This is a genomic window from Shewanella sp. SP2S2-4 (assembly GCF_031932025.1).
Lineage (GTDB): Bacteria > Pseudomonadota > Gammaproteobacteria > Enterobacterales > Shewanellaceae > Shewanella > Shewanella baltica.
On the sequence record NZ_JAUOER010000012.1, the window covers coordinates 115344 to 161893 of the forward strand.

Sequence of the window (46550 nt, forward strand, 5' to 3'; positions counted from 1 at the left end):
CGTATTCTGCGTCATTTTCTGTCACACAGATGCCCTTTTTTTTAGCTACAAATTGCTGTAACTATATTGATAATTAAGTAAATTAGCAAACCCGCAAAATGAATTGCGCACAACTATATTGCTGAAAATCATTTTTGGGTTTATGCTGTTGACTAAGATCCTATGGAGGTGAACATGACTACGAATATATACAGCCAATCAGCGACAGACATTCAAGGCAACACAGTAAGTTTAGAGCAGTATCGAGGCAAAGTTCTCTTAATCGTCAATACCGCCAGTGAATGTGGATTTACACCGCAATACAAGGGATTAGAAGCGTTATATCAAAAATATAAAGACCAAGGATTAGTGATTTTGGGCTTTCCTTGCAATCAATTTGGCGCCCAAGAAAAAGCCGATGAGCAAGGTATTCAAGCCTTTTGTGAATTGAATTTTGGCGTGACATTTCCACTATTTTCTAAAATAGAAGTGAATGGCGAACATACCCATCCACTTTATCAATACCTTAAGAAAGCCGCTCCCGGTGTATTAGGTACTCAAGGTATCAAATGGAATTTCACCAAATTTTTAGTTAATCGCCAAGGCGAAGCGATTGAACGATTTGCATCTACCACGAAACCCGAAGCGTTAGATAGTAAAATTGCCGCTTTGCTAAAATAATTTACTCGCTATCTATTTGAAATTTTGCGTTTTATAAAAATTTAGATTTATTTTAACTTTTTATGGAACTTTAACCGTACAAGCCCCTCAAATATATTGAACAGTGAATGTCTTTTTCATGTTCATCATCTCCCTGGGGCTTCTAGCGCGGCCCCCTTGACCTAGGAATAGGTCACTAGGCAACCATTGGGTTGCCTTTTTTTATCCCAATGATATATATGTAAAATAAATGTAACAGCTCATTTCAACTGCTTTTTATCCCTCAGAAAATCTTTTTTAAACTTTTTGGAATTTTTTTGCGATATCGATGAACTTAATTAAAAATGGCGACTCTGAGTATAGGTAAGGATTAACGGATAAGATTAAATGCACCTTGAGAATGAAATATGTGAAGTGCAGTTTCATCTACTCAAATGACACAGTTTCTGTTTTATCGCATTGAGTCTAATTAGTTGGTCGTTCATCATCATCTCCCTTTTGGGACACAATAGAAAACACGCTAGCGCACTGAATTCTACTTGTATCCCGCACTGATTTCCTTGTGGCAACCTTAGGTTGCCATTTTTTTTTGCTTAAATTTCAACAAGCGCTAGCTCATAGATTAATAAGCTGACACGCTTTTAATTTTTATCGCTATGATTTTAATGTAAAACAAATGTAGCACTTAAGTGTGAGCACTCAATATTTACCAGAAAAATACCTCAGAAAATCTTTTTAAACTTTTTGAGATTTTTTTCTGATATCGGTGAACTTAATTAAAAATGGCGACTCTGAGTATAGGTAAGGATTAACGGATAAGATTAAATGCACCTTGAGAATGAAATATGTGAAGTCGCAGTTTCATCGACTCAAATGACACAGTTTCTGTTTTACTGCATTGAGTCTAATTAGTTGGTCGTTCATCATCATCTCCCTTTTGGGACACAATAGAAAACACGCTAGCGCACTGAATTCTACTTGTATCCCGCACTGATTTCCTTGTGGCAACCTTAGGTTGCCATTTTTTTTGCCTAAATTTCCATACGCACCTAAATCGCTATAATCGCCTAAATGTCTATAATATTAGCGACTTGTCTAATTGAACTTGAATCGAAGGATGATAACCTGCGCGAGCCTTTGTATAGATATCTTTTAATTCAGTATGATACCCCGCGATTTGCAGCTCAGCGTAAAGTGGCCGCACAAATTTGCCGCGGCCAATACGCACTAAATAAGCACTTAAAGCCGGCAACACAGGGTCGTAATGATTGCGAATCGCCACCCTAAACCAATCACAGGCAATTTCCGCATTGGTCGATTGAGTGAATCGGAACGTTTCGTCCAGAGCCATCAGTTGCACTTGGCTGACGACTTCCGGTAATTGGGTCAGAAAATACTGCCAATGATGTACTCGCCAATCTTTCACGCTTAATTGGCTCGCGGCCGTTCCCTGTAAAAAACTCGCCAGCGCATCATCGACTTTATCTAAACTCATGGATATTGGTCCGCAATATCCCTCGGGCAAACCTTCGCCATAAATCCACGTTAGCAGCTCGGCTTCAGTGATCTTATCTGAGTGTAATGGCAGTAAGGTTTGCTGCGCGTATTCGACAAACACTTCGGTGGTAATCGCCTTAAAGGCAAAATGATCCACATAGTTGCGTAAAAACTTATCGAACGCCACTCGCCCTAACCTGCGCTCGAGATCATGGACAAACATCGAGGCTTTATCATAGGTAAAACGATTAAAAGCAAGGTTGGGATCGCCCTGCTGCACATTGGCGGGCAAGGTTTGTTTATCCTTAGGCAAAGACGCCATTTCTTCTGTTAAGCGACCAAACTCTATCACCCACTCCAGCTCTGCCTGTTCTTTGCCATAAACCGCTTCCACGATACGGTTAGTAAAGTAAGTCGTAAAACCTTCGTTTAACCAGAGATCTCGCCAGGTTGCATTACTGACTAAATTGCCCGTCCACGAATGCGCTAACTCATGGGCAACGGTGGAAACCAAGCTTTTATCGCCAGCGATGAGTGTGGGCGTTAAAAAGGCTAAACGTGGATTTTCCATCCCGCCAAAGGGGAAACTCGGCGGCAAGATAATCATGTCATAACGGTCCCACACATAAGGACCTAACAATGACTCGGCAACCTCGAGCATATATTCGGTATCTTCAAACTCTTTTGCGGCGACCGCCAACATACTTGGCTCGGTATAAACCCCGCATCTTGGGCCTATCGCTTGAAAGGCAATATCACCGACGGCCAGCGCCATTAAATGTGTCGGGATAGGTCGTTCCATCTCGAAGTGAAACACACCATTAAGCGGTGTGTCGGGATGATTCATCGCACTCATCACTGCGCGCATGCCTTTGGGCACTTGCACTTTAGCATCAAAGGTCACTCTCGCCTTAGGCGTGTCCTGTAGTGGGATCCAGCTACGGGCATTGATCGGTTGTGATTGGCTAAAGAGATAAGGTAACTGTTTACCCACAGTTTGCTCAGGTGCTAGCCACTGTAATCCTTGGGCGGCTGGAGAGGTTTGATAGTGAATACAAACCTGTTTGCAAGGTGACGTTGGCAAACTGATACATAATTTTTGCCCGAGAATGGAATTGGCTTCACTCAGTACAAATTCGAGCGGCTCCTCATTCGCTTCTATTAAAAAACTCACTGTATCAGTGGCATTGACGCTATCCGCAGCATTCACAGAAGTAACCGCGAGTATGGTTAGATCGCGGCTATCGAGCCAAAGCTCTGTTACATCGGGCTCAAGGTATTCCAAGGACAGCGTCGCTTTACCGAAAAGACGCTGCGCGTCAAAATCCACCACTAAATCCAAAGAGACATGTCTCACTTGCACTTGTTCGGTATTAGCAAAAGAATGGTAATCTCGGGTTAAATCCCAAGTCGTTGCATCCGCTAGCGTACTCTTAGTTGGTTGTAACACTGTCGCCTCGATATTCAAGTTCTGGGCTCTGGGCTCTGGGCGCTAGCCCTCTAAGCTCTGGCTCTTAATTGTTAGGGTAAGTTTGAATACTTAATCGTGAGTTGTATGCCGCGCAGCTGTGGTGCAGCGCTTCATGACTTGTCACTGTTATAACTACACAGTCATAACTTGCCACTGTCATAACTCATCACGGATTGTTAGGCGTTATTATCGACTGCACATTTGCTCAGAGGCAAATCGTAACTGAGCTTTAAGTCAGCTTATCGGCACGTTATAGGCAAGTTTTTTGTAACAGTTCATCTTTGGCGGCGATCACAGAACTGCAATCGGTTTTCTTTCGTCATGCAAGATTTGCCCGTTGCGACGGCCAACAGCGTCAATAGCGATGAGCAAACGGAGCAAACGGAGCAAACGGAGCAAACGGAGCAAACGGAGCAAACGGAGCAAAAATCGAGGCTCGCACTTCTTATAAAAGCAAAATGCAAAATTATTTAAAATATTTCGCACTTTCTCTGAACTAATTTAAAGACGCTGAGTCAGATATTATGAACCGAATCTTTGTAATGAGTTTCTTCGTTCATCATCATTCTCCTTTAGATGGTTTCTAGCGCGACCGTCCCAAGATTCCGAATTGGAATTTACAGCAACCTATTTAGGTTGCTTTTTTTATGCCTTGATTTGGCAATCAACCAGACAGAATTACCAGTCATCATCGCCCGGATAAAACCCCAGAAACAAAAAAGGACCTCCGAGGAGGTCCTTGATTAATAAGCCGTTTGGCTTACAAGCGGATACCCACTTGTTCTAAATCTTTAGCAACTACGCTCTTAGGCAGAGTCACATAACCATCTTTCTCAACCACTTGCTGACCTTGCTTAGACAGCACATAACGTAGGAATTCTTTTTCCATTGGTGCTAAGTCTTTGTTTGGTTGCTTGTTCACGTAAACATATAGGTAACGTGATAGTGGGTAAGTACCGTTAGCTGCGTTTTCTGCAGTTGCTTCGATAAACTCTTCGCCTTTCTTAGCAATCGCAACTGCTTTAACACCAGCAGTTTTGTAACCGATACCTGAGTAACCAATCGCGTTTAGAGATTGAGAAACAGATTGCACTACAGATGCAGAACCTGGTTGCTCGTTCACGTTCGCTTTGAAGTCGCCTTTACACAGTGCGTGCTCTTTAAAGTAACCGTAAGTACCAGATACAGAGTTACGACCGTAAAGTTGAACGTCTTTAGCAGACCAGTTACCGTCTAAGCCCAGCTCGCCCCAACGTTGGATGTCGCTGCTACCACATTTGTGAGTAGAAGAGAAAATACCATCAACTTGTTCAACGCTTAAACCTTTGATTGGGTTATCTTTATGTACGAATACTGCTAAAGCATCGATAGCTACGCGAACCGCAGTTGGCTTATAACCATAATGTTTTTCGAACGCTTCAATTTCGTTAGGCTTCATCTTGCGGCTCATTGGGCCGAACTGTGAAGTGCCTTCTGTCAACGCTGGTGGCGCAGTAGAAGAACCCGCCGCTTGGATCTGGATGTTGACGTTAGGGTACATTTGTTTAAATTCTTCAGCCCAAAGTGTCATCATGTTGGCTAACGTATCTGAACCTACAGATGATAAGTTGCCTGACACGCCACTTGCTTTTTCATAAGTTGGCAGAGATTGATCAATCGATGCCATCGCAGTTGCAGAGAATACACCAGCGGCTGTTAGGGTAATCGCGCCGACAAGCTTTTTCAGTTTCATTATGTGCTCCAGTAGTAAGCTAACTAATTTGTAACTTAAGTTTCTTCAGACGCAGCCAGTATCAATCGCTACAATGACAATTCTATGTCTGTGATGTGACACTTAGATGACAATGCGTTATTTATCGCTTTTTTCTGTCACTAATAAACAACTCTCTGAACCTAGAAACAAAAACAGGCCATAATGGCCTGTTTTTATTATTAATTGCGAATATTTCACTTAAGCAATTTACTTCTTACGCTCGATAAGATGCAAGGGAATAACAAAGCTAAAGGTACTGCCTTTACCCAATTCACTGCTGATTTTAAGCTCACTGTGATGATGGTTAAGTGCATGCTTTACAATCGCAAGACCTAAACCACTGCCACCGGTTTGCCTTGAACGCGCACTGTCTACCCGATAAAAACGTTCAGTTAATCGACCTATGTGCTGGGGCGCAATGCCTTCGCCCGTATCCGTTACGCTAAAGATGGCTCCCGTGGCCATACTGCGCCACTGCACTGTGATTTTGCCGCCGGGTTCAGTGTAACGAATCGCATTAGAAATCAAATTAGAACAAGCGCTTCGAAGCTGCAATTCATTCCCATGGGAATCAAGCCCTGGTTCGCAATAGAAGCTCAACTCGTATCTATCTTGTGCCAGCGCTTTAGCTTCTTCCTTCAGCACCTCCATCAGTTGCGTCATGTTCACTGTATGTTCGAGGTTGATATCGGCCGCATCTTCAATCCGCGATAATATCAATAGCTGTTCGACCATGGACTGCATTCGCCGCGTCTGCTGCTGCATTAAGGCCAGCGGCTTGACGTTCATCGAATCGGGTTCCGCCATGCTTTGCATCATTTCGAGGTAACCCTGTAGCACAGTGAGCGGCGTTTTCAGCTCATGTGACACATTCGCGACAAACTCTTTACGCATGCCCTCAAGCTGACGTATACGAGTGATATCCCGCGCAATTAACAGTAGCTGCCTATCACCGTAGGCCATGATACGGATCTCAAGCAAACGCCTATCCGATACTGGCGAAGGTAACTCCAGCGGATCTTTGTATTGTGCGGATTTAATATAAGCGGAAAAATCAGGATGGCGGATCAAGTTATCAATACGCTGGCCATTATCCTGCGGCCAAACAAAACCGAGAATAAGCTGCGCTAACTTGTTGCACCATAGAATATTATGCTCTGAATCGAGCACCACAGCGGCATCGGGTAACGCCTCTGCACCTTGGCGGAATCGCGCCAACAATGCGGCTAATTGACCGACACGTCGACGATTTTTCCCTTGAAGGCGATAAATGCCGTTAAACACCCCTTCCCAACTCCCACTGCCCTGCGGCGGCGTGAGTTTCCTATCGCGCCATAACCAAAAGTTAAGCCGTGATAATTGTCGGTAATGCCAGCAAACCAGCCCTAGCATGCCGATAAAGAGTATCCAGAGAAGTTTCCCTACCAATAAACCTATTAGCGCACAAAGCAGTAGATATAAGGCTAAGCGCGTAAACAACCGGTACCCTGAATAAGAGTCAGACATAAATAAACCCAAACATCAGGCTAAATAAGAGGAGCACAAGATAGCCTAAAAGCTAACTTGTGCCTAACACTTATTCGGCACTAAATGCGTGTAGAGAAACGATAACCTGCGCCACGAACCGTTTGGATCAAGCGGTCGTGACCAGACTCTTCAACGGCTTTACGAAGGCGTCTGATATGCACGTCAACGGTTCTGTCTTCAACATACACATTGGTTCCCCACACATTGTCGAGCAGCTGTTCGCGGCTGTAGACACGTTCTGGGTGGGTCATGAAAAAGTGTAATAAACGAAATTCGGTTGGGCCCATATCTAATACAGTATCGCCTACGCTCACCCTGTGGCTCACAGGATCGAGCATTAAGCCCTGTACATCAATGGTTTCTTCTAAACGAGTCGGTGCACTGCGACGCAATACGGCCTTAATACGTGCGACAAGTTCTTTAGGGGAGAAAGGTTTAGTGATGTAATCATCGGCGCCGACTTCGAGACCTTTGACTTTATCTTCCTCTTCACCGCGGGCAGTTAGCATGATGATCGGAATTTGGCGCGTGAACTCATCTTGCTTCAAGCGTTTCGCCAATTGAATACCACTTCCGCCAGGAAACATCCAATCCAATAAAATCAGATCGGGGTAAGGCTCCTTTAGCAGCGCAATGGCCGAATCAAAATCTTCCGCCGCAGAGGTCGTAAACCCATGCTGTTCCATTACAAAAGTCAGCATCTCGCGGATGGCTAACTCGTCTTCTACTATCAATATCCTTGCAGTCATAAGTGATTTTCTGTCAGTGAATGTCAACACGGCTATTATTAGTCATTTTTATTACAGATTTATGAATTAGCACGCCGTTTGAGCCATATAGTAGTAATATTTGTCATAATAAGTTTATATAACTGTTTGTTTATAGCAATAAAAAAGGAGGCAATATGCCTCCTTAATTGAATCTTAATACTGGATTTAGAATTTGTGTTCTAAGCCAACACCGATATATTTGTCATCATCAGTAGACGCTTCTAACGAACGATTGGTGTAGAAAGCGAAGACTTTAGTAGGTTTAGCCAGTGCATAATCAGCACCTACTGACCATGAATCACCTTTGTCTTCCATGTCTTGATATTGTGCTTTCAAAGTAACAGCATCGATATCGTAAGCGGCACTGAACAGGTAACCATTAACGCTATCGGTCGTTACAGGCAGCGCGTTTTTATAAGTTTCTTCCTGTTGTTGGTACATACCACCTAAGGTTAAATCAGCGATTTTACCTTGAACCGATGCACGCAGGATTTCATAACCTTTCACATCTGAGTCATAAGCTATAGCAGCATAGATAGGTGATTTTTTCAGTTTAGCGTCACCGTACATAGCGGCTAAGCTGAAACCATCTTGACCCTGTTGGTCAGCATCACCTTCAGCAGCATAAGTCGCACCGAATACAAAACCGCTGATTGATGGAGATAAGTAAGTCGCAGTTTGACCTAAACGGTTGTCGCCTTTGAACAGGCTTTTTAAGTCGCCAGATAAATCGTTGAATTGGTCAACGTTACCTTGAGAGATTTTTAACAGCGTGTCGTTACGACCAACTGAGAACGAACCGAATGCGCCTTTTAGGCCAACAAATTGGTTACGAGCTTTAAAGTTGTCGCTAGTCGCAGCACCTGTATCAACTTCGTATTCAACTGTGTAGAACGCTTCCAGCGAGCTAGACAGTTCGAAATTACCCTTCACACCAAAACGAGAAGCATTACTTTGAATAGTTGTTGTAGCATCACCTTTCTCATCATTTGATTGAGCGGTGACATTCAACTTACCATAAACAGTCAGTGGCTCAGCGGCATAAGCTGAAGCCAGAGTTGCAGAAGCTAGCGCAGAAGCAAGTAGAGTTTTACAAAAAACGTTCATCATTTAATCCTTTCGACGTTATGTTCGTCTTGGTTATTGGTTTGGAACGACCGAAAGTGTGCAATGAATGTGTTTCAGTTTTATTTCAATTGTGACTGTTTAGTGCGCAAGGTAAAAAAGCTGACGCTAAGCTTGGTGCTAAACCCAGTAAAGATGGGGCCTACAGCCGAGTTAATTCTTATGTTACAGTTTAATGAATTCTGATTAGCCACTAGAAATTAGCTGTCGAACACAGGTTTACCCCGCCCAAACTATGCCGTAAACTGCCACTTTAATTTTCAATGAGCGCCTCTTATGTGGTTTAAAAATCTTACTCTTTATCGTTTCAATAAACCTTTTGCCGTCGAAACCGAAGCGCTAGAAACTGCGTTGGCCGATTTCACTTTCTCCCCGTGCTCAAGCCAAGATGTCAGTAAATTTGGTTTCTCAAATGCGTTAGGCAAAAAAGGCAGTTCTTTGGTACACAGCGCCGACAATCGCCATCTGATCTGTGTGACTAAAGAAGAGAAAATCCTCCCAGGCCAAGTCGTCAAAGAAGCCCTAGAAGAAAAAGTCGCCCTCATTGAAGATGAAGAAAATCGTAAGATGGCGAAAAAAGAAAAAGATGCGCTAAAAGATGAAATCATCACAAGTTTACTGCCACGCGCTTTCTCGCGCCGCAGCCAGACTCACGCACTGATTTTGCCAGAACTGGAAATGATCCTTGTCGACAGTTCAAGCGCCACTAAGGCCGAAGAGTTGTTAGCACTCCTACGCAAAGCACTCGGTAGTCTGCCAGTGATCCCATTGAGCTTTAAAGCGCCAGTCGAATCCAATTTAACCGAATGGTTAAAACTTGGCAGCGCGCCATTACCTTTTGAAATGCAAGATGAAGCTGAACTTAAATCCGAAGCGGATGAAGGTGGTATTGTGCGTTTCAAGCAGCAGGATTTAAAAGAAGACGAAGTATTAGCTCACCTCGCAACAGGCAAGCAAGTCCACAAGTTAGCACTGCATTTCGGCCAATCGATTGCACTATTATTGCAATCGGATGCCAGCGTAAAACGTCTTAAATTCTCAGAAGAATTTAGAGCAGGTAACGATGAAGTCGGCACTGATGACCCTATGGCACGTTTAGATGCAGACTTTGCCTTAATGGGCAGCGAGTTAGTCGCCTTGATGCATGCACTCGTGGCAGCACTTGGTGGACTCGAAGAAGCGCAAGTTTAAGCTGAACTAAATTTAAGCTAAGTGAGTAACCCAAGTGAGTGAGTTAGGTAAACTAAATTAGCGACTCACTCATATTCTTCTCGGATGAACGAGTTGAAATAACAAAAGGCGCAACTTCTAAATGAGGGTGCGCCTTTTTTATATCTGCTAAACGCCTAAGATTAAGGCATTCGGCTTAATCGCAAGTCGAATACCCTTAGCTTTAGTCATTGGTTTTAGACACTAACTCACCTTTATTATCAAACGGCCAATCAATGCCTAACCAAGCCTTGAAAAAAGCTTTCTGTTGCTTAGTCGCTTTCGCATCGCCCTTAAGCACTAACTTACCGCTTTGCTGTTCACTAAGGGTGAGCTTAACTTGTTTGATTTTATCGTTGCTGAATAATGTTACTTCAATGCTATCGCCAGTCTTAAAGTCTTTAATGCGCTTATCAAAACCCGCAGCCGTCACCTTAAGACCATTAATCGCTAATACTTCATCCCCCGCGACGATACCCGCTTGCCACGCTGGGCCATTACGCAGCACTTGGTCTAACACTAAAGAACCATGGGCGCTGCTTAACGTCATGCCGGCAAATGCCTGGGCTTTTGAATCTTTACCATAGGACAAAACTAACCCAGCCTGCGATAACAACTCAGGGAAATCTAAGCTCATCGGGCTATTCACATTTGCCTGCCACCAAGGCGCATAATCTTTGCCTGATAAGTCTTTGAGGATATGCTGCACATCGCTAACACCATAGCCTTTTGGCACACGGTGATCTTGATATAAACGGCGATGCACATCGCGATATGAATGCTTAAGTTTCGTATCTTGCAGCAACGAGAAATCTAACGCCAAAGAGGTTAAGTAACCCTCAGAATAAATATTCACACTGTGATTAATCGCATAATCGCCGCCCGTACTGCTCCACTCTCCAGCACTCGCCTCGGCGACTGATTGGGTTTCACGCCCTGGAGTAAGCTGGTTTTTCTCCACGCGTTTAGCTAAGTCTTCGAGGAACTCTTTAGGCGTCATCACCCCAGCACGCAGCAGTAACTGACCTTGGAAATAACTGGTAGAGCCTTCGGCCATCCACAGTAATTCCGTCATGTTTTCATGCTGATAATCATAGGGCACAAGTCCCGCAGGACGATAGGCCTTTACGTTCCAGGTATGGATAAACTCATGGGATGCTGTGCTAATAAAGCGCAGGTAATCCTTGCGTTCACGGAAACTAAAACGCGGCAGTTGGATAACCGTAGAATTTAAATGTTCTGTCGCGCCACTGGCGCCGCTAGTGGCGTGCACCATATACACATAACGATCAAAGGGATAATCATCCCAAATCGCCTTTGCTTGAGCACTTAATGCCGTTAAATCCTTAACGACTTTATCGGCGTCATAGTTACCTTCCCCCCAAAATACTAACTCATAGTTTTTGCCATTAGCACTGAATTGCTTATGGGTGCTCACACCGGTTTCGATAGGGGAATCAATTAACACATCGTAATTCGGTGCGATGAAAGAATGCGCTGGCGTGCCTGAAGCCATACCTGAGTAACTTTGCCACGCTTCAGGGACGTTCAATTGAACCGATACCGGCTCAGAGCGAAATTGCGGGCTATACATGAACACGCCGCTGGCATCTAAATACGCGTGGCTCGCATCAATATGGCGAACCCTTTGGCCTAATTCATTGGCATACAACTGATAACTAACCGTCACGCTGGTTGGCTGCGTGAGCGCGACTTGCCATTCACCGCTCGCCGTACGTTTCCATGGGAGTTCATGACCTTGATTGTCTTTGGCGCTAAATAAACGCACACCGTCGGCCAAAGGCAATACTTGATATTTACCCGTGCGCCACACTGGCAGATTGACCGTAAAATCGCTGGTCTTCACTTCAGGAAAAGTCACACTCACTTGGGCGATATGATGCTCGGGTTTAACGAGGTCGATTTGATATTTCACATCGGCCAATACTTGGCCCGAAAATAATACACTTAATATCAAGATTGATAGTCTGTTGGGTTTCACTCTTGCTTCCTTCTGTTATTATGCTTCTTATGATTTTTCCAAGTATAACAAGTCGATGTAGCATCCTCATTAGGCGCTAACAAAAGCTAACAAAATAAGTTCCTTGACTTAAGGAATGAGGAATCACAGTTCAAATGCAAAAACTCACGGTTATTTTATTTACTTTGTTGCTGTCACTGCCTTTTAGCGTTCAAAGCCGAGATCTCGAAGCTGATGAGGTGGAGTTAAGAGAATCTCCACAGCAAATGTATGATGTGCTCAACAAATCCATTTCCTTCCCCCTTGCGTTCCAAAACCGTGACCAATTTGAGCGTGCAGCCCAAGAGCAAGGCTACAGTCCAACCGAATTTGAACAGATTTTGTATCTGCTGACTCGACTGAATATGGAGCCGAACGTGAAAACCAAAGTCGGTTTTCAAGACGCAAAAAGCTTGATTGCAGTTTTATCCACTGCGGCGCAATCCCCCTATGAACTTGCAATGGTCGCCATGTTGAATGGGCGTTACCTTGGCCGTACCGAGCAAAAATATCAAGAAGCGATTGGCCTGTATAATGAAGCGCTCACCCGCATCAACGACAGTTATGACATCGAAGCATTGATTCTTAAACACAATATTCATGAGCACTTAGGCGGCTTACATTTATTAATCCGCCAAGAAGTGCCAGCCCTGATGCACTTCCACACGTACCGCGACATTGCCTATAAGCTCAGAAACGATTATTTAATCGCAGCGGCTGAAGCAAGACTGGGGTTCTATTACAATTTTAATCAGCAGCTCACCAAATCATTGCAGCATTACAGTGAAGCAATTCGGATCTCCAATCGCTCTAATTACCCGTCAATGAAAACCAATCTGCAATTGCAACTTTCTAAGGTATATCGCGATTTAAAGCAGTGGGATGAAGCCCTTAAAAATGCCCACGAAGCCGCGGCCGGTTTTAAAAAGATGGGCAATGACACCTATCTTTCAAGCTGTATGACAGTGATCGCTATGGTCTATGGCGAACAAGGGGATTGGAATAAAGCGATTGATTACTACCTTAATGCCCAGCAATTAGATGCCAAACGCGGTAACTATATTGCCCAAGGCCTTAATTATCACAATCTTGGGCAAGCCTACTCAAATATTAATGACAATGTTAACGCCCTAAAATATTTACTGATGGCCAATCAAATATTCAAAGAAAAACAAAGCCATCATTATCAGGTTTATAACGAACTCTTAATTGGCGAAATCGCGCAAACCAACCAAGATTGGCCGTTGATGATGACCCATGCCGACATCGCATTGGCATTGGCTATCGACTTAAAACTCGTCAATGAACAAAAAGCTGCCCTCACACTGATTGCCTCGGCGTCGCAAAAATTAGGGGAATTAACCAAAACCATCGATGCCCAAACCCGTATCATAGCGCTAGGTAATACCCTTGCAGAGAAAGAGAAAGACTCCCCAGTGTCGACCTCAGCCCTTGCGGAACAACAACTCAAACTTGAGCTCAACATGGTTCAGGGAAAACTTGCCGAGACAGTGAAGGAAAGCCACAGCACCCACACGCTACTGCTCATCTGCTGCCTGATTGCCGGACTCTTGCTGCTGGTGATTGCGTATATGTTGCATCATCGCCGCAAAACCATGGCAAAAAACGCCGCATTAACCCAACTGAGCCTACAGGAACCCTTCACACATAACTTAGGCTATGCGGCGCTATTAGCGCACTTGGGCCATAATCAACATCAAGCGTCTACAACAGCTTTAGGGATTATCGCCTTCCCCACCCAGCTCACGACCGACCTCGACTATGGCCAATATTTTAGTGATGCAGTAACGGCGCAACTGGCCACTCATCTAACCGATGCGCTCGCAGCACCTGTGTATGTGATACGCCAAGGGGTATTTGCAGTGCGGTTCACCCAAGCCGTTGAGCCAACGCATGTGCTCAGCCAGATACGCCAGAAACTCGACCAACAGCACATCGTCCATCATTTCCGTCTTGGTTTTGCCAACTTGCCACTGTTAGCGAAATCAGAAATCAAAATGGCCGCGAAATTAAAGTTCGAAACCGTGCAGATGGCGCTCGCTTGTGCCCGCAGTTTAGAGGGCAATAACGATTATTTTGTCGCCCTCAGAGCACTCGATTTTGTCCCTCTAAGCTTATTTGCCAATCCGTTATTTTTACACCTTGAAAAAGGCATTGAGCGCGGGTTAATCAGATTAGATACCAACGGAAATAAAGAGGATGTTCGCTGGCCTTGCTGGGAAAATAACCAAGATAGGCAATTACTGGAAAATATTTGATCAATATCAGCAATTAATCACAGAGTCATAGGTAAATCGCATTTGCACTCTACGCCCAGTGTTATAACATTAGTATCATATGAGTTAACAGCTAATCTGGACATAGGATCGTCATGTTTTTTAGCCTTGCAGAGTTAGGACAACACTCAGGATGAAGGATTCGAGCGCTACAGTTTCACAACTTGCCTTGCTGCAACAGAAACTTCATTCGGCCAAACTTGCCCTCGATGAAGTCAATGAAGACAGAAACGCAAAGTTACAGACATTACTGCAATTTATTGGTCACTTAAGCCTCGCCTGTAAAGGGCAAAATCTTGAGCTAGATAATAAACTCGCCAAACTTCGCCATAACTTAAATACGTTTGAGCGAGTCGATGAGGCGTTGCCAGAATTAGTCGATGTCGAGCGCCTGTTAAAAGGCCAATATCACCATGTGATGGTACAACTCGAAGAGAGTCGTGCGGGTTTGTCACAGGTGATCCGTCAAATCCAACGCGTTAACTCTGCACCTGAAAAGCTCAAAAAAGAAGTCAATTACTTCAAACAAGATCTGGCTAAACCTTTCCACACAGTTTGGGAATATATTCCTAAAGTTAAGCAAATCATCGGCTTCTACGAAACCATATTACAGCTACAATTTAACGAATCTGAAAAACTCGATGTCTTGCCAAAACACAGGCAGCTAGCCCATGAGCTGGCGCAGATGATTTCGGAAATCGAGTTTCGTAAAGATCAGCGAGACCAAGTCTTAGTGATCAAAGAAGTGCTCTCTTCTGAGATTGAAGTAGACAGCTTGCTCGAAGCCTACCAAACCATTTTAGCGTTATTACTTGATAACATCGCCCGCGAGAAATCGGCATCCCAAGAATTTTTGTTTGCCCTCAACGATGCCTTAGCCGCAGTGCGTGAAGTGGTCAGTGAATCTTACAACCACAATCAACGCAGTTTTCAACTCAAGACCCAGTTGAATCGTGAGATCAACACCCGCGTCGATAACGCAGGTGAAATCATTATCGATGTGGAAGATATTGTCGATCTTAAAGCCCAATTGACTGAGCAACTTAACTCCATTCGTTCAGCATTGGCCCGTAAAGAAGCCTTAGAGCAAAGAGAACAAGCCTTACTGCGTAAATCAATGGAAACAATGCGCAAAGAGCTTAATGAATTAAGTAACGAGGCCAATACCTACAAAGAGCGATTGTTTGAACAACAAAAACTCAACTTGCTCGATAGCTTAACTCAATTGCCTAACCGTGCCGCGTTAGAAGAGCGCATGGATTTGGAATACCGCAACTATCAACGGCATAAATCTCCACTTTGGGTGGCGGTTGCCGATATTGACCACTTCAAAACCATCAACGACAGCTTTGGCCATAGCACAGGTGATAAAACCTTGCAGGTGATTGCAATGGCATTGAAAAACTCACTACGAGATACCGAATTTGTGGCCCGTTATGGCGGCGAAGAATTTGTCCTGTTATTACCTGATGTCGCACCTGCTGATATCGCTCAACTTTTAAACAGAGTGCGCGAGAAAGTAAAAAATATTCCATTTAAATTTAAAAATCAGAGAATTACAGTTACAGTATCTATAGGGGCTGCGCAAGTTATGGGAAGTGAGCTCATACATGAGACCTTCGAACGCGCCGATGCAGCACTCTATAAAGCAAAACACGAAAGCAGAGACAGGGTTGTGATTGACGTATAATTGAGCCCCACTATACGCCTCCTCTAATCACTCCTGTCATGACGAAGGAGTGATAAATGATAGTAAAAGTCAGCCCTAAAGGCAGCATGGATCAGCTTTCGCAACTTGAAGTTGATCGTCTCAAAAAAAGTGCCAAAAGCACGCTATATCAACTGTACCGCAACTGCTCCTTAGCAGTACTTGCCGCGGGTTTAAAAACCGACAACTCTAAAGCCCTATTCGAGCAATACCATGATTTCGACATCCACGTCCTACAACGGGAACGCGGTGTTAAATTAGAACTGGTCAATCCCCCTGAACAAGCCTTTGTCGATGGCCAAATAATCACCGGCATTCAAGAACATTTGTTCTCAGTCTTACGCGACATCCTTTACATCAGCGACAGATACGACTCGCTCAAACACATTAATCTGACCAACGCCCACCATATCACCAATGTGGTGTTTGATATTTTGCGTAACGCGCGGGCGATTGCCCCCATGAAAGACCCTAATGTGGTCGTCTGTTGGGGCGGGCACAGTATTAATGCTATCGAATACCAGTATACCCGCGAGGTAGGCTATCAACTTGGCCTGAGGGAATTAGACATTTGCACTGGCTGTGGTCCTGGCGCGATGGAAGGCCCGATGAAAGGCGCGGCCATAGGCCATGCCAAACAAAGGATTAAAAATGCCCGTTATATTGGTTTGACTGAGCCAAGTATTATTGCCGCCGAGCCACCGAATCAAATCGTCAATGAACTGGTGATCTTGCCCGATATTGAAAAACGCCTCGAAGCCTTCGTGCGTTTAGGTCACGGCATTATTATCTTCCCAGGTGGTGCTGGCACGGCGGAAGAGCTGCTCTATATCTTAGGTATCTTACTCAACGAAGAAAACCAAGAAACCCCTTTCCCGCTGATCCTCACAGGCCCCACTGAAAGCGCCGATTACTTCATCAAAATTGATGAGTTTATTGCCTCAACCTTGGGCCCTGAAGCTCAGAAAAAGTATCAAATCATCATAGATAATCCCACTGAAGTGGCGCGTATCATGAAGAAAAGCATGGAGCAGGTGAAAGCCTATCGCCGCTCAACGGGTGATGCTTACCAATATCAATGGGCACTGAAGATTGAATCTGAATTCCAGTTACCTTTTGTCCCGAGCCACGAGGTGATGGCAAACTTGGACTTGCACTTCCAAACCAACAAAGCCGAGCTTGCCGCCAACCTGCGCAAAGCGTTTTCGGGTATAGTGGCAGGCAACGTCAAGTCGGAAACAATCAAGCACATAGAGCGCGATGGTCCCTTCCAATTGAAAGGCGATCCTAAACTCATGGATATGATGGATAAGCTCTTGAGTGCATTTGTGCAACAACAGAGAATGAAGCTTCCCGGAAGCGCTTATATTCCTTGCTACCAAATAGTGAAATAGAGAGCGAAACAACGACACCCCATGAACAAGTTTTTAATCATCGATGGTCTCAACTTGGTTCGCCGCATCTATGCGGCGATCCCCGATGAAACAGATATGCAAAGCCTCACAGAGCGCGTCAGTTCGGCGTGCACTAAACTGCTGCGGGTGCATCGCCCTACCCATGTGGCTATCGTGTGGGACGGTGATGAAATCTCATGGCGTAAACAGCTTTATCCCGATTACAAAAAAGGTCGTAAACCTATGCCAGAACCACTGGCGCAGGGTTTAGTTGCGCTGCAAGACCATTTAACCGCAATGCACATTGGCTCTATTTATGCCGCCGCGGAGGCCGATGATGTGATTGCGACACTGGCGATAAAAACCGCTAAAGCGCAAGGTGAAGCCATAATTGTGTCAACCGACAAAGGTTTTAGTCAGCTTAATCATCGCCAAATTAGTCAATGGGATCACTTTAATCAGCAGTATCTTGATATTGCGGCGTTGGAACAAAAGCTTGGTGTTGAGCGCAGCCAATTTCTCGACTTGATGGCATTAGCGGGCGACAGCGGTAATAAAATTCCTGGTATTGCGGGCATAGGCCCTAAGTCGGCCGCCGAGTTATTGAAAACCTTTAGAAGCTTACCGACCTTGTTTTCATCCTTATCCAACCTAGGCGCTAAGCAAGCCAAAAAACTTGCCGAGGGCAAAGAGATGGCGAGGCTGAGTTATAAGCTGGCGCAGTTACAAACGGACCTACCACTCAATATCAACTTGAAAGACTTTCGCGTGATTGACTCCCCACCTGAAAAAACCATCAATCAAGACTAAACTTCTGTTAATACAAAGTTGCAATTAACGCATTTACCTTAGCGCAACAAAAGCGTATTTTATGGACGTGCTCAAGTGACTCATTTAATGAGGTAAAGGAATAACTATAAATGAAATCAAAAGTTTCAGTAATTATCGGTAGTATTTTTGCCGCCTACGTCGCCTTTGTCGCTGTGGTTGTACTGGTTTATGAACCAACGCCAGAAGACATGAATTGGGAGGACCGACAGGCCTATAACAGCCAGAAGATGAACGATTTAACCTTAGGGCAAAATATCGGTTCGGTAAAAGAATTGCTCGGTAAAGCCGACTTTTCAGAGGCAAAAGCCGTCAAAGAAACCAAGTTACAGGTGCTCTTTTATCGCACTCACCATGAGAAATCAGACGGTGTGACGACCAAAGAGGAATGTACCCCGCTTATTTTTGAAAATGATAAGTTGATTGCTTGGGGCCAAGATACCTACAAGCAATACCTCGATGCGGGCACGGACACTGTGCTCACTTCCGCCCACGAGACATTGAGCAGTAAATAAATACGACTGACATCTAAATAAAAACGCCACCTAATCGGTGGCGTTTTTGTTTTCATAATTAACCAACTGAACGTCTTAGTGACAGCATACCTAGGTCACTCAGTGCGATAGCAATAAGCTAAATCAGTCACTTATTCATCATCGGCCTTGTACTCGACATAGGCTTCGCCTTTGCTGAGCCATTCTGGCGCGGGTTTACCCTTCAGATAATGATCGAAATACTGCATCATGCGAATGCTGTAATCGAGCTTATTCGGGTACTTTTTCAAGTGATGCGGCTCATCCTCATATTGTAAGAACACCACATCTTTACCCGCACGGCGCATGGCCAAGTACATTTCAACACCTTGTTCCCATGGCACCGCATCGTCCTTATCACCAAACATGATCATCAAAGGCGTTTGAATTCGGTCAGCGTAGAATACTGGCGAGTTTTCAATGTACTTTTGTGGCGCGGCAAACAAACTCGCGCCAATACGGCTCTGTCCCGTTTCATACTGGAACTGACGCGCAATACCCGTACCATGGCGAATACCACTGTAGGCGCTGGTCATGTTCGATACCGGCGCACCCGCGACCGCCGCCTTAAACATCTTAGTTTGAGTGATGGCAAACGCCGTTTGATAACCACTCCAAGAATGACCTTGCAGACCAATAGCATCGGGATCGGCAATACCCATCTCAATCAGCTTTTGCACACCTGAAGTGAGCGCTTGCACCGAACTCGTACCAGGGTAACCAATTTCAAAACGAATATCAGGCAGGAACACCGCATAGCCATTATTGATATACCAAGCAAAATTAGGCCTGTGGTTAATGTTCATCTGCGGGAAGGCATGCAGTCTATCCGTCATAAAGCGATAGTAATAAACCAGTACAGGAACGCGCTTACCCGCTTGATAATTGGTCGGCTTGATCAGCACCCCATCTAAAGGCTTACCATCGCCATTCGTCCAGTGAACTAACTCAGATTGGCTCCAGTTATAGGCTTGACGCTGCTTATCTAAATCCGTTTGCTTAACTGCATTTTGCGGTGCGCTATAGTTAGCCGTATACAAGTCAGGGAATAAATCGAAACGCTCCTTAGAAAACACAATGGTATCAGCGTCTTTGCTGCGGCCTAACACAGTCAATTTATACTCGCCTTGCATCAGCGTCTTCACGCCCGCTGCGCCTAGCGTCGCTTGGTAGAAGCCATCACCCTTAGTTTTATCGCTATAACCGTGGAGTAACACAGTGGCGTTATAGGCAAGTTCAGTCGGCTCATCGGGATTATCGACTAAGCCCTCGAGACGATATTGGATTTTCTGGGTGCGCCCTTTGCCTGCGGTTAGCGCAAAACCTGCCTTAGACTCAGTATTAAACTGCCAGACATCGTATTTATCGTAAACTAAGAACCCTGCGTCATCTTTAAGCCAAGGACCAAAACCGTATCCCGGCGCGCTCGAAGGATAATCATGGTCTTCATCAGCAAAGCTGACCTTCAGGGATTTTGTGAGATTAGTACGACGAGCCTCAGCAATATCATAAAGATACACATTACCTTGCTGATAATAAGCCACATACTTGCCGTTACCCGACAAACTTGGCTCGGCATCGCTCGGCTGCTGAGTCAAAAAAGGCACCTTACTGCCAGTGTTAATGTCGACCAGATAATAGTCTTGATAGAAGCCAGCCCACGTCGCCATCTTGCGATAAGGCAAATCTGAACTCGCCAACATAAAGCGCTTATGCTGTGAAATCGTCACATCTGGCACGGTTTTATCGCCAAGCTGCACCACGTTATTTGAGCCTAAATGCAATACCGCAAGGTAAGTGCGTTTTTGCTCATCCTCATATTGCTTGATTTCGTGAGGTTTAATCCGTGGGTCGTCACCATGCCACACCTTAAGCCCACGCTGTCCAGTAACAATATCGGCATCGAACAGGTCTTTTTCTTCGGTGATTTTCTGCAAACTAAGCTGCTGGCTCACCTCTGGCACGCGGCCGAAGAACAGCCGTTCGCTGTCCAATGAGAAGCTTAAACTTGTGTAGCGATTAAGTTTCCACTCAGGTGACTCAGGAGTTTTGCTGATTTTACCCGATTGCAAATCGACCAACGATAACTGATAGCTGCGACCATAGGGTAACTCGCTATCTTTGCCCTGCGTAAACGCTAGCCAACGACTATTTTTAGCCAGCGCTAACGCACCAACCTGTTGGCTAGGCGAGTCAAAAACGACGGTTTTTTGGTGGGTACGTAAATCCACTAACTGCAATTGATGCTGTTTATTGGCGATATCATTCACCGCTAACGCAAGTCGGCGGCTCGCCTTATCAAACACATAACCTGTCACTTGCTCAACATCGATGCGCTGGGTTTGACCGTCTAAACTAAGCAAAGTAAAACGGCGGCCTTGGTCAAACTTATCAACCTTTGGCTTATCGGCTTTCGCTAGGGTTTGTGTGCCGGCTTCAGCGAGTTTTTCGATGGTTTTAGGCTCAGCATCTTTTTTAGACTCTTCATCGGCCTCAAACCACATTGCCAAATGCTTACCGTCATCACTGAACACGAATTCCTTCACGCGCTCAAAGCGGGTTTGAGTGCCCGTTTGGGTATCGAGTAATACCATGTCGGACTTGAGTTTTTTCTTCGCCTTGGCATCACTCGTTTCACGCGTGAGCAAACTCGGTTTAACCACCACAGCCACAAAGCGACCATCGTGACTCACTAAAGGATCTGACCCACCTGCAATTTGATAACTTTGCTGCGACAGCACATTTTTCACAATGACGTGACTATCCCCGCGATCGGGCGCAGACTCGACCGCGATGACTTGGCCCTTATCTGCGATAACCGGCTTTTCAAGGGACTCAAAGTGCATGATGTCTGTGAGGGTGAGCGGTTTAGTGCTGGTTTCAGCCTGCACTGCAGGCAATATTCCAAGGGATAACAGCACCAGAGATGTGATAGGGATTAACTTCAATGTCTTCCTCTTTTATATATTTATTAGACTAAAGTAGACTTTTTTAACCATTGGCTCTCCATCATGGTGATAACCCAGTATTTTTACAAGTTATACCACATAAAAAATCGTGATATTGCTCACTATTTCCTGTGAAGTTTGACCAAAGATGGTTAAAATAATAGACAGAAAAAATACCAAATTCATAGTCCTGCTACCCAGTTAACGCTGGGGGCAGACAATTGCAGTAACGACGAACCGTGGAAGGACTTCTCCATGTCAAAAAGAACGATAACCGTAATTCCAGGTGATGGAATTGGCCCAAGTATTATTGATTCAGCCTTAAAAATTCTCGATAAAGCGGGCTGTGATTTTGAATATGAATTTGCCGATGCCGGCCTGACTGCACTCGAAAAGCAAGGCGAGTTACTGCCACCGCGCACCTTAGAATTAATCGAAAAAAACCGTATCACACTGAAAGGTCCGCTGACGACGCCAGTAGGTGAAGGCTTTACCTCTATCAACGTGACCTTACGTAAAAAATTCGGCCTGTACGCTAACGTACGCCCAGTGATTTCGTTCAAAGGCACTCAAGCTCGTTACGAAAATATCGATATCATCACAGTACGTGAAAACACTGAAGGCATGTATTCTGGCTATGGCCAAAAAGTGTCTGAAGATGGTTTGACAGCAGAAGCCACCAGTATCGTGACTCGCCAAGGTGCCGAGCAAATCGCCACTTTCGCCTACGAACTGGCTCGCAAAGAAAACCGTAAAAAAGTCACTATCGTGCACAAAGCCAACATCATGAAGTCAACATCAGGCCTGTTCCTGAAAGTGGCCCGTGAAGTGAGCCTACGTTACCCAGACATCAAGACAGAAGAAATGATCGTCGATGCAACGTGCATGAAGTTAGTGATGAACCCAGAAAACTTCGATGTGATCGTGACGACCAACCTGTTCGGTGACATTTTATCGGATCTGTGTGCAGGTTTAGTCGGTGGTTTAGGTATGGCACCAGGCGCAAACATTGGCCGTGATGCAGCGATTTTCGAAGCCGTTCACGGTAGTGCACCGGATATCGCTGGTAAAAACCTCGCGAACCCAACCTCAGTAATTTTAGCCTCTATCCAGATGCTGGAATATTTAGGTATGGCTGACAAAGCTGAGCAAATCCGTAAAGCGGTATCTGCAGTGATCGAAGAAGGCGACCGTACCACTCGCGATTTAGGCGGCACCCACGGCACGACTGACTTTACTCAAGCTGTTCTTGAGCGTCTGTGATCTCAATGCTGAGCGCGTTTAAGACGAGTCTATAACGCGCTTGTTCAAGCTTAAGCTTCATAAGAAGTAAGCGCTTGAAACTCAAATGAGTAAACACGAAAAAGCCCCGAAGTTTCCTTTGGGGCTTTTTGTTATCTGGCTTTTAAATCTGCATGGCTTTAAAACTGCGTATCTTTTAAATCTGCGTGACGATTACCGTATTAGCGTACCTAAGTAACGTACGCGAGTAACGACGGTAATATCACTGCAGAGTTATCGCAGGAATTAATTCCACGCGGTATTAGGACGCAGCCATAAATGCACTGTCACTTCATCACGGTCGTGATAAAGATGCTTACACTGCACTTTAAAATCGGTCACGCCGTTCTCTTTAAGAATGGTCTGCATGGTCTCAAGAATGGCAGTGACTTCTTTATAGCGGCTCTTCATCGGTAATTTAAGGTTGAAAATCGCTTCCTTAAACCAACCGTTAATCGCCCAAGCTTCAATCAGTTCGGCAACACGCGCTGGTTTCTCAACCATGTCGCACACTAGCCAATAGATATTTTTGCGCTGTGGCTCGAAACGGAAACCGTCTTCACGGTAATGCTTCACTTGGCCCGTTTCCATGAGTTTCTCATCCATAGGACCATTATCGACAGCCGACACAAACATGCCACGACGCACCAGTTGATAAGTCCAGCCACCAGGGCAAGCGCCCAAATCCACTGAATTCATGCCACTGCGAATACGCTCTTCTTGCTCTTCCTTAGGCACGAATTGGCCAAAGGCTTCATCGAGTTTCAGGCTAGAACGACTCGGAGCATCCGCCGCCATTTTCAGACGTGGAATACCCATAAAGTGTGGCGAGCTGTTATTGCTGTAGGAATAACCCACATAGGCACGGCCGGGTCCGATAAAACACACGTGGATAATCGGACGTTTTGGATTTTCCTGCGCGAGCAAACTGCCAGATTTTTTCAAATGCTGGCGTAAAGGCACTGTGAACTTACGGCAAAAAGCCGATAGCTCTTTCGCTTCGTTAGTATCTGGCGTTTCAACCCGCACTTCACCCGCTTTGCTGACGTCACTGAGTGCCGCCACGATTGGGCTTATTCTGTCATTTTCAGGCAAGTCGACTAATAAGTCGCTGGCAGCAAACATCTGACGAGCGAAAATGAGCGAATCTAAAGGCAGTTGTTTGACTAAGGTATCTGCGGCGTCATCTTCAAAACATTGGTACACGACATAGGCGTCGTTATTGTTGGCCTTAACAAAGCCACCCACATTGAGCTCACCGGCTCGCTGTTGGATTTCTGCAGCGCATTCTTTTTCAAAGCCTGCGCGGCAAAATAAAAATAGGTTTTTCATGGGGATCCCTGAGAAATCCAAGCCAAAGCATTGGCTGACTATCGATTTGGGCGTCAGTATACCAATTTCAATCCACAAATGCCCTATTTGCCTACTGCGGAACCTTGAATTGCGATTGGAGAAATAAAAAAGGCTTAGGTGCGCCCTAAGCCTGTTAACTCACACTTAACGTTCGAGATTAAGACTCGTGACCGTCAATCACTTTATGGCGCCATACCGCGGCAGCAAATAATAACCAGCCGAGTAAGAAACACCCACCGCCCATTGGCGTGACAGGGCCAAGCCACTTAGTGCCGAACAATGCCAGTCCGTATAATGAGCCAGAAAATAGCACTATGCCTGCAATAAACAAATACGCCGACCAGTCCAATAAACGTGAGGTTAACCATTGGCCCGAAAAGGCAACCATGATTAAGGCGAAGGTATGGTAGAAATGGTATTGCACCCCAAGATTAAACACGTCAATCAAATCCGGTGGTGCGACTGCTTTTAAACCATGGGCACCAAAAGCCCCTAAGGCGACGGCTAAGAATCCGCTCACGGCGGCGAGTAACAATAGACCTTTACGCATTTAACTCTCCTGCTGGAATGGGCTTAACTCATTCAACATTCATTCGCTCAACATTAAGCTAACCAATAAAATCGCTTGATAAATCAATGGCACGTGCAAGGTTAGCCGCTTCAGTGGTGCCTGACGACTTTCTTGGGACAAAACTATGATCGCCGTCGGTTATCCAAGCCAATTCTATCTCAGCTTTCAAAGGCCAATTTGGGATCTGCTCTTTGCAACCGAACTTATCCCGCTCGCCCTGTACGACTAATACTGGGACTTGGCATTCATTCAAAGGTTCCAATCTGGGCTCGCCACCTTTGAGTGGTACGAAGGGATAACCTAAACAAATGACTCTATCGATGCGCGCCGCTAATGCGGGATCGCAGGCTAATAACGCTGCCATACGTCCGCCCATGGATTTGCCCATCAGTACGACACGCTCGACCTTAGGTTGTGAATGAGCGATATCGAGCATCTGTGTAAAACACGCGAGCAATTTAGGCGCGCGGTCCGGTGGACGCCGTTTACCATCGACGGCATTGGCCTGCATATAGGGAAAATTAAAGCGCATCACTTGGCAGCCCTTAGCCACAAGCCCCGCCGACATGGACTGCATAAACTCAGAGTCCATGTTAGCGCCCGCGCCGTGGGCCAATAAAACCACAGTGCTCGCAGGCTCACCCTCTAATACAAAACTTGGCTTATCCGGGCAACAACTCACTACGCGACTCCTCAGCAAACATATCTAACATCCATTCGCGAAACGCGACGACCTTACCAAGTTCAGCGTGATTCTGCTGGCAAACCAAGTAGTAAGCATCTTTACTGACCAAGACTTCTTGGAATGGGCATACGAGACGACCGGCTTTTATGTCGGGACGCGCCAGTACGCTGTAACCTAAAGCCACGCCTTGACCATGGGCTGCCGCCTGCAATACCAAGGACGAATGACTGAAAATGGGGCCTTGGTTCACATTAATATCGTTAATCCCACATTGTCTAAACCACGCCTGCCAATCGTGACGATTCATATCATGTAATAGCGTGTGATATTTTAAATCGCTCGGTTTTGACAACGGCTTAGGACCGTTGAGCAACATGGGCGAACACACAGGAATGAGCACTTCGTTTCTGAGCTTATCGGCGCGCAGACCAGGCCAATTGCCTAGACCATAATAAATAGCCACATCCACATCATCGGTTAATGAGCTGGCTTCGGTATCGACAGCTTTAATACGCACATCGATATCGGGATTTTTCTCACTGAACTTTGCCAAACGCGGCACTAACCATTGAATTGCAAAACTGGGCGACATACTGACCGTCAGTGAACCAATCGCACTGCGGGCGAGTAATCGGTCGGTAGCATCGGCGAGTTGAATAAAGATGTCTTTGATGTCGAGGAAGTAGCTCTGCCCTTCTTCAGTTAAAAGCAAAGAACGGTTCTTTCGACGAAATAATTTTAATCCGAGGAAATCTTCTAATGCCTTTATTTGATGGCTCACCGCAGCCTGCGTAACAAACAATTCTTCTGCTGCGCGCGTAAAGCTCAAATGCCGCGCGGCTGCCTCAAATGCTTTAACCGCATTAAGCGGTGGTAATCGTCTGGACATAGTGATCTCAGTCTCGTTTTTTAATTAGTTTTTCTAATCCGTATTGTTACATTTAATCGTTTGTAAAGGCCAGTGATTTTGGTTAAATTTTGCGCCATTGAAACAGCGGTATCCACGAAACACTTATATCTATGAAACACCCTAGTTGGACAATCTCAAAGTTGGTGATGGGAATGTCTGACAGCGTTAATTTGTCAGCCCGGAGGCGACTATGTTTAATTTAAAATCAGCGTTTGCGTTAGCGATAATTTCAGCACTCAGCTTAAATGCCAGTGCTAATGTACTCGTTGACGAAATCGTCATCGATACTAGCGACTTACAAGCCAGTATCACTGCAGACTTAACTGCTGCAATGAATAAAATGCACCAAGAAGTGCTGCAAGAAGCCACGCTATTGATTGCCGCAGATGATGTCGCATCAAATCAGCAAGTCGTTAAGCCTAACAGCTTATAAGACAACACCAATTTAGGTTTTCACCGCGAAGACCAAAAGAAAAAGCCGCATTGATATGCGGCTTTTTTGTATTCAAGATCTATGGGCTCTTCCCACTGACAAGACATGTCAGTGGGCAAGTTTACATGGATTTATGGGCGATACACTTTGACGTTAGTGTAGCCTTGCTCGATTAAATACAATGCCTGCAATTTACTCATCACCCCACGCTCACAATACAGCAAATAAGTCTTTTGCTTATCGAGATCGGCAAATTGAGTCGCTAACTTGAAGAATGGGATACGTTTAATCTCAATGCCTTCAATTTGCAACGGTTTGCTTTCCTCTTCTTCAGGGGCGCGAATATCAATGACCACTTGGTTGGTATCAATACTGGCGACCGTTTCAGTCTCAGTAATCCGAGTATCCATTTGTTCTGCGATCTCCCTGATATCAATAGTGACAGACTGGGCGATGATTTGATCGATCAAATCTTCAGAGAACTTCTTCTCTTCCGCTTCTACTTTAGCTAATACCGCTTTAACCGTCGGCTTTTGCGAAATCACGCCGCAATATTCAGGCATAGACTTGGCAAAATCTTCGGTGCCGATTTTACGGCTCTCGTTGATAATATCTTGTTTATCCATGGCAATCAGCGGACGTAAAATCAGCAGCTCAGTACAGCGGTCAATCACGTTTAAGTTGGTCAGCGTTTGGCTAGAGACTTGGCCTAAACTTTCACCGGTCACCAAGGCTTGAATGCCCATACGGTCGGCAATACGCGCCGCGGTGCGCATCATCATACGCTTGAGCACAACGCCCATTTGGCCATTATCGATACGCTCTAAAATCTCAGCAACCACAGGCTCAAAAGGCACAGAGATAAACTTCACCTTGTGGGATTCGCCGTAGGTTTTCCACAAATGGTAAGCCACTTGTTTAACACCAATTTCGTGCTGTGCGCCGCCCAGATTAAAGAAGCAGTAATGGGTACGCGCGCCCTTTTTGATAAATTGATAGCTAGACACACCAGAGTCAAAACCACCTGAAATCAAGGACAACACATCTTCCTGTGTCGCCATCGGGAAACCACCTAAGCCTTCAATACGCTTAGTGACCATGTAAAGATTATCGCGTTCAATTTCAAGGTTAACGGTAATATCGGGATTCTTTAAACGCACACCTAAAGCATCGGTAAACTGATTTAAGCCGCCGCCGACGTAACGCTCAACTTCGATAGAATTAAAATCGTGATCGCCAGTGCGCTTCACTCGCACACAAAAGGTTTTACCCGCGAGTTGGTCACGGTAAACAGGCAAGACTTGCTGATAAATATCGTCCACAGATTCAAAGCTGTACTCATCCACTTGCACTACGTGTGCAATGCCAGGAATACACGCCAGACGCTCACCGAAGGCTTGGGCCAACTCAGGCTTATCCTTTGGTACCATCACCATAATGCGGTCCCACTGACGTTGAACTTTAGCGTCTTCGTCGACTTTTTTGAGCACATTACGTATGTTGGTTTCGAGCATTTTGGTGAAGCGCATCCTTACGGGTTTGCTCTTCATCATGATTTCTGGGTACAGCTTTACAATAAACTTCATGGGATTTCCGCGGGCAATTTTAAAACAGCAAAATTGGTTAAAAGAATAATCGGGGGATTATATACCCAAGCGACCTAAAAATGCGAATTTCAGCGCGCATCGCAAACAGCCACACAAGCCACATTTATGGCGGATTAATGGCGTATTAGTAATTAAGTCACGGCGGGATTTTTAAGCGAATTCGGTCGGGATAATGTCAGTGAAGCCTATTCGCTCAGTTTGAATTGCCCTGCTTAAAATGAGTGGTTTGAAATGAATTATTTGAGATAAGTCGTTGAGGTAAGCTTGAAGGAAGCTTAGGGATTACTCACTCTCTGCGATTGGCGTAAAGCCCAAATGGATTCAAAGCAACCACAGCGCTTTGATGCACAAAGCGTTAGCAAAAAATGAAAAGTCCACCTTAACCCAATAAAAAAGCCGCAACAGGATTGCGGCTTTAGATCCAGTGAGTACCAAGCTACCTAAGGCGAATTACCAACCTGAATTTCATCAGATTCCTTCGCTTTACCTTGCTCAATGGCAATTTCCACCCTGCGGTTACGGGCACGATTCTCCGGTGAATCATTTGGCACTATCGGATTGTTAGACGCCATGCCAACCACTTTCATCCTTTTAGAATCAAAGCCTTTAACTTGTACTAACTCGTGGGCCACAGCCACAGCACGTTTACTGGATAAATCCCAGTTAGAGCTATAAAGCTCATCGCTGATTTGCATATCATCCGTGTAACCCGATACCGTAATAATCCCTGGCACATCTTTTAGCAGTTCGCCAACAGAGCGCACCACAGGTTTAAATCGAGGCTGAAGGAAGCCAGAACCAGAGGCAAATGCGCCCTTCTCACGGATACGGATAATAATCTGCTGACCTAAGGACTCAATTTCTATCGCACCATCGGTGATTTCTTTATTGAGTTCCTGCGCCATCTTCTTCACTTCTTGATTGATCTTATCCTGCGCCGCTGCCGCTTCGGCCTTAACCGCATCAGCCACTTCCTGCGCTGTTGCAGTGGCTTCGCCGCCACGCTGGGAACCACTTTGCTGCTGCACGCCGCCCGCACTGTCGTCTTCACCCGCTTGGTAATCCAATACAGGTTCCGTCATTTCATTGGTTTGTTGGTTGATTATTTCAATCGGGGTGGGATCGGGACGTCCTGGTCTAAATTCTAAGGCAATCACTGACGTCCCCTTCGGGATATCTTTGACTTCCACCTTATTTTGCACACCAAAGGCATACTTCATTGAGCCCGCGATCTGCTTAAACTTCATTACGTCCATTTCGGAAAATGACAATAACAACACGAAGAAACACATCAACAGCGACATCAAGTCAGCAAAGGTCGCCAACCACATCGGTGCTCCGGCCGGTGGACAGTTGCACTTAGCCTTAGCCATGGGCTACTCTCCGTCCGTTGTATCTATTTTGCGATTTTTCTCAGCCAGATAATTTTTCAAGAAGCCTTCAATCACCCGAGGGTTTTGTCCGTCTTGAATCGCCAATACCGCATCCATAATCAAGTTACGGTTCAGCATTTCTTCACCCATCCTAAGCGTTAACTTATCCGCGATAGGAAGACAAACCATGTTGGCGACCATAGCGCCGTATAAGGTGGTTAACAAGGCCACCGCCATTGAAGGGCCGATGGATTTAGGATCTGACATGTTTGACAGCATGGCCACAAGACCCACCAGCGTACCTATCATGCCCATTGCAGGACCTACGTCACCGAAGGCTCTAAAAATGCCGATCCCAGTACGATGGCGCTCTTCGGTCAGGGCGATATCCTTCTCTAAGGCAGCGCGCACCACTTCACCATCGTGACCATCAACGAGCATGTCGACGGCTTTTTGCATAAAGCTGTTGGTAATTTGCGCTTCTTCTAAAGCTAAAAAACCGCCTTTACGGGCGGCATCAGCCATAGTCACGGACTGTTCAATCAAATCTTCTGGCTTATCAATCTTAAAAATAAACGCTTTAGCGGCGATTTTTACCGCACTAAAAAACTGTTTAAGATTGAACTTCATCATCACTACGAAGAAGGACCCACCGAAAACAATAAGAATCGAAGGTACATCAACGAAAATCATTAAACCGCCGCTGGTGGCCATTGCCCCTAAGATGAAACCAAAGGCACCCACAATTCCAATTACTGTTGCTAAATCCACAACGGCTCCTCACTTTTCGTAATAAACGACATAATACTCACCCTAGGTAAGCAATAACACTCAGCAGTTCCACTGAGTAAGATAATCCCAACGACACACATGCGAGCCTTGTCTATCAAGTTAAAAATTACCATACAAATGATGATACTATTGTCAGTTATCGGACACACACTAAGCAAGTTTAGCGACAATTTATATTTTCTGAAAAAATTTCAGTAACAAAGCGTGCTATTGAGCAAATATCTTTAGTCTGAATTTGACCCTAAAGCCGCCCTGATATACCTTGTGTCCGCTAAATCAAAGGAAGCATAAACGTGGCGAAGAAACCCGAAAATCTCAGTTTTGAAGAATCCCTTGGCGAACTCGAGCGCATTGTTGCCGATCTAGAACAAGGCGATATCTCCCTCGATGACGCGTTAAAACAATTTGAACGTGGCATCAATCTGGTTCGAAATAGCCAAGCAAAACTCGAACAAGCCCAACAAAAAGTGGCCATTTTACTGAAACAAGATGAAAATGCGCCCCTATCCACCTATGCCGTTGAGGGCGAATAAGCGTGTTAGTCAGTGCCATTCAAGAATTTCAACAACGGGTTGATAATCAATTAAAACAGCGTTTTAGTACGCTTGAAGATACCGCTCCCCAATTAAAAGCTGCCATGACTTACGGCGCCTTATTGGGTGGCAAACGCATTCGACCTTTCCTTGTATACAGTGTCGGACGCATGTTTGGGGTCGAGCTCGAAAAATTAGATGCTTGCGCCGCAGCCATTGAATGTATCCATGCTTATTCATTGATCCACGACGATTTACCCGCCATGGATGATGATGAGCTGCGCCGTGGTCAGCCCACAGTGCATATCGCGTTTGATGAAGCGACCGCCATTTTAGCTGGGGATGCACTGCAGACCTTAGCCTTTGAAATTGTCACCGAAGCGGTAGCTGGGATCAGCAGCGAGCAACATATCGCTATGGTCAGAGTATTGGCAAAAGCCTCAGGTTATCGTGGCATGTGTGGCGGCCAAGCGATAGACTTAGCCTCAACAGATAAACATATTGATCTTAAAGCATTAACTCAGTTACATAATATGAAAACGGGCGCCCTTATCAGCTGCGCTGTTGAGTTAGCGTTAATCGCCGCGAACGCGCCAAAAGATCAGTATGCTGCTATGATGGATTTTGCCCGTGCGGTCGGACTCGCCTTCCAAGTACAAGACGATATCCTTGACATAGTAGCCACCACCGAAGAACTCGGTAAGCCGCAAGGCTCTGATACTGAATCGAATAAGAGTACGTTTCCACAACTACTTGGACTACAAGGTGCACAAGACACCGCCAAACAACTGATCCAAGAGGCACTATCAGCGCTGGCTAAATTGCCATACAATAGCCAGTTAATTGCAGACTTCGCCCGCTATATCATTGAGCGAAGAATATAATAAGAGTCGAAGTATCTCGCTATGAGTTTGGACATTTCTCAGTTTCCCGTGTTGGCGCAGGCCAACACCCCTAATGAACTCCGCCAGCTTCCTCAGGCACTTTTACCACAAGTAGCCGACGAACTGCGCGAGTTCCTTCTTAAGTCTGTTGGCATATCCAGCGGACATTTTGCCTCTGGGCTCGGCACAGTGGAACTCACTGTTGCGCTGCACTATGTCTACAACACCCCTTTTGATCGGCTGATTTGGGATGTGGGCCATCAGGCTTATCCCCATAAAATTCTTACGGGTCGCCGTGACAAGATGCACACCATTAGACAAAAAGATGGTTTGCATCCTTTCCCATGGCGTGAAGAAAGTGAATACGATACTTTCAGCGTTGGGCATTCAGGCACGTCTATCAGCGCCGCGCTGGCGATGGCGATTGCCGCTGAAAAAGAGCAAGCGGGTCGTAAAGTCGTTGCCGTGATCGGCGATGGCGCCATGACAGGCGGCATGGTATTTGAAGCCATGAACCACGCTGGCGACTTGCACAATGACATGCTCGTGGTATTGAACGACAACGAAATGTCGATCTCTGAAAATGTCGGCGCCCTCAATAACCATTTAGCACAACTGATGTCAGGCCGTTTTTACACTACGCTGCGCGAAGGCGGCAAGAAAGTGTTGAAAGGCATGCCCGTCATCAAAGAAATGGCCAAGCGCACTGAGGAACACCTCAAAGGCATGGTCGTTCCTGGCACCCTGTTTGAAGAGTTAGGTTTCAACTATATCGGTCCTATCGACGGCCACGATGTTGATGCTCTGGTCGAGACCATGCGTAATATGCGCAATCTTAAAGGTCCACAGGTGCTGCACATCATGACGAAGAAAGGTCGTGGTTATGAACCTGCTGAAAAAGATCCTATCGGTTGGCATGCGGTGCCTAAGTTTGACCCGTCGCTGTTTAAAAAGCCGGCCACCAAACCCGGTTTACCGACCTTTTCTCAAGTCTTTGGTAAATGGTTATGCGACATTGCCGAGCAAGATGAGAAAGTGTTAGCGATTACGCCTGCGATGCGCGAAGGTTCGGGCATGGTGGAGTTTTCCCAGCGTTTTCCTAAACAATATTTCGATGCGGCGATTGCCGAGCAGCATGCTGTCACCCTATCAGCAGGTTTTGCCTGTGAAGGCTTCAAGCCTGTAGTGGCAATTTACTCGACCTTCCTGCAACGCGCCTACGATCAGCTTATTCATGATGTAGCGCTGCAACAATTACCGGTATTGTTTGCTATTGACCGTGGCGGTATTGTCGGTGCCGATGGTCCAACTCACCAAGGTGCATTCGATTTAAGCTTTATGCGTTGCATCCCCAACATGGTGATCATGGCGCCGTCGGACGAAAATGAATGTCGTCAAATGCTCTACACTGGCTATTGCTATGATGCAGGCCCAAGTGCAGTGCGTTATCCAAGGGGCTGTGCCACGGGAGCGACGCAAGTCGAAGCGATGACGGCATTACCGATTGGTAAAGGCGTGATCAAACGTGTGGGTAAGCGCATTGCCATACTCAACTTTGGCACCTTGTTAGCCTCAGCATTAACCGCAGCCGAAAGCTTAGATGCAACGGTTGTTGATATGCGCTTTGTGAAACCACTTGATGTTGATTTGGTCAAAGAGATGGCGCAAACCCACGAAGTGCTCGTCACAGTGGAAGAAAACGCCATTATGGGTGGCGCTGGTGCTGGCGTGCTTGAGCAGCTTCAAAAGCTGCGAATGCCTAAAGCCGTGCTTCAAATTGGTTTGCCAGATGAATTCATCAAACATGGCTCGCCAGAGGAAGTCACCCATGATTTGCAACTGGATGCCGAAGGTATACTGGCGCAAATCAATGCTTATCTAGCACAATAAATGGCTCAATAGTTGGCGGAATAGGTAGAACTAGCTTATCTCGGTAAGGTGCTCAGTCCTACCAATATAGATTCCGCCAATATTTTGCACATATTCCGCCCATAAAAAAAAGGACTGCAATTGCAGTCCTTTTTTGTTGCTGTCTGTTATAACAGCGGCTGATCCAATAAAACTTAAGCTTCGATATCTATCGTTGCGCTTTCTTGGTTAGGGCCACCCTGTGACACCATTACCATAGCAGGGCGCAGCAAGCGACTGTTCAGCTCATAACCCTTTTGCATCACCAACATCACAGTGTTCGCAGGGAACTCAGCGCTTGGCTGCATGCCAATCGCTTGATGTTGATCTGGGTTAAATGACTGACCTTGTGGATCAATTTGCTTAACACCAAATTTAGCCACCGCAGTGAGTAAGCTTTTTTGAGTTAACTCAACCCCTTGATAAATCGCTTTCGTCGCTTCATCTTCTGGGTTAGTCCCCATCAATGCGCGCTCCATGTTATCAAGTACTGGCAAAAGTTCATTGGCGAACTTTTCCAAGGCAAACTTGTTCGCCTTTTCCACATCCATTGCGGCACGACGACGAATATTATCGACTTCGGCTGCGGCGCGGATGACTGAATCCTTCTGCTCTTCAACTTTCGCCAAAGCTTCAGCGAGTAACTGTTCCAGCTCTTCAATACGGAAATTGGCCTGGGTAAGCTCATCGATCAGACTTGCTTCTGCGGTAGATACTTCAGACTCTACACCCTCTTGGATCAGATCCTGTTCTGCTTTAATCGATTCGTTGCTCATTTTCACTCCAGCTAAAAATGCTTTGTTTCTGAAATACTCTGGGCATATTATGGGGATCAATTTTGACGTTTCAAGGCCTAAGGCCAGATCTAGCATAAATATGACCACAAAGTTTCATACTATCGGCCTTATCGGCAAACCTCATCACCAAGGGACCAACCAAACCTTAAAACGTCTGCATCATTGGCTGACAATGCAAGGCTTTGAAGTCTTAGTGGAAGAGCGTGTTGCTGCCGAGTTAGGGCCCAATATCGAGGCGGTCGATTTACTAGAAATTGGCGCGCGCTGCGACTTAGCCATAGTCGTCGGTGGTGACGGTAATATGCTTGGCGCAGCTAGGGTATTAGCCCGCTTCGATTTAGGCGTGATTGGCGTTAACCGCGGCAATTTAGGCTTCTTAACCGACCTGCCGCCCGATGCCTTTGAAGAAGCGCTCGCCAAGGTACTCGACGGTGAGTTCGATACCGAGCACAGATTCTTACTCGAAGCCGAAGTCTATCGCCACGGTATGCTCAAGGCGAGCAATACCGCCGTCAACGAAGCCGTACTCCATCCGGGTAAAATTGCCCACATGATTGAGTTTGAGGTCTATATTGACGATCAGTTCATGTACAGCCAGCGTGCCGACGGCATGATAGTGTCAACGCCAACCGGTTCGACGGCTTATGCCCTCTCCGCTGGCGGCGCTATCCTGACGCCTAATTTACAGGCCCTGATTTTAGTGCCTATGTTCCCGCACACTTTGTCGTGTCGCCCGATTGTCGTCGATGCCTGCAGCACGATAAAAATGGTTGTGTCACCCGAAAATGGCGAGAACCTCGAAGTCAGCTGTGATGGCCATGTGCATTTAGCCGTGTTACCGGGCGATGAAATCATAGTGCGCCGCAGCTCTGAACGTTTACGTTTAATTCATCCTAAAGGTCACAATTATTTCCACGTGCTGCGAACAAAATTAGGCTGGGGCAGCAAGTTGTTTTAAGCCTGCGCATATTTGTCCTATTTCCCATAATGGGTCCTATTTCTATAACTTACCCAATTACCCTATTAAAGAGACGTATTCCGTCTCTTTTTTATTTTGTAAATATTCCCATAAAAATGGCGGCTAAAGACGAGAAGCTCTTTTTGAGTTCGTAGAAAGAGAAGTATCCCGCTGTTCAAAAAACTGAAAGTGACTTAAATAACGGTTATTTAATTTCAAATTAAAGTAATTTTAATTAAGTGACTTACATCACAATAAAATTTCGATTTTAAAAAGCGTGATCTGCATCACTATTGAAAAACACCTATCAATCATAAATTTAATCAATATAAACAATCACTTGACAAACTTCAGTGCAATTTCACTAATTCTACGGCGTCGCCTTACGTGATCTTAATCACACCTTGAAAATGTCTTAAAAAATCATTAAGAGTCTATTAATGAAATAAATGGATCAGTTAATTGCAATAATGACGATAAATATGAGTGATAGCTCTACTTTTAATAACCAGAAAAACAACAAACTCAATTTTATATAACCAAAGTAGATATACATCCAAGAGTCTAAGTGATCATTGTCACATATAAGAAAATCCCCTGAGAGAAGCACCCCGCAGCACTGTAAATTAGCATTTCATATAGCAGCCAAGATGATCTAGATCATATTAGTCAAGCCCACAATAGCGTCTAGTACACAACACAGAATGTCGAGACCATAACTCGTTGCAGTATTAACTGCTGATTTATCGGTCTGGGAAGTCGACATGAAGGCAGATGAAAAATTCTAATATCAATAATAAGACAGACCACTTTATGAAGAGGCAAGCATGACAATACTTCAACTCCTCGCCAGCTTGACGCCTGTGCTCAGTGTAATGCTATTTCTAGTATTACTCAGAATGCCCGCATCAAAGGCTATGCCCATTTCCATGCTAGTCACTGCGCTCGCCGCTGTGTTTATTTGGCAAATGGATACCACATTACTGGCGGCATCGGTCCTCGAGGGACTGCTATCAGCCATCACTCCATTAACCATCATCTTCGGCGCGGTATTCCTGCTTAATACCCTGAAATACTCAGGTGCGATGGATACCATCCGTGCGGGCTTTACTAACATCAGTGCCGATGCCCGTGTGCAGGTCATTATCATTTGTTGGTTGTTTGGCGCCTTTATCGAAGGTAGTGCCGGTTTTGGTACACCCGCCGCGATTGGTGCGCCACTGCTTGTACTGCTGGGCGTACCACCGGTTGCCGCTGCGGTTGTTGCTTTGATTGCCGACTCAGCCTGCGTATCATTTGGAGCGATTGGCTTACCTGTGCTCTTTGGGATGGAACAGGGTCTGATCCAAGGTGGCGTAAGCATGGCTGCGGAGCAATTTGCGGCACATGGCGGTAACTATGCTGGTTACGCGCAATATATCGTCATGCATATGATCACTATCGACTTAATCACAGGTTCATTAATCCCGCTGGTCATGGTGACTATGCTGACCGGATTCTTTGGTCGCAATAAATCCTTTAAGGAAGGCTTAGCGATTTGGAAATTTGCGATTTTTGCAGGTCTTGCGTTTACTGTCCCCGCATGGATCATCAACTACCTCGCAGGCCCTGAATTCCCAGCGGTTATCGGTGCATTAATCGGTATGGCACTGGTGATCCCTGTTGCGCGCAAAGGTTATTTGCTTCCTAAAACCTCTTGGAATGATTTTGCCGAAAATGACAGTCAAGAGGGAGTCAAGGTTGAAGCCACAGCCAAATTCTCACAAATAGCCGCTTGGACGCCCTATATCATCATGGCTGCGCTGTTGGTGTTATCTCGTACAGTTATGCCGCTTAAAGCCTGGTTATCAAGCTTCAATATCAGCTGGACAGGTTTAATGGGCACCGAACTTAAGGCCAGCTTCGCGACGCTATACGCCCCAGGCGCCTTCTTCGTCGCCGTGTGTATTCTCGGTTTCTTCCTGTTCAAAATGAAAAGCCCTGCGATTAAGCAAACGGTCGGTGTGTCATGTAAGTCCATGTTACCCACCATTATTTCATTAGGTGCTTCGGTGCCTATGGTGAAAATCTTCTTAAACTCAGGTGCTAATGGTGCAGGTCTTGCCTCTATGCCAGTTGCCCTAGCCGATATGCTTGGCCAGTCAATGGGGGCGGTATGGGCATGGGTGGCGCCTATAGTAGGGATTTTTGGTGCCTTCTTATCGGGTTCAGCCACTTTCTCGAACATGATGTTCTCCAGTCTGCAATACAGTGTGGCTGACAATGTTGGCATGAACCACACATTGGTTTTGGCACTACAAGGTATAGGTGCGAACGCCGGTAACATGATGTGCGTAATGAACGTGGTAGCCGCTGCCACTGTGGTGGGTATGGCGGGTAGAGAATCAGAAATTATCCGTAAGACTATGCCGGTTGCCATCGGTTATGCCCTATTGGCAGGAACTATTGCAACCCTATGGGGTGGTTTCTAATTCATTGATTTAATTGAGCAGTCGAAGTCACTACCTATGACTTCGACTTCTGTCAGTTTACAAAGAGAGCAATGCAATGTCGATTAACTACAAATTGGTCATCGATGATCTAAGAGTGCAATTAGGCGACCACCCTGTCACGGATGATCCCGTCCGTCGTTTTGCTTGGTCCACCGATGCGAGTTACTTCAGAATCGTCCCAGAAGTCGTAGTCCATGCCGAGACCCTAGAGCAAGTTAAACAGACCTTAGCGGTAGCCAGGAAGCATAATGCGCCCGTGACTTTTAGAGCAGCGGGCACCAGTTTATCGGGCCAAGCTATCGGTGAGGGCATACTGCTCATTCTTGGTCATGATGGTTTTAGAAAGATTGAAGTCAGTAGCGATGCCAAACAAATTACCTTAGGTGCCGCTGTCATTGGTTCCGATGCCAATGCCGTATTGGCGCCACTTAACCGCAAAATTGGCCCCGATCCTGCGACCATTGCCTCGGCTAAGATTGGCGGTATTGTTGCCAATAATGCTTCAGGTATGTGCTGCGGCACTGCCCAAAACAGTTACCAAACGATCGCCTCTGCAAAGCTGCTTTTTGTCGATGGTACAGAGCTAGATACTGGCTGTGAGAAATCAAAGGCTGAATTTGCTAAAACCCACGGCAAACTACTCGAGGCGGTCAAAGAGCTGTCACACATGACTCGCCATAATGCGGTATTGGCAGACCGTATTCGTAAAAAATATTCGATCAAGAATACCACTGGCTATGGTATCAACTCGTTACTCGATTTTACCGATCCCTTCGACATCATTAATCATTTAATGGTGGGTATGGAAGGCACCCTCGCCTTCATTAACGAAGTCACCTACAACACAGTCAATGAGGCTAAATTTAAAGCCTCGGCCATGGCCGTATTCCACAATATGGAAGATGCCGCCCGCGCGATTCCATTGATCAACGGTGAGAGCGTTGCAGCGGCTGAGCTCCTAGACTGGCCATCTATCAAAGCGGTAACGGGTAAGCCTGGTATGCCGGACTGGTTATCGGAATTGCCCGCATTATCCGCTATTTTGCTTATCGAATCCCGTGCCGATGACGCGCAAACCCTCGAGGCTTATACCCAAGATGTCACCGCGAAACTCGCCGGCTTTGACTTTATTCGCCCAATGGAATTTAGTACTAACCCAGCAGTTTGTGACAAGTATTGGGCAATGCGTAAAGGCTTATTCCCCATTGTGGGTGGCGAGCGGCCAAAGGGCACCTCGGTCATTATCGAAGACGTAGCCTTCGAACTCGAGCATCTAGCGGCAGCAGCACACGATATTACTGAGCTTTTCCATAAACATGGTTACCCTGAAGGCTGTATCTATGGCCATGCCCTAGCGGGTAACTTCCACTTTATTATTACGCCGACTTTCTCTACCCAAGCCGATATCGACCGCTTCCATGCCTTTATGGACGATATTGCCGATATGGTGATTAATAAGTACGACGGTTCAATGAAAGCCGAGCATGGCACCGGCCGTGCTGTGGCGCCGTTTGTCGAAAAAGAATGGGGGCAAGATGCCTACACCCTGATGAAAAGTATCAAGCAAGTGTTTGATCCTAATGGTATCTTAAACCCAGGTGTTATCCTCAACGACGATAGCAATGTCCACGTTAAAAACATCAAGCCCTGCCCTGTGGTCGATGATTTTGTCGATAAGTGCATCGAATGTGGTTTCTGCGAAAAAACCTGCCCAACATCGGCGCTGAACTTCTCGCCGCGCCAGCGTATCGCCACTTTGCGTGAAATCGAACGCTTAGAGCAATCCGGTGATAAAGCCGCCGCAGCCGAAATGCGCGCCGCCGCTAAGTACGATGTGGTTGATACCTGCGCCGCCTGTCAGCTTTGTACTATTGCCTGCCCGGTTGACAACAGCATGGGCCAATTGGTGCGTAAGTTGCGCACGCCATACATCACGACCACTGAGCAAAAAGTCTTAGATTTCCAAGCCAAACATTTTGGCGCGGTCAACCAAGTGATCAGCTCAGGTTTTGACATGCTCGGGGTTATCCATAAAATCACTGGCGATGGCATCACCAATGCGCTAATGAAAACCGGCCGTTTGATTTCAAAAGAAGTGCCCTATTGGAATCCGGATTTCCCCAAAGGCGGCAAACTGCCAAACCCCTCCCCTGCAAAAGTGGGCCAAGAAACTGTGGTCTACTTCCCTGCTTGTGGCGGCAGAACCTTTGGCCCAACGCCAAAAGATCCCGATAACCGCACTCTGCCCGAAGTCGTCGTCACCCTGCTGGAACGCGCAGGTTATAACGTGATTACCCCTGAAAAGACCCGCGATTTGTGCTGTGGTCAAATGTGGGAGTCTAAGGGCGACTTTAAAAATGCCGATGCCAAACGCCAGGAGCTTATCGATGCGGTGAGCAAAATGACCAACGGCGGCAAGTTGCCTGTGGTCGTCGATGCACTGTCTTGTACCTATCGCACCCTCACGGGTAACCCCAAAGTACAAATTATCGACTTAGTTGAGTTTATGCACGACAACTTGCTAACTAAGCTCAACATCAGCAAAAAAGTCAATGTATCATTGCACTTAGGTTGTAGCGCCCGCAAGATGAAACTTGAGCCTAAGATGCAGGCGATTGCCGATGCGTGCTCAGCCCAAGTGCTTAAACCTGCGGGAATTGACTGCTGCGGTTACGCGGGTGAAAAAGGCTTGTATAAGCCTGAAATCAACGCCAGCGCGCTGCGTAATATCAAAAAGCTCATTCCTGTCGAGATTAAGGAAGGCTATTACGCCAACCGTATGTGTGAGGTTGGCCTCACTCAGCACAGTGGCATTTCCTATCGCCACTTGGCTTATCTGCTCGAAGAGTGCAGCCGCTAAAACACTGACTAAACGGGGCTCAAAGTAGCCCCGTTTTTCTTTAGAAGACAACTATTCTCATTTATCGGCCGACACGCTTCAACTTGTAGTTAAATTACAAAATCAAACCATAATAAAGCAATTAAAATCATAAACTTAAAATATTCTCATTTTTGCAAAAATCTACAAGCTCATTTACTAAATTAGGGCTACTTATTTACTTTAGATAGGCCTATATTTGATCAACTACCTTAGCATTTGTGTGGACTTTGGGGGCACAATGCAAGGCAATGTCGTTCACTAACAAGAAAGAGAAAACACAATGAAAATCGCCCTTTTCATCCCGTGTCTAGTCAATCAAATGATGCCAGAGGTTGCTATTGCCACCTTGGAATTATTAGAGAAACTTGGGCACCAAGTGATTCTACCCGCGGGTCAAACATGTTGTGGCCAGCCGATGACAAACTCGGGTTGCTTCGATGCAGCGCGCAGTACCACCCTTAAATTGCTCAACGCCTTTAAGGGAGTGGAATGCGACGCTATTGTTTGCCCAGCCGCCTCTTGCTTAGTGGCCGCCAAAGAAAACTTCCACGAGTTTGATAGCAGCCCTGAAGCGCAAGCTGTGATCAACAAGCTCTATGAACTCACGGAGTTTTTACACGATATCGCGCCGATCCCCGCCTTTACCAAGCCCTTCGCGCACAAGGTAAGCCTACAACTGAGTTGCCATGGTATTCGCATGTTAAGCCTTGCGACACCAAGCGAGCAGATGGGGCCAAGATTTAACAAAGTCGAAGCCGTGCTCGCCAATATTGCGGGTATAGACATAGTCTATCCCGACCGTCGTGACGAATGCTGTGGCTTTGGCGGTACGTTCGCCGTCGATGAGGGCGCAGTGTCAGCCAAAATGGGCAAAGACAAGGCCCAAGCCCACGCGGCAACGGGTGCAGAGTATGTCGTAGGTTTTGATCCTTCATGCCTGTTGCACCTCGATGGCATGATCCGCAGACAGCAATTGCCGATTGAAATTCGCCACATAGCGCAAGTGCTGAACGCCGCGCTTTAGGAGACTCACCATGGCTTACAATCATAATCACGATGCTAGTCAAGGCTCACAGGTCCATGCCCATAAAGCCGATATTTTCTGCCGCGACGAAACCCGTGTCGACTGGCATTCAAAAGCGCTGTGGATGCTCAGAGAAAAACGCGACCGCGCCGCGGGTAGTATCCCAGAGTGGGAACAGCTGCGTCAGTTAGGCTCAGAAATTAAGCTCCATACGCTCACAAATCTTGCCCAATACCTCGAAACCTTTGAGCAAAACTGTATCGCCAACGGCATACAAGTCCATTGGGCAAAAGATGGCGCCGAACATAATCGTATCGTGCATGACATTTTATCGCGCCATAATGTCAAAAAATTAGTGAAGTCTAAGTCAATGCTGACCGAGGAATGTCACCTCAATCCGTACTTAGAACAACGTGGTATTGAAGTCATAGATACTGACTTGGGCGAGCGGATTATTCAGCTCGCCAAAATGCCGCCATCACACATAGTGGTGCCCGCTATTCACATGAAAAAAGAAGAAGTTGGCGACCTCTTCCATGAGAAACTCGGCACTAAAGCAGGGGCAGCCGACCCCTTGTATTTAACCCGTGCCGCCCGCGCACATTTACGAGAAAAATTCCTTACTGCCGATGCAGCGATGACAGGCGTGAACATGGCGATTGCTGACAAAGGCGCCGTGGTGGTTTGTACCAACGAAGGCAACGCCGACATGGGGGCTAACTTGCCTAAACTGCAGTTGCATTCAATGGGGATCGACAAAGTGGTGCCCGATGTGGACAGTGCCGCCGTTTTGCTGCGTACCTTAGCACGTAACGCTACGGGTCAACCTGTTACGACTTATAGCGCCTTTTACCGTGGTCCACAGCCTGCTGGCGAGATGCATATTATTATTGTCGACAATGGTCGCACTGAGATGCTTAAGGATAAAATCCTTGCAGAATCATTGAAATGTATCCGTTGTGGTGGTTGCCTCAATACCTGCCCTGTGTATCGTCGCTCCGGCGGTTACAGCTACAACTACACCATTCCAGGCCCCATTGGTATCGCTGTAGGCGCTAAGATTGATGACACTAACTCGATTGCTTGGGCCTGTACCTTGTGCGGCAGCTGTACCTATGTCTGCCCAACAAAAGTGCCGCTCGATAAGATTATTTTCCACCACAGACGCCTTAAGGCCGAAGCCGGAAAACTCCCTTATGGCAAAAATAGTTATATGCCATTAGTAGGTAAATTTATGGCAAGTGAAACCATGCTGAATTGCTCTATGAGTGTGGCGAGAACCGCGCTGCGCATTCTACCGGGCAGTCTGTTAAAACCCTTTAGCGGCGCATGGGGTAAATACCGTGAACTGCCCGTCGCCCCGAACTCCAGCTTCGAAGCTTGGTTTAAGAAACACAGGAGCCTATAAGATGTCTAGTAAACTTGAAATTCTCAATGCGCTCAAACTGTCGGCCTTAACCAATCATCCTATGCCAAGCATAGAAGTGGCGCCAAGGCTCGAAAATCTCGTCGGCCAGTTTGAGACTAACCTCAATACGGTCGCGGGTACGCTGCATAAAGATGGTGGCGTCCAAGCCCTACAAGCCAAAGTCGATGAACTCATCGCCCAAGGGTTGCAGGTGATCTCTTTAGTTGATGGCGTGACGGCAAACCGCGAAGTTCCCCCCACCGCCCATGAGCTAAGAGACATAAATTATGCGGTAATTCCAGGTGAAATTGGCGTTGCCGAAAACGGCGCCATCTGGGTGAACAATAAGAATCTAGGCCACAGAGTGACACCTTTTATCTGTGAAAACCTGATCTTAGCCCTACCAACCGATAAGATTGTGCCGACCCTACATCAGGCAGCTAAAGAAATCACGTTAGCCTCAGGTGAGTTCGGGGTGTTTATCGCGGGTCCATCAAAAACCGCCGATATCGAACAAGCCCTCGTCGTCGGTGCCCACGGCGCCTGCAGCTTGAACGTGTATTTGCTGTAATGCCTCAAGATTTAATGTAACCAAGAAAACACAAAGGTTACGGGACAATCGAAACACGAAAGCCGACCTTTATTGGCGGCTTTCTTATTTAAACGTTAGCATCAGATGGCGAACGGGCTGTTAAACACGGATGTTGTGCAAGTCAATCAGTGGATGCAAGGCCGCGCTGTCCAGCTCTTTGATGAGCCCCGCAGCCTAAAGCAATCGTTAGTGATAAGTAGAGGATCTTTATCAAGTCGCTTTAACCAGGTGCGATAGCACAATGCTGAGGATACCTTGCGAGTCTCCTCGACGCGGCTGGTCGTATTCTCGACTATCTCCATGAGGCATTTATAGTAAAGGTGGGTAAATGAACGAGGTATTACTACAAATAAAGGCGCTCACCAATGGCGATCCTTTGTTGACGGCTGTCATTGTTGGAGTATTAACATTTACGTTAATTGGGCTCGTAGGCTACATGTTAAAAGATGTCCCCGCGAAACTGTTAAGTGGGCTCAGTAGCCTGCTGTTTGTGCGGCTCACTATAGACGATAGTCATCAGGCGCGCGCAGAGGTATTCAATAAGCTGTCCTTTTTGATCAGTAATACTACTATTCCGTTTTTTTCACGCTCTATCTCTGAGGCTGTGTACTTTGACTATAGTGCGAGTTACGACGGGCGTGTCAGTGTTAAGTCTATTGGCTACGGTATGCACCTGTTTAAATACGCTGGTTGTTTCATGTTGGCTAGCCGTACTAAGGTCGATAGTACTATGGCATACGATTCGATTACTGTAAGTGCACCCTGGTGGGCAAAAGATAAACTACATAGTTTTTTAGAAGATACTCGTGGGGACATCTCTACTGAGCCAAAAGTGAATATTTTCGAGGAAACCGAATGGTGTCGCTACGGCACATTGAAATCATCGGGTTTTAGTGAATTAGTTCTAGATGAAGGGTTTAAGCAGGAGTTGATGAGGGAAGTTGATAACTTCGCCAGTCGGGGAAAATCGGTTGTCAGTAAGCTAACCATATTACTACATGGAAAAACGGGCACAGGTAAGACGGGTATAGCGAGGGCCTTAGCGGTTGAGTATCATCGCGATCTATACATATTGAATCTATCGACTGTCAATGATGCCACTATTCATAAGGCTATTAGAAAAGTACCGCCCGGAGCTATGTTGTTAATCGAGGACTGTGACTGTGTAAAGGCTACGGTATCACGTACTGCTGAAAGCAATGTAGATAACCCACCACTCACTTTAGGTGGCGTACTCAACGCGTTAGACGGCGTCATTCCACTTGATGACTGCCTTGTCATAATGACCACAAATCATCTTGATAATCTTGACCCTGCGTTGATACGTAAAGGTCGTGTAGATGTCAGTATTGAAGTACCACTTATCAGTGCAAAACAAGTTAATGAAGACTACTTTGAACGTTTTGGCGCAGTGCTTAATAGAACTGAGCCATTGTTAGGTTGTGAAGTCTATGAACTCCATCGTAGAGCGAACTTAAGATATGGTAGTGTCCATAATGCTGTGTGATTTCAGCAAAAATCTGGCCATCCATTTTAGATCAACAACATAATGCACTTTTGGTTTGTCTACAACTTGTACGAGCAAAAATTGCTTAAATTAGAGTCATTAAAAGTTGAAGGGCTAAAGTTGATGCATAAAGATGAGCTAACTCATTAAAAAATGGTGTATTTTAAACATGCCCACCCAATAAAACAAATGGGCAGTGATTGATTTGGATAAGCAAGGTACAGTGAGTTGCAGGACATGACATCCCATTTTTAAGCCAGGCCAGTCAATAATTGATTTTTTACTTTCTATAAGGGAACGACCAAGTGTTCTTGGGCGTTTTTATATTTGGATTAACCAATCGCAATGCATCGTATAGTTCGCTTCGCTTATATGGATAGTTGGGACTCAATAAAACTGATGAACCATTATTCATTTTCACTGAAATGAGGCTAGCGTTTGCGCCTATATTTGTACTGTGTTCAATCTCAATAATGTCTTGCGGATTGACGCTGAACGTCCATTCTTTAAAAGTAGGATGAAATGAGCTCAACTCAGAATTTGTAAGCTTGATATAAAATTTTGCCGGATGAGTAAGTAACCATGCTGCTAGCAACAATAGTACAAGCTCTGACCCAACAATAATATATTTTATATAAAACAAGAATTCGTCATAAAAAGGCTCATTTTTTGAAATCAACATCCAAATAAGCCAAAGGATAAGCGGCAAAAATAGCATATTGAAAACGAGCACTTTGGCTTGTTGTTTTCGGCTTCTTTCGTAATAGAAAAATGTGCGTTCGGTATGCATACATTTAACGTCCAGATTTAGCACGAAAAGCTGCGCGGCGGGTTGACGTTGC

The 46550-nt window shown here is 45.9% G+C and carries 36 protein-coding genes (1 of these 36 only partly in view); 19 read left to right on the forward strand and 17 right to left on the reverse strand.

Translation table 11 applies throughout. The annotated features are described in order from the left end of the window. Positions 1 to 25, reverse strand: the 5' portion of a protein-coding gene (locus Q4Q54_RS11825; protein ID WP_259544058.1) for a magnesium transporter. It extends 1346 nt beyond the left edge of the window; 25 of the gene's 1371 nt are visible here — the first part of the coding sequence; its start codon is at positions 23 to 25; the stop codon falls past the left edge of the window. A gap of 149 nt (positions 26 to 174) precedes the next feature. On the opposite strand from Q4Q54_RS11825, the gene Q4Q54_RS11830 reads away from it, so the two are divergent. Continuing rightward, complete coding sequence (locus Q4Q54_RS11830) at positions 175 to 660, forward strand: glutathione peroxidase (RefSeq protein WP_311988527.1); 486 nt, start codon at positions 175 to 177, stop codon at positions 658 to 660. 1054 nt (positions 661 to 1714) lie between these two features. Here Q4Q54_RS11830 and Q4Q54_RS11835 read toward each other — a convergent pair. The 5 genes from Q4Q54_RS11835 to Q4Q54_RS11855 all read right to left on the reverse strand — a co-directional run bounded on the left by Q4Q54_RS11835 (position 1715) and on the right by Q4Q54_RS11855 (position 8767). Next, positions 1715 to 3586: a M1 family metallopeptidase gene (locus Q4Q54_RS11835; protein WP_311988528.1), complete on the reverse strand. Its 1872-nt coding sequence runs from the start codon at positions 3584 to 3586 to the stop codon at positions 1715 to 1717. Positions 3587 to 4367: 781 nt separating this feature from the next. After that, complete coding sequence (locus Q4Q54_RS11840; protein ID WP_006080906.1) at positions 4368 to 5339, reverse strand: PstS family phosphate ABC transporter substrate-binding protein; 972 nt, start codon at positions 5337 to 5339, stop codon at positions 4368 to 4370. A gap of 228 nt (positions 5340 to 5567) precedes the next feature. After that, positions 5568 to 6866 carry a phosphate regulon sensor histidine kinase PhoR gene (phoR, locus tag Q4Q54_RS11845; RefSeq protein WP_220590778.1) on the reverse strand — a complete coding sequence of 433 codons (1299 nt, stop codon included), beginning with the start codon at positions 6864 to 6866 and terminating at the stop codon, positions 5568 to 5570. Between the two features lie 80 nt (positions 6867 to 6946). Beyond that, a complete protein-coding gene (gene phoB / locus Q4Q54_RS11850) occupies positions 6947 to 7636 on the reverse strand; it encodes a phosphate regulon transcriptional regulator PhoB (RefSeq protein WP_006080904.1) in 690 nt (229 codons plus the stop codon). A gap of 186 nt (positions 7637 to 7822) precedes the next feature. Beyond that, positions 7823 to 8767: a porin gene (locus tag Q4Q54_RS11855; protein ID WP_011846292.1), complete on the reverse strand. Its 945-nt coding sequence runs from the start codon at positions 8765 to 8767 to the stop codon at positions 7823 to 7825. A 291-nt stretch (positions 8768 to 9058) separates the two neighbouring features. Here Q4Q54_RS11855 and rdgC point away from each other — a divergent pair, with 291 nt between their 5' ends. Next, entirely contained in the window at positions 9059 to 9973 is a 915-nt protein-coding gene (gene rdgC, locus Q4Q54_RS11860; RefSeq protein ID WP_006085165.1) for a recombination-associated protein RdgC, read from the forward strand. Between the two features lie 202 nt (positions 9974 to 10175). Here the strand turns inward: rdgC and Q4Q54_RS11865 are convergent, their stop codons facing one another. Then, positions 10176 to 11993, reverse strand: a complete 1818-nt coding sequence (locus tag Q4Q54_RS11865) for a PDZ domain-containing protein (RefSeq protein WP_311988529.1) — start codon at positions 11991 to 11993, stop codon at positions 10176 to 10178. 134 nt (positions 11994 to 12127) lie between these two features. On the opposite strand from Q4Q54_RS11865, the gene Q4Q54_RS11870 reads away from it, so the two are divergent. The 5 genes from Q4Q54_RS11870 to Q4Q54_RS11890 all read left to right on the forward strand — a co-directional run bounded on the left by Q4Q54_RS11870 (position 12128) and on the right by Q4Q54_RS11890 (position 18753). Continuing rightward, positions 12128 to 14290 carry a tetratricopeptide repeat protein gene (locus Q4Q54_RS11870; protein WP_311988530.1) on the forward strand — a complete coding sequence of 721 codons (2163 nt, stop codon included), beginning with the start codon at positions 12128 to 12130 and terminating at the stop codon, positions 14288 to 14290. A gap of 151 nt (positions 14291 to 14441) precedes the next feature. Continuing rightward, positions 14442 to 15998: a GGDEF domain-containing protein gene (locus tag Q4Q54_RS11875; protein WP_107404121.1), complete on the forward strand. Its 1557-nt coding sequence runs from the start codon at positions 14442 to 14444 to the stop codon at positions 15996 to 15998. A gap of 56 nt (positions 15999 to 16054) precedes the next feature. Continuing rightward, complete coding sequence (gene ppnN, locus Q4Q54_RS11880; protein WP_006080898.1) at positions 16055 to 17410, forward strand: nucleotide 5'-monophosphate nucleosidase PpnN; 1356 nt, start codon at positions 16055 to 16057, stop codon at positions 17408 to 17410. Positions 17411 to 17431: 21 nt separating this feature from the next. After that, the gene (xni, locus tag Q4Q54_RS11885; RefSeq protein WP_071939126.1) at positions 17432 to 18220 is read left to right on the forward strand and encodes a flap endonuclease Xni; all 789 of its coding nucleotides are present in this window, start codon (positions 17432 to 17434) and stop codon (positions 18218 to 18220) included. 110 nt (positions 18221 to 18330) lie between these two features. Then, positions 18331 to 18753, forward strand: a complete 423-nt coding sequence (locus Q4Q54_RS11890) for a DUF3192 domain-containing protein (protein ID WP_259563953.1) — start codon at positions 18331 to 18333, stop codon at positions 18751 to 18753. A 131-nt stretch (positions 18754 to 18884) separates the two neighbouring features. On the opposite strand, the gene Q4Q54_RS11895 is transcribed toward Q4Q54_RS11890, so the two are convergent. Next, the gene (locus Q4Q54_RS11895; protein WP_311988531.1) at positions 18885 to 21719 is read right to left on the reverse strand and encodes a prolyl oligopeptidase family serine peptidase; all 2835 of its coding nucleotides are present in this window, start codon (positions 21717 to 21719) and stop codon (positions 18885 to 18887) included. 255 nt (positions 21720 to 21974) lie between these two features. On the opposite strand from Q4Q54_RS11895, the gene Q4Q54_RS11900 reads away from it, so the two are divergent. Continuing rightward, positions 21975 to 22982, forward strand: a complete 1008-nt coding sequence (locus Q4Q54_RS11900; RefSeq protein WP_006080893.1) for an isocitrate dehydrogenase — start codon at positions 21975 to 21977, stop codon at positions 22980 to 22982. 264 nt (positions 22983 to 23246) lie between these two features. On the opposite strand, the gene rlmM is transcribed toward Q4Q54_RS11900, so the two are convergent. The 4 genes from rlmM to Q4Q54_RS11920 form a co-directional block, all read right to left on the reverse strand. Next, positions 23247 to 24332 (reverse strand): 23S rRNA (cytidine(2498)-2'-O)-methyltransferase RlmM, encoded by a 1086-nt coding sequence (gene rlmM / locus Q4Q54_RS11905; RefSeq protein WP_011846285.1) that lies wholly within the window; start codon positions 24330 to 24332, stop codon positions 23247 to 23249. Positions 24333 to 24510: 178 nt separating this feature from the next. Continuing rightward, positions 24511 to 24903 carry a DUF423 domain-containing protein gene (locus tag Q4Q54_RS11910; RefSeq protein WP_006080891.1) on the reverse strand — a complete coding sequence of 131 codons (393 nt, stop codon included), beginning with the start codon at positions 24901 to 24903 and terminating at the stop codon, positions 24511 to 24513. A gap of 58 nt (positions 24904 to 24961) precedes the next feature. Further along, positions 24962 to 25606 (reverse strand): alpha/beta family hydrolase, encoded by a 645-nt coding sequence (locus Q4Q54_RS11915; RefSeq protein ID WP_311988532.1) that lies wholly within the window; start codon positions 25604 to 25606, stop codon positions 24962 to 24964. Continuing rightward, entirely contained in the window at positions 25587 to 26498 is a 912-nt protein-coding gene (locus tag Q4Q54_RS11920) for a transcriptional regulator GcvA (RefSeq protein WP_006080889.1), read from the reverse strand. Before Q4Q54_RS11920 ends, Q4Q54_RS11915 begins: the two co-directional genes overlap by 20 nt. A gap of 211 nt (positions 26499 to 26709) precedes the next feature. Between Q4Q54_RS11920 and Q4Q54_RS11925 the strand changes: the two genes are divergently transcribed. Next, positions 26710 to 26952: a hypothetical protein gene (locus tag Q4Q54_RS11925; RefSeq protein ID WP_006080888.1), complete on the forward strand. Its 243-nt coding sequence runs from the start codon at positions 26710 to 26712 to the stop codon at positions 26950 to 26952. Positions 26953 to 27083: 131 nt separating this feature from the next. Here Q4Q54_RS11925 and thiI read toward each other — a convergent pair whose 3' ends face one another. The 3 genes from thiI to pomA all read right to left on the reverse strand — a co-directional run bounded on the left by thiI (position 27084) and on the right by pomA (position 30703). Next, entirely contained in the window at positions 27084 to 28538 is a 1455-nt protein-coding gene (thiI, locus tag Q4Q54_RS11930) for a tRNA uracil 4-sulfurtransferase ThiI (protein ID WP_006080887.1), read from the reverse strand. Positions 28539 to 28999: 461 nt separating this feature from the next. Then, positions 29000 to 29932: a flagellar motor protein MotB gene (locus Q4Q54_RS11935; protein ID WP_006080886.1), complete on the reverse strand. Its 933-nt coding sequence runs from the start codon at positions 29930 to 29932 to the stop codon at positions 29000 to 29002. Between the two features lie 3 nt (positions 29933 to 29935). Beyond that, the gene (gene pomA / locus Q4Q54_RS11940) at positions 29936 to 30703 is read right to left on the reverse strand and encodes a flagellar motor protein PomA (protein WP_006085155.1); all 768 of its coding nucleotides are present in this window, start codon (positions 30701 to 30703) and stop codon (positions 29936 to 29938) included. 314 nt (positions 30704 to 31017) lie between these two features. On the opposite strand from pomA, the gene xseB reads away from it, so the two are divergent. The 3 genes from xseB to dxs are packed head-to-tail and all read left to right on the forward strand — an operon-like array spanning position 31018 to position 34031. Next, a complete protein-coding gene (gene xseB / locus Q4Q54_RS11945; protein WP_311988533.1) occupies positions 31018 to 31257 on the forward strand; it encodes an exodeoxyribonuclease VII small subunit in 240 nt (79 codons plus the stop codon). Between the two features lie 2 nt (positions 31258 to 31259). Next, positions 31260 to 32141: a (2E,6E)-farnesyl diphosphate synthase gene (gene ispA, locus Q4Q54_RS11950; RefSeq protein WP_311988534.1), complete on the forward strand. Its 882-nt coding sequence runs from the start codon at positions 31260 to 31262 to the stop codon at positions 32139 to 32141. Between the two features lie 21 nt (positions 32142 to 32162). Next, positions 32163 to 34031 (forward strand): 1-deoxy-D-xylulose-5-phosphate synthase, encoded by a 1869-nt coding sequence (dxs, locus tag Q4Q54_RS11955; RefSeq protein WP_006080882.1) that lies wholly within the window; start codon positions 32163 to 32165, stop codon positions 34029 to 34031. A gap of 173 nt (positions 34032 to 34204) precedes the next feature. Here dxs and grpE read toward each other — a convergent pair whose 3' ends face one another. Next, positions 34205 to 34825 carry a nucleotide exchange factor GrpE gene (grpE, locus tag Q4Q54_RS11960; protein ID WP_028760692.1) on the reverse strand — a complete coding sequence of 207 codons (621 nt, stop codon included), beginning with the start codon at positions 34823 to 34825 and terminating at the stop codon, positions 34205 to 34207. A gap of 100 nt (positions 34826 to 34925) precedes the next feature. Between grpE and nadK the strand changes: the two genes are divergently transcribed. From nadK to Q4Q54_RS11995, 7 genes are all read left to right on the forward strand, one after another. Then, positions 34926 to 35804, forward strand: coding sequence for an NAD(+) kinase (gene nadK, locus Q4Q54_RS11965; protein ID WP_311988535.1), 879 nt, complete (start codon positions 34926 to 34928; stop codon positions 35802 to 35804). An 827-nt stretch (positions 35805 to 36631) separates the two neighbouring features. Further along, the gene (locus tag Q4Q54_RS11970) at positions 36632 to 38275 is read left to right on the forward strand and encodes an L-lactate permease (protein WP_311988536.1); all 1644 of its coding nucleotides are present in this window, start codon (positions 36632 to 36634) and stop codon (positions 38273 to 38275) included. A gap of 76 nt (positions 38276 to 38351) precedes the next feature. Further along, on the forward strand, positions 38352 to 41156 hold the full coding sequence (locus tag Q4Q54_RS11975) for an FAD-binding and (Fe-S)-binding domain-containing protein (protein WP_311988537.1): 2805 nt from the start codon (positions 38352 to 38354) through the stop codon (positions 41154 to 41156). Between the two features lie 301 nt (positions 41157 to 41457). Then, positions 41458 to 42201, forward strand: coding sequence for a (Fe-S)-binding protein (locus Q4Q54_RS11980; RefSeq protein ID WP_006085148.1), 744 nt, complete (start codon positions 41458 to 41460; stop codon positions 42199 to 42201). A 10-nt stretch (positions 42202 to 42211) separates the two neighbouring features. Further along, a complete protein-coding gene (locus tag Q4Q54_RS11985; protein ID WP_006085147.1) occupies positions 42212 to 43609 on the forward strand; it encodes a lactate utilization protein B in 1398 nt (465 codons plus the stop codon). 1 nt (position 43610) lies between these two features. Then, positions 43611 to 44180, forward strand: a complete 570-nt coding sequence (locus tag Q4Q54_RS11990; RefSeq protein ID WP_311988538.1) for an LUD domain-containing protein — start codon at positions 43611 to 43613, stop codon at positions 44178 to 44180. A gap of 349 nt (positions 44181 to 44529) precedes the next feature. Continuing rightward, positions 44530 to 45708: an AAA family ATPase gene (locus Q4Q54_RS11995; RefSeq protein WP_311988539.1), complete on the forward strand. Its 1179-nt coding sequence runs from the start codon at positions 44530 to 44532 to the stop codon at positions 45706 to 45708. A gap of 280 nt (positions 45709 to 45988) precedes the next feature. Here the strand turns inward: Q4Q54_RS11995 and Q4Q54_RS12000 are convergent, their stop codons facing one another. Next, positions 45989 to 46498, reverse strand: coding sequence for a hypothetical protein (locus tag Q4Q54_RS12000; RefSeq protein ID WP_006085143.1), 510 nt, complete (start codon positions 46496 to 46498; stop codon positions 45989 to 45991). Positions 46499 to 46550 lie beyond the last annotated feature (52 nt).

What these genes read in the sequence shown, in the direction of transcription:
- Q4Q54_RS11855 (WP_011846292.1), bottom strand. Translation starts at nt 8,767, where the DNA reads ATGATGAACGTTTTTTGTAAAACTCTACTTGCTTCTGCGCTAGCTTCT.
- phoB (WP_006080904.1), bottom strand. Translation starts at nt 7,636, where the DNA reads ATGACTGCAAGGATATTGATAGTAGAAGACGAGTTAGCCATCCGCGAG.
- Q4Q54_RS11890 (WP_259563953.1), top strand. Translation starts at nt 18,331, where the DNA reads ATGAAATCAAAAGTTTCAGTAATTATCGGTAGTATTTTTGCCGCCTAC.
- Q4Q54_RS11910 (WP_006080891.1), bottom strand. Translation starts at nt 24,903, where the DNA reads ATGCGTAAAGGTCTATTGTTACTCGCCGCCGTGAGCGGATTCTTAGCC.
- Q4Q54_RS11980 (WP_006085148.1), top strand. Translation starts at nt 41,458, where the DNA reads ATGAAAATCGCCCTTTTCATCCCGTGTCTAGTCAATCAAATGATGCCA.
- nadK (WP_311988535.1), top strand. Translation starts at nt 34,926, where the DNA reads ATGACCACAAAGTTTCATACTATCGGCCTTATCGGCAAACCTCATCAC.
- grpE (WP_028760692.1), bottom strand. Translation starts at nt 34,825, where the DNA reads ATGAGCAACGAATCGATTAAAGCAGAACAGGATCTGATCCAAGAGGGT.
- Q4Q54_RS11935 (WP_006080886.1), bottom strand. Translation starts at nt 29,932, where the DNA reads ATGGCTAAGGCTAAGTGCAACTGTCCACCGGCCGGAGCACCGATGTGG.
- Q4Q54_RS11870 (WP_311988530.1), top strand. Translation starts at nt 12,128, where the DNA reads ATGCAAAAACTCACGGTTATTTTATTTACTTTGTTGCTGTCACTGCCT.
- rdgC (WP_006085165.1), top strand. Translation starts at nt 9,059, where the DNA reads ATGTGGTTTAAAAATCTTACTCTTTATCGTTTCAATAAACCTTTTGCC.
- Q4Q54_RS11985 (WP_006085147.1), top strand. Translation starts at nt 42,212, where the DNA reads ATGGCTTACAATCATAATCACGATGCTAGTCAAGGCTCACAGGTCCAT.
- Q4Q54_RS11830 (WP_311988527.1), top strand. Translation starts at nt 175, where the DNA reads ATGACTACGAATATATACAGCCAATCAGCGACAGACATTCAAGGCAAC.
- phoR (WP_220590778.1), bottom strand. Translation starts at nt 6,866, where the DNA reads ATGTCTGACTCTTATTCAGGGTACCGGTTGTTTACGCGCTTAGCCTTA.
- Q4Q54_RS11840 (WP_006080906.1), bottom strand. Translation starts at nt 5,339, where the DNA reads ATGAAACTGAAAAAGCTTGTCGGCGCGATTACCCTAACAGCCGCTGGT.
- thiI (WP_006080887.1), bottom strand. Translation starts at nt 28,538, where the DNA reads ATGAAGTTTATTGTAAAGCTGTACCCAGAAATCATGATGAAGAGCAAA.
- Q4Q54_RS11990 (WP_311988538.1), top strand. Translation starts at nt 43,611, where the DNA reads ATGTCTAGTAAACTTGAAATTCTCAATGCGCTCAAACTGTCGGCCTTA.
- Q4Q54_RS11900 (WP_006080893.1), top strand. Translation starts at nt 21,975, where the DNA reads ATGTCAAAAAGAACGATAACCGTAATTCCAGGTGATGGAATTGGCCCA.
- Q4Q54_RS11995 (WP_311988539.1), top strand. Translation starts at nt 44,530, where the DNA reads ATGAACGAGGTATTACTACAAATAAAGGCGCTCACCAATGGCGATCCT.
- Q4Q54_RS11920 (WP_006080889.1), bottom strand. Translation starts at nt 26,498, where the DNA reads ATGTCCAGACGATTACCACCGCTTAATGCGGTTAAAGCATTTGAGGCA.
- rlmM (WP_011846285.1), bottom strand. Translation starts at nt 24,332, where the DNA reads ATGAAAAACCTATTTTTATTTTGCCGCGCAGGCTTTGAAAAAGAATGC.
- xni (WP_071939126.1), top strand. Translation starts at nt 17,432, where the DNA reads ATGAACAAGTTTTTAATCATCGATGGTCTCAACTTGGTTCGCCGCATC.
- Q4Q54_RS11970 (WP_311988536.1), top strand. Translation starts at nt 36,632, where the DNA reads ATGACAATACTTCAACTCCTCGCCAGCTTGACGCCTGTGCTCAGTGTA.
- Q4Q54_RS11875 (WP_107404121.1), top strand. Translation starts at nt 14,442, where the DNA reads ATGAAGGATTCGAGCGCTACAGTTTCACAACTTGCCTTGCTGCAACAG.
- Q4Q54_RS11925 (WP_006080888.1), top strand. Translation starts at nt 26,710, where the DNA reads ATGTTTAATTTAAAATCAGCGTTTGCGTTAGCGATAATTTCAGCACTC.
- Q4Q54_RS12000 (WP_006085143.1), bottom strand. Translation starts at nt 46,498, where the DNA reads ATGCATACCGAACGCACATTTTTCTATTACGAAAGAAGCCGAAAACAA.
- Q4Q54_RS11975 (WP_311988537.1), top strand. Translation starts at nt 38,352, where the DNA reads ATGTCGATTAACTACAAATTGGTCATCGATGATCTAAGAGTGCAATTA.
- ppnN (WP_006080898.1), top strand. Translation starts at nt 16,055, where the DNA reads ATGATAGTAAAAGTCAGCCCTAAAGGCAGCATGGATCAGCTTTCGCAA.
- dxs (WP_006080882.1), top strand. Translation starts at nt 32,163, where the DNA reads ATGAGTTTGGACATTTCTCAGTTTCCCGTGTTGGCGCAGGCCAACACC.